Genomic DNA, 57,671 nt, shown 5'->3' with positions numbered 1-57,671 from the left:
GGGTACAAATGAACTGGGCAGGAAGTCGGCTTCGCAGCGGATGTGCGTGCGGGGGCCCGCGAGACGTCGGAAGAGCGAGATGTCCGATCTAGGCACAATGATGTGATGGTGGACCGAGTCAGGCGCGTACTCGAGAATCGACCGGTGCAGATCTTTGCACAACTCGAAATCGGGTGCGAAGCTGGGTGTAATTATGGACATACGCTTCATGACCATTCTCCTGGCGGCCCGCATCACCTGTGTCTAAATGATTCCAAATGTAAGTTGGTCGGCCTAAGAATTGGTCATTCGTTGGTCAAGGAAATCGCCTGCGCAAAAAAGATCGCTAATGTCGCTCACTTCCAAGGGCGGACGTCGGTGGTTCTATTTGTTGGATCCTCGAAGCGGACGAGCCGCCGCGATGATCTGAGGTGGCCGTTGGTACTCGGTACTCAGGTGGCAATGTCCAGGGCATCAGCGCTGTTCGCACGGCGGCCCTGTGTCCGCTAGGTCCATGAAGGGCACGGATGCCTTGCCCTAGAATGACGCTTAGCCAAAATGCAGCCGTCGATAACGCACCGTGGTGCCTACGGTGGTACCGAATTCGATTGGTTGACAACAGGGCCGAAAGCCGAGGATTTTCGCCGTACTCTCCTCCAATGTGGATCGCTTTCGCCTCTGGCACGTACACCACGGAAAATCCACTCTCCCGCACCCGTCGCATGTAGTCGACTTCTTCCATGTACAGAAAGAACGACTCGTCCCAATCGCCGACGATCCGACGTGCCCCCGCCGAAACCGCGAGAATCGCTCCAGTTGCCCAATCGATCGGGCCTTCCCGATCGTACATCGCAGGATCGCCGACCATCTCGCCTGTGCCGATCCGGGCAGCCAATGTTCCGCCTAGAATGGCGTCCGTCCATGCGGTCACAACGGAGGGCTCTCGGCGAATTGACCAGCAAGTCGTTCCATTCTCATCCAGATTTCGCGGCACCACTACACCAACGGCTGAGTCCATCAGCCGATCAACTAGCAACCTCGCCACGCCGGGGGTGAGACGGACGTCCGGATTGAGAATTAACAAATTTGCATCGGGGCCAACAGTGGCGGTTCCTTCATTGATGGCCGCGGCATAGCCGGCGTTTCGGCCCATTCTGATTACTCTCGGTCGGACCGGATGAGCGGCTGCGATGTCGACACTACCATCACGTGAGTCGTTATCGACGATGATTGTTTCGAACTGCTTCACCCCCTCCAGTCCGGCCGGCAAGGAATCCAGCAGGCCTGGTAGGACACGCGCACTGTTGTAGGTCACAATGATGATTGACAGTCGAGATTCAGTGTTGGGCCTGTCATCAGCTAACCGCTGTGAACGTGCACTGCGCCCTTCAAAATTCACGTTTCCTTCCTCGCTGGACGGCGGCTGCCGGCCACTGCTCCTTCGGGTATCGATGGTCTTACCTCCGCGTCCCAGCTTAGTAAAATAACTAGATTTAATGTAGCTCATTTAATCTAAAACACAATTAAATAGACCTGCAAGTGATTTTTGGAGGACGCTGAGGCCAGCCTTTAGAATGCGGGGCAGTGCTTGCCGGGGCTGTATCGCGGCGCCGATTTTCTGCCAACATGTCTGTGAGGCTCTCACCGTCCTCCAGGGCTCTGGAGTGCAATCCTCATTCGTCGCCCTTGCGGCCGGCGGTCCCTATCGCACTCCACAATCCTAGTTCCGCCAGCCTCTCGAAGCCGAAACGCTCGAAGATATCTTTCGCGGCGTAATGCGGGGCAGTCCTAATCGCAAGGCAGCCTCATCGAATGTGCCAGCTAGGGAACTGTGGGTTTACCCAGGTTTGTTTGCAAAACATTTAATATAGCCGCGTCGCCGATATAACCCCTCGACCGTACGGTGTGGGGATCGAAAACCATAACTCCCTCAGATTCAGCATGCGAATACGAAATATACCCTCCCCCCTGGTTGGCCGCCGGAGAAAGTTTAAAGAGCATATCCTTCGTGCCGATCAAAAACCGGTTGATGATATCGTCCATGCGTTTTTCGCCATCAGACGCGGTTATCGTGACGATAGTTTGTAGGCTCGATGAATTTAAACCTCCAAACATTTGCATAGCTGCGCGCGCGTTGAGAAGCGAATACCAGGAATCCCAAGAGTAGCCCGCGGAGCTGCGTTGACCTTCTGCATCGACGGAGTCGAATTCGAACAGCATTCCCTGCGCGCCTGAATTCGGTAGGAGATCACAATTGCGCACGATCCTGGCCGCGCCACCGATTCCCGCGCCGCCGTTCAAGCCGCATGCCACCGTTTTCGAAAACGTTCGGTCCGCAATGTATCCGAAGAGCTGAAGGAGATTGCGCTCAGTGATCCCATGGAACGAGTAGATATGGCCGTTCACAATCTGTCTTAGGCCGGCCTGAATAACCGCTCCCGACGGCCGATGGGGATTTGTGTATGTCCACAGCAGATTGGTCATACCGTATTGCCTCAGTTTCGCGATAAAAACCGCGTCGTCGTAGGCCGCGAGTTTCGCTTCGAACTGATCGGCGCCCCAGTACAGCGTGGTCATGATGATCATTCCGATCATTCCGTTTTGAATATTCGGGTTGTAATCGCGATCATTGGGATCGCCGGCCATGTCATCCACGATGTTGGCGTGGACCTCGTCCTTCGTCGTCAGCACGGAGCTGTACGTCAACGCTTCCATGTTGATGCTTATCAAAGCCTTTTCAGTCGCCGTCAGCTGATTCCAAATGCGCGGCGTGTTCTTCGCCAAGAGGAACATCATCGCGCCGCCCATTTGCTTTTGATCTTGGTAGCCGCCGGTCGCCGTCGGCCCCCGGTTCGGCGCCAGAACATACCGGATTTGCTGCAGGAGTGCGGCGTCAGTTCTAGTGTCGCCACAGTAGGAATTTATCGCCTTCATCACTTCGGCGTTGTTAAACACGTGTTGGTGCGCTCCTCCTGAGAGGCTGGGGTCGTACCACACCTTTTCTGCACCGAGGGCGTACTTTACAGCGGCTTCTGAGAGACAGAAGGACGTCGTGGCTATGCGTGTCGGCGTGCCCTGCGTGTTGTTGGCCTCGATCGAAATATTCGCCGCTGACGTTTTGGCCGCAGTACCGGATTGGGCCGAGAGCGTGTGTGTGGCGTCGGCCAAATTGGCCGTCTCGTGCGAGGCGTCATGAGGTCCGTTTAAATTGTCGGCATCAAGAGTCGTGCCGTCCACAAGAAACGGCACACCCGCCGCGCCGCTAAACTCCAAAGCATTGGTCGTCTCCGAAACCGTCGCGCCTTTGGCGGGTGAGACGCGAGCGACAGGGTAGACAACAGTTTCCGCTGCGGCAGGCGCGGTCGCTGGGTAGCCAAAATCAACTGGAGGCGGGGTGAAGCCCTTGGCACAACTCAAATGCACGAAACAAAGCATCGATAAGAACACGACGCCTTTAGCGGCCATGAATCGGTTTCCCACTCAAGCAGATTTAGCCGCGAGCTTCGGGACAATCCGCCTCTACGATCATGTCGAAATGAGTATCTTTGTAGAGAATCCTGAAGAAGGTTGAAACCGAAGCAACGCTGGCATTCTGTGTTGACTGACTGTCGCTCCAGAGGAGAGGCCTTCAAGTGGGTGACGCAATAGCAAGAGGTGCCAATTCGACCCGTGCCGGATTTGGGGTCGCGTCGATCACCTCGCTCTAGAAATTCGCTTGTCTATCGGTTCGCTTTTCGTCGATATGCAGGTCTGCAGCAAGCCAGCCCACGGGTCGGTCGAGAAGGCCGGTTCGAAGATGCAGTCCACGAAAACGCAGTGGACGAACCTCGGTCGTCCGCCCTTCAGAACAAAGCGACATTCGCGAAACAACTCTTCACGGAATTCGTGATCGACGGCGAACTCAAACGTCACGTTGTCTATCTCTTTGCTCAACACACACCTCAGGATCGACAATTAAATATAATATGCACGGAATGATTTTGATCGATGTTACGACATTTTAATCAAAATTTAAAGCTTTTAGATTTGACTATTTCATTTAATGTATGAAAATGACCGAGCGAGGTCATAGAGCCGCGTGGATCCAGCCAGCGTTCCGTTACAGATCGCCGAGCGGAGGGATTTCATGTTGGGCGCCGGAAACCAAATCCTTGAGCGTCTCAATAATTTCCGTTGGGAAGCTCAGCTCAATATATCAACGAGAGGAATTGCCGAGGTCGACAAGCCCGACGCCGGGCACTACGCCACGATCCACTATTCAGCGATCTACAGGGTTCTTCGTCATCTTTCGCTGCAGCCTTCAGATACGTTCGTCGATGTCGGTTGCGGCAAGGGAAGGATATTGTGTTGTGCGGCGCGGCGCCCATGCAGGAAGGTCGTGGGAATCGACTATTGCGAGGATTTTTGCAAGGAAGCGCGGGTGAATGCGGCGCGAATGCGCGGACGCAGGGTGCCCGTGCTTGTGCATAATGGCGCCGCCGAGGAGTTTGATTACACGGAAGCGACTGCTTTGTTCTTCTTCAGTCCGTTTGGCGCCTCGACGCTGGCCTCGGTACTTCAAAAGATGGACCACGACAGCCGGCACCGTCGCATCCGGTTGGCGTTTGTGAACTGCAATGAGGAGCAAGGCAAGGTATTTGCCAGGCAACCTTGGCTCGAACTGTACGGCTATTGGCAAGCCGCGGGCCGAGGCGAGCATTCAGTGCACTTTTACAGGCGGACGGAAGCAGAGATCGACTGAATATCTGGGCGAGCAACGAGACGACGAATGCATCTGCCGCCTCGATAGGATGTGCCGGGGCTGATTTTTAGGCAGCTTCCTCGGCCAGCAAATGAGCTTGTCTTGAGGGCTCTCAATTTCGGAGCGACCATGACACGTGCAGTGTTTCAAGCATTCTCGCTACTTTCGACCTGCCCGTCAGTCGGTATGTGTATTGCTATGGGGCTCGACCGGTTGTGTCACGTGGATGTTGAAAACGAGCATAAACGGCATTCTGTTATCAATCGCAAAATTAATAGCATTATTAAATTGCAAGATTAAACGAGATAATATAAAAAATGGGCGCGCTTGGGCTGCCCAATCTCTGGCCTTTGACGCAAAGCGGCCGATCTGTTTGGTGTCGACGCTTGCTGCCCGAGGTAACGCGTAAGAGCCCGCCCGATGCTATCACCCTTGAAAATATCGTTCGTGACGGCCTGTTTGCATTTCGGTTTTGCTGCTGCCAAACGGACCGATCTTGCGGCCGTGCGGGACCTTGTTGCCAAGCTGCACCCAATGAACACGGGGTACGGTTTGATCCGATTGGGCGACCACGGGGATGGCGGCTATCTGGTTCCTGATGATCTTGCTGGTGTGGTCGCCTGCTTCTCGCCCGGCGTCGATAATCGCGCTTCCTTTGAAGCTAGCCTTATTGAACGAGGCATTCCCTGCTTTCTGGCCGATGGTTCCGTAAAAGCAGCTCCCTTTGATTCCGAGATGGTTCAGTTCACGAAGAAGTTCCTCGGTGTAGTTAACAACGAGACGACAATTACACTGGATGATTGGGTTAGATCCAGCAAGCTGGAAAATAACGGCGACTTGCTTCTACAAATGGATATCGAGGGCGCGGAGTGGTCCATTTTGCTCAATGTTTCGCGCGAAACTCTTCGTCGCTTCCGTATCATTGTGATCGAGTTTCATGATCTCGAGCGATTGATGGATACGCACGCATTTCGACTTATTGCGGCAGTCTTTCACCGACTGCTGCAGGATTTTTATATCGTTCACAATCATCCCAACAACTATGGGCGAAGTATCTCTTGCGGTTCACTTGTGATACCGCGCGTGCAAGAGATGACCTTAATCAGGAGGGATCGCGCAAAGTCGTTATCCTTCGCTCAAACATTTCCCCATCCGTTAGACGCAACGAATGACGTAAACGGCCCGGATTTGGTGCTGCCCGCCGAATGGTTTCACCAAAAGAATTCAGCTGGCGCCGTCTAGTGGTGATGTTTCGTTCGGTTGCGTGACCGCTCGGCGGTCGTTCCCGAGTTGGCCTTGACGCTGCGCATGGGGGATGCGTCTTCCGTGCGGCAGTCGAACGCGATGGACGCGTCCTCCTGTTCTAGCGTCGCTCGATGACACGCTAGCGCGCCACGACAGGCCTGAGAATTTCAACACCAACCAGGGCGCGCAGTTTACGTCGGCAACCTTCATCGACGCGCTAACGGACGCCGGCGTTGCAATCTCGATGGAACGCTGTGGGCGTTGGATGGACGACATGTCATCGAGCGGTTGTGGCGATCCCTCAAATCATGAGGCGCCCCGACGGGTGTGAGGCGCGGCATCGCGGAAGAGCGGCGCTTTCATCAGGCACTAGGCGACCCGCGCACCAAGGCACCAAGGGCGAGTCTGGCGCGAGCAAAGTGCGCGGGCTCGCGCGGTGTGGGCACGATGGATAACGCGTGCGCGTGCTCCGCATGCCTACAGCGCCGCATTTCTCTGACGCCAATCCGGGCAAAGTTGAGATAGCAATGGTATGGGTGGTAACGCCGAGTAATGTGTCGCTGCATTCGAGTGGCTCGGAGCCAATTCGAACAATCTTGATTTCGATTTGTTTGTTTTTTCAATGTTCGATTTAAAATGATCCGAAAGATTATTGTTTTTGATTATGCTGCGACTTAAAGCCAACAGGCTGCCATAGCGGTGCTTTCATGGGCCGTGAACGCCAAACCAGAGTGGGGCCTTCATTAGCGCGAGACGCCTGTCGCCTGTAAGCGCGCTCGCTGTGCTTCTTATTCATTGAATACGGCTTTTTCGACATTTCTCCCTTTGGGGCGCGATCGTGAGCGCCCTCTGCTTCGCGAACATGGTCAAATACAGCAGCCGCAGGGTTTCTGATCGTCGCAGTCAACGCGCTTTCATATCTTTTTCGACTTGAGCGTGTTTGCACGATAAGTAGGTCAGGCGAGCTCTGGCCGGGTTGATTTTTCGCGCACCAAAACGAATTTTATGGCGTAAAATTCGATCGTGATTCGCGATTAAAGGTGCGTTTTTATTGCGTCTTTCGCCGGTCAATCCGGACTTCGAAAAAGTCAAGGAATGGTCCCAAAAAAGAAAAAGATGGTCTTAAAAAAGACCAGAGCGAAGGCGCCTATCGAAAGCGGATGGGTGCGGGGCAGAGCGTAAGCGCAGAGCGTAAGCAGAGTGTAATAAGCGTTGAGTGCGAGTGCGTAGTCCGAGTTAAAGGCAGGGCTTTGATCTCAACGCGCGACACACATGGAGACAGATTTGACTACGATCACCAAGTTCACGACTGACAGCGGCATCGTCGGCGACGGCATCACAAATGACAGCGCGCTCTTGCTGAGCGGCACGGCGACGGCCAATAGCACGGTGAAAGTGTATGACGGGTCGACGCTGCTCGGCAGCACGACGGCCAATTCCAGCGGGGCGTGGAGCTACACAACCGGTACGTTGTCGGATGGCGCGCATAGCTTCACGGCGGCGACAAGCAGCAGCGGCACCGGTACGTCCACCACCGGCTTTCCCGATGCATCAACAACGGGTGTGCGTGATGGCGTGACGCTCAAGCCATCCGGCGATATCACGATCAGCACGGCAGGCGCTGTTGTCAGCGGCCTTGATATCACCGGCAACGTTGTCATCACCGCTCCGAACGTGACGCTTGTAGACTGTAAAATTACTGGGAACCTGTCTCTGGCATCTACCGGCGCTGTTGTCGACCATTGTACGGTGATTGGAAAAAATACGACCGACAGCATCGACATCAATCCAAATGGTGTCGATGGTCAGGGCGCCAGTACGACTATTAAGAATTGCGATATCAGCGGTTCGGAAAATGGAATCTGGCTGGAAGCAAATGGAGCCGTGATCGAAAACAACTACATCCACAATCTCTTTAGCAATAACGGCAACCCGGATCCGCACATTGACGGGATCCAGGTGCCCGGTGCCAACATTGGGGCGACGCAAAGCAAGGGTGCCACCATCACTGGCAACAACATCGACTTGGATAACAGTACGGCTAATTCCTGCCTTGCGCTACGTGATGTGGCCGACTTTAATATCAGCAATAATCGCTTCAGCGGTGGCTCGTATGTCGTCTATTTTGATGCCACGCAGTCGGGCTCCTCTACAGGCAACCACCTAGTCAACAACGTTTTCGCCCAATATACGTATGGTTACGTCGCCGGTCAGGCGGAGACGGCGCAGACTTACAGCGGCAACGTCACCGATAAGGGCGTCCCGCTCGTGCAGTCCAACAGTGTGCAGGATTTGGTGCCCAGTTCCGGCGCGGCCTCGGCGACCACGGCCAGCAGTGCCACCACGGATACCTCGGCGGCGTTGTCGGTCACCATCGACACCAAAGCGCCCGATGCGCCGACGATTGCCAGCGATGTGGTCAATAGCGCCAATCAGGTGGTGCTGTCGGGGAAGGCTGAGGCGAACAGCGCGATCAAGGTCTATGACGGAACGACGCAGGTTGGCACCGCCACCACGAACTCGAGCGGGGTGTGGAGCGTAACGACCTCTGCTCTGTTGGCCGGGGCACATACTCTTACGGCGAAGGCGACCGATGCTGCTGGCAACGTGAGCGCCGCTTCGTCGGCCGTGGATCCCGTCATTGGCTCTGGATCCTCCGGTTCGGGTTCGTCCGGTTCTGGCACGTCTGGTTCTGGTACGTCTGGTTCTGGTACGTCTGGTTCTGGTACGTCTGGTTCGTCGTCGGGCACGACAGCGCCTGGCGCGCCGAAGATCGCCTCGTTCTCCACGGATACCGGCGTCGTTGGCGATAACATCACCAAGGACAACACGCTCGAGCTGAAGGGCACTGCTGCTGCCGGCAGCACGGTCAAGATCTACGACGGCAAGACCCAAATTGGCTCGACGATTGCGGACTCGAAGGGCAGCTGGGATTATATCACCAAGGTCCTGACCGACGCCACGCATACGCTCACCGCGACGGCGACCAACTCGTCGGGCAAGACCAGCGCGGCGTCGTCTGCGCTCGCGGTCACCGTCGACACCCAGACGCCGACACCGACTATAACCGGCAATACGGTCAACAGCGCCCATCAAGTGGTAGTGACGGGGACTGCAGAAGCGAACAGCACGGTCAAGGTCTACGACGGGACGACGTCGGTCGGAACGGCGACCACCAACTCGAGCGGCGTGTGGAGCTTAACCACCTCTGCGCTGTCGACCGGTTCGCATGTCCTGACTGCCAAGGCGACTGACGTCGCAGGAAACGTCAGTGCCGCGTCCGCGGCGGTAAATCCCGTCATCGGCGGATCCTCCGGTTCTGGCTCCGGCTCTGGCTCTGGCTCAAATCTGCCTGCCGCGCCGAAAATCAGCTCCTTCTCGAAGGACACGGGCGCGGTTGGTGATCACATCACCAGCGATAATACGGTGACATTGACCGGGACCGCGGTGGCGAAGAGCACGGTAAACGTCTACGACGGACAGACCCAGATCGGTCATGTCACGGCGGACGCCAAGGGGGCGTGGTCCTACACAACCGCGGTGCTGCCTGAGGGCAAGCACACCTTCACGGCCACGGACACAGTCTCCAGTGCAACCAGCGGAAAATCGGCTGCCCTCGCCCTGACGGTGGATACCTCTGCGCCTGATGCTCCGGTACTGCTCAGCGATGCGATCAGCCATCATCGCGCGACGGTGACCGGAACGGCCGAGGCGGGCAGCACCGTCAAGGTCTATGAGGGGACGACCCTGCTTGGCTCGGGGACGACTGGTGCCGATGGACACTTCAGTGTGACGACCTCTGGCCTTCAAACCGGATCGCACACGTTCGTTGCCTCGGCCACCGACGTTGCCGGCAACACCAGCGCCATGTCGCAGCCGATTGATCCGCCGATTGGCTCGCACGGCACATCGACGGTTGACGTCACCAACATACGTTCGCACTGGGATCACACCGCGACGATCAAGGGGACAGCCGACCCCAACAGCCAGATCAAGCTGTTTGACGGCACGGCGTCCGCCGGTTCTGTCACGGCCGGAGCCGACGGCAAGTGGAGCTTCCACACCGCCGACCTGTCGGGCAAGACTCATGCCTTTACAGCAGAGCAGGTCGACACGACCGGCCATACCGTCGGGACGAGCTCGGGCGAGGCGATCATTGGCACGGGCCGTAGCAATACGCTGACAGGCACCACTGGCAACGACGTCATGGTCGGGAAGGGAGGGGCGGATACCTTTGTGTTTGCCTCGAACTTCGGCAGCGATGTCATCAAGGACTTCGCCGCCAGTGGCCCAGCTCACGACACCGTCCAGTTCAGCAAGGGTGTGTTCGACAGCTTTGCGAGTGTTCTCTCCCATGCGGCGCAGTCCGGCAATGATGTCGTTGTCACGGCGGGAAGCGACACTCTCACGCTGAAAAACACGCAGCTCGACAAGCTGACCAGCCACGACTTCCATTTCGCGTAGCCGAGAGGTCAGCGACAGGGAGTAGCCACCAATCTGCGGTGGAGATTATGGAAGGCGGGGGCTGGTCCCCCGCCTTCTTGCATTCTGGCGCCTCTATACGCGCTAGCAGCCTCGCACTGTTCGCGGATGCAGCAAAGGGACAGAAATCGGTACGTGATTGGACGAGGCAGCCATTCGACGCTTCGCGCGACCGCCATTCTCGCTCGTGACAAGCCTGGCGTGTCGAGCCGTGCTCCAATAAGTCCATCTCGTACGACTCTCGTCGCGAAAAAAAAGCGAGCATACGCAAATTAAATAGAATTAAATTCGGCGTGACAGTCGGTGCCGTGGTCTCTATCCCGCTCAGATGGACTCGCAGAGTGTTTCAGCACCGATTTCTGTGGGCTGAGGCTGTGGCGTAATGCAGGTGTGTTGAATTTCGCAACCTGACGTGACATCAGGGAAATTGGCAGCGATTTAAAAGGAGAATCGCGCTATTATTGCAGTGCCGTGCGTAAGCGTGCTGGTCAAAAAAACCTCGGCCCGGCCCCCATCTGGTCCCAAAAAAGCCCCTGGCGACCGGCACGTGAGGCCGACCGATTAACCATGAGGTGGTTGGGGACTCGATACAGATCGCCACGACATCACGCTCTGCGAGCAGCCTTTCGTAGCTGAGTGCAATTCGAAGAAACTGGTAGGGCAGATTAAATGGCGGGATGGCCATGAGGTCGCGCTTTTACCGGGAGGCGACACGCTCAAGTTGATCAGGCTCGGCGCGAAAAACGGCCTGACTTCTACCTCGCGTAACAGTAGCTCGACGACAGGGAAATCAAACTCAAATCTGCCTTGGGGATCTACTTCTTGGGGATCGTCAAATAAGGCACGGTTCAAGGGCGAGTGCCATGACAAACTTTGAACGGTGGGGGGTGATCCCCCTGCGTGCAAACCTTTATCGAATTCAGCTTTCGCATCTGACGAGGCTTTGGGCCGCCGCACGGCAGTGGGCGGAAGATGCCGAACTGCGGACGAAAGGGCCGATCGGCGCGGCGAAACACCTCGTCGAAGCTTTGCGGCAACGATTATTCCCCGGTCTCCCGCGATCGGCTAACGACTATGACGAGCCGCGGTCGGAGATGTCAGCTTTCCTGCGGTCTTGCCGCCGAGTTTTCTGGGCTCTCGCGGCCTTCAGCGGCATGAGCAACCTGCTGATGCTTACCGGCTCGTTTTTCATGTTGCAGGTTTATGATCGGGTGCTTCCCGGCCGCAGCATACCGACGCTGATCGCATTAATGGCGTTGGCGACTGTGCTTTATCTTTTCCAGGGCGGGCTTGATCTGGTCAGGAGCAGGATCAGCGCACGCGTCGGCCGCTATCTCGATGAGAAGCTCAGCATTCGCATATTCGATGCGCTTGTCCGCCTGCCTCTAAAGACCAGGGCCGACGGTGACGGCCTGCAGCCATTGCGGGATCTTGATCAGGTTCGTGGCTTCCTGTCGGGCGGAGGACCCACGGCGCTGTTTGATCTCCCATGGATGCCGATCTATCTCGGCGTCTGTTTCGTCTTTCACTTCTGGATCGGCATCACTGCGCTGATCGGAGCATTGGTGCTGGTCGGCATTACAATGCTCACCGAAACGCGAACGCGCGGGCCGGCAAAGGCGTCTTCGCGTCTGGCGGTCTCGCGCAGCGCGTTGGCGCTCGAGGGGCGACGAAATGCGGAAGTGCTGCAGGCCATGGGCATGCGGCAGCAAGCGGCCTTGCGTTGGCGGGATGTGAACGCGAGGTACCTCGCCGCCCACGAACGGGCCAGCGATGTCGCAAGCGGCCTTGGTGGTGCTTCGAAGGTCTTTCGGGCGATCCTGCAGTCGCTGGTGCTTGCCGTCGGCGCCGTCCTCGTCATCAATCAGGAATCGACGGCCGGCATCATCATCGCGGGATCGATCTTAACGGCGCGAGCGCTCGCGCCCGTCGAGATGGCAATTGCGAACTGGAAGGGCTTCGTGGCCGCGCGTCAATCGGGACAACGGCTGGACCAGTTGCTCCAGCTTCTGCCCACGGAAGAGGAGCGCTTGGCCCTTCCGGCTCCCGTCGAAACGCTCACGGTCGAGCATCTCTATGTTGGCGCGCCAAATGCGGAGAGGCCCACCCTTGGTGATGTATCTTTCCAGCTTCGGAGCGGGCAGGCGGTCGGAATCATCGGTCCGAGCGGATCAGGCAAGTCGACCCTGGCACGGGCTCTGGTCGGCGTATGGCCAAGTGTTCGCGGCCGGATCAGGCTCGACAAAGCTTCGCTCGAGCACTGGTCTTCCGACGCCCTCGGCAAACACATCGGCTACCTGCCTCAGGACGTTGAACTCTTTGACGGCAGCATTGCAATGAATATTGCGCGATTCGACCCGCAGGCGACGGCCGCCGCTGTTCTGGAGGCTTCCCATGCTGCGGGCGCGCACGACCTCATTCTCTCTTTTCCGGATGGCTATAGCACCAAGATCGGCGAGGGGGGGACGGCGCTATCGGCAGGTCAGCGGCAGCGCATCGGTCTTGCGCGCGCCTTCTATGGCAAACCGTTCCTGGTGGTGCTCGACGAGCCGTCTTCGAATCTCGACTCGGAGGGTGAAGAGGCGCTGACCGAGGCGATCCTGAACGTGCGCCGGCGCGGTGGGATCGTCGTCGTCGTCGCGCATCGTCCGAAAGCGCTGGAAGGCGTGGACCACGTCTTGTGCCTCGGGGACGGTAGAGTCCAGTCTCTTGGCAAGAAAGAGGAGGTTCTCAGGCGAGTGTTGCGGAATCCTGTGCCGCTTAAGGTGGTTGCGGATGGTCATGGGGGCGCCCGATGACCAGCCAAGTCACGCTCGATGTCGCGCCCGCCATGCAATCAATCCAACGCTACATGATTGTCGGTACGATCATGTTCGGTTTCGTCACGTTTGGCATCGGCGGTTGGGCGACGACGACTCAACTGTCAGGCGCCGTCATCGCCCAAGGCGTCGTCGTGGTGGATTCCAGTGTGAAGAAGGTTCAGCACGCGACCGGCGGGATCGTCGGGGAGCTGCGCGTGCGGGAGGGTGACCGGGTCAATGCCGGCGACATCCTGATCCGGCTGGACGAGACGCAGACGCTCGCGAATGCGACGATCGTCACCAAGAGTCTTGACGAGTTGCTCGCGCGGCAGGCACGTCTCGAGACCGAGCGCGACGGCGTCGAGCAGATCGTCTTTCCCAAGGCGCTGCTCGACCGGACCAAGGAGACCAATTCCGAAGCGAGCCGCGCGATTGTTGCGGAGCGTACGTTGTTCGACCTACGCCGCCAGGCCAGAAGCGGACAAAAGGCACAGTTGCAGGAGAAAAGCGTGCAACTGGAAAACGAGATCAAGGGCTTTGTCGGGCAGACCGAGGCCAAGGAGAAAGAGGTTACTCTGATCCGCCAGGAGCTGGAGGGCGTCCGCAGCCTCTTTCAGAAAAATCTGGTGCCGATCACCCGGCTCAATTCCCTCGAGCGCGATACAGCCCGCCTCGAGGGCGAGCGCAGCCAGCTTGCAGGCGCAATCGCCCAGTCGAAGGGCAAGATCGCGGAAATCGGACTCCAGATTATTCAGATCGACCAGGACCTGCGGACTGAAGTTGGCAAGGATCTGATCGAAACGCGATCAAAACTCTCCGAGCTTGCCGAGCGCAAGACGGCGGCGGTCGATCAGTTGAATAGGATTGACATCCGCGCACCGCAATCCGGCCGAGTCCACGAGCTGAGCGTTCATACGGTCGGCGGTGTGATCGCTCCCGGCGAGCAAATCATGCTTATCGTGCCGGATGCCGACTCGCTTGCCGTCGAGGTCAAAATCGTACCGCGCGATATCGACCAGGTCTATGTGGGCCAGACCGCGACAATGCGCTTCGCGGCGTTCAATCAGAAGACGACCCCGGAAATCGACGGCGAGGTCAGCATGGTCTCGGCAGATATTACGCAGGACCAGCGTACCGGCACGAGCTACTACACAGGCCGCGTCCCGCTGAGGCGGGAAGAGATGGAAAAGCTCGGGTCGGCGAAACTGTTGCCCGGCATGCCGGTCGAAGTCTTCATCAAGACCCCTGGTCGGACCGCGCTGTCCTACCTGCTCAAGCCGCTGCAAGATCAGGCTGGGCGCGCATTCAAGGAGCGCTGATGCTTGATCGGCATCAGTCCGCTCGTGCGGGTGACCTCAGTTTTGGGTTCAGCCCATCGGTCGAGCCTTGGGGGCTGGGCCGGATGCGATTGCGGAAGACGCGCCTGCACTCGAAACCCGTGACAGGCGAATCCGAAGCTTCGTTACTCTTGGGCTTCAACGCCTGCGGATGGTGGGGATTGATCGGCGCGACGCCTAGCTCTGTATTTAAAAGTCGGGGTTCAATCAGGGCCCCCGGGGGGCGCCGTGGCACCGCTCACATGCGTGCCACGAGCTGGACTATTCGACTATCCGTGTCCGCCGCGCGGAGCCGATCACATTGGCGCCTAGTCCGGTTTGCGCCGACGGCGCTTGACCATCCAGTAGGCGCCATAGGCAACCGCGGCGAAGGATAGCCCTGCGCCTGCGAGGGGCCCCGGTGCGCCGCTGGCCGTCCCCTGGCCGACGTAGGTGTAGGTCTGGTCAGGGGGAAAGAACAGTGTAGCCGTGAAATAGACGCCGGCCGGCACTGCTGCGGCCATTGCAAGGAAAATCGCAAGGACCCATCCGGGTATGGTCATATTTTCTTCCTTTCGACTGTGGTCACTATCTGACCAGGTCAATAAATTTCGTATCGTTTATTTAATAGTCACCATAATTAAATACCTGTCAATATCAATCTTAGGTCTATCTCTTCCGAGATTTGCCCGCGACAAGATGACGCCGGGCGGACCCGGCGTCTGACCGCCACTGTCGTCGATATCCAGGATTCAGCGCAGTGTCAGGCTGGACGATCTTGAAGTTCGGCCCATGGGAGCCGTTCTGCATTGCAAGACAGGTCCTCCGCCACGTCGATGACGGGAGTAATCTGTCTAATCAATCCCAGCTCGCGAAGAAATCTGGACCATAGATAATGCAGCACTGTCCAGGCTATTGGTTGTTGTGCGTACACTTCGCCGCGGAACACGACAAACGAACGATCCGCGCCTGCCGCAAGATGTCGAACGAGATTCCGGTTCGATCCATCGGGAATTAGTTTTGCGACCTGCAGTTGGCATGACGCTCGCGTTGCCCGGATGATCGGCATGTCGGCCGCCGCCATTTCGTCGGCTACCACGACGTTGAAGTGGTTTCGTTCGAGAAACCTGACAAGATCCTCCCTTAAATGGCTAGGATCTTCGAACGGAATCGCAATCTTCCACCCAACGGCGAGCAAAAGCACGGTCGCGATGGACCACCTAAATGCGCTGGAAGAGCTCACGTCTCACCCCCAGCACGCAGAAGCCGAGTATCAGGCCCAGGATGCTCGTGTTCGCAACCGCATCGCCCCAGGAGCTGTGGAACATCGCGTAGTGCCATTGGCTCAATCCCATGAAACTTATGCGAGTGACATTAACCACCACGACGGAAATGCACGCCATGACAGGCCAGAATAGATCGTAGGCAGATTTCTTGTGGCTGACTAACTGGCTCACGACGACCCAGCATAGGAGTGCAAGCGACACGTTTGCGAGTGAAGAACACGCTGGAAGAATCACCAGAACGCCGGAGCCATCGACGAAGTCAACGATATCCCCGGTTCGATGCGTGCGCAGGATCCAGCCAACGAGCGATGCGTCGATCCGTAATACCTGCTCGGCAAAAAACTGAAAGAGCAGCCGGCTCCAAAGCATGGGCACGGTAGTAGCGAGCAATATAAGAGCGCCGCGCCGCAACGGTGACACATGGGCGGTGTTGATGACATAGAGGCTGAGCGCAGTTACCGCCAGCCAGCTAAGAGGACCGATTGGTAGGAGGACGAGCAGGACAAAGATTGCTCCCAGGACGAGCTCTGAAGAACGAATCCCGATCGTTCGATCTTGAAGTACGAGAGAGACTCCAACGGCACACGATATCCAGACGACTACACTGATCTCAAAGGTCCCAAGAGTGGCCTCTACCCATCCATGCCGGTGCACCGACTGAATGACACGAGATGCAAGGCCACTTGCACAACCAAGAGCAAACAGGCCTGCAAAGAATTCACCGCGCGTCAGCTCCCTCGCGAGGCTCGATACGGAATCGTGAATAATAGGATTATCCGAAGCAGTCACGATCTAGCGCCTCTTGTCGCCTTAACTCCGTGGAAGGGTTTGGGCGGCAACGGCAGTTGAAATCGATAGGCTTTTTTCAAGGTATTCCCGCCTGGGTATTAAATAAAATTGGCAGTTGCATTAATTGGTGGAATTAATACTATAACTCCTGAAATAATATTTATATAGATATATAGAGAAAAAAATGGGGCGTGTCCGCGAGGTCGAGTTCGTCGGCGAAGTCGAATGGGATGGCAAGGCGCTCTTGGTCCAGGCGGTTACCGAATTTGGACACGTGCCATGTAGAATTCCTCGCGAGACGATTCACGCGCTTTGGCTCTATTCGGACGCTATCGAACGCGAGATCCGTTTGGAGCGGCACCTGATCCTGGAACGGCTCGCCCCGGCACTGCGCGCAAAAATCTCTACTCTAATAGCAAATGAGCCGGTGGACCTATGGCCGTCGGAGCTCAGCGACACGCGCTCTCAGGCGCTAGCGATCGCGCCATCCATTGATCAAGCGCTGGAGGTGCGCATGCAGGACGAGACCGAAAAGCAGCAACCGTCATAAGTGTGAGCTGCTGCTCTGGTTGGTCGATTTGGGCTATGTGCGGTGAATTGGTCTGTGGATTTGAATGACCGGTGGTGAGCGCAATGGATACTGACGTAGCAATTATCGGTGCCGGCCCTTACGGCCTGGCGCTCGCGGCCCATCTGCGCGCCGCGGGCGTCGATCATGCGATTTTTGGGCGTCCCATGGAGCTGTGGCGGCGGCACATGCCTGAAGGTATGCTGCTGAAGTCTGACGGCTTCGCTTCCAATCTCTACGATCCCCAGGACGAAATGACGCTGTCGCGATTCTGTCGGGAGCGCTCAATCGAATACAGCGACGATCGAATCCCTGTCCAGTTGAAGACCTTCATCGACTACGGGATGGCGTTCGCCAAGCGCTTCGCTCCAAACCTGGAGGAAACGACGATCTGCTCGGTTCGACATCATGGTAATGGGTTCGCATTCAACCGCGAGGATGGCGCGATGGTGCGGGCCCGACGCATCGTGGTGGCAACAGGCGTCGGCCATTTTCGCTATGTGCCGCCCCCCCTTGACGCGTTCCCTTCAGAAATTGTTTCGCACAGCCATGATCATCGCGATCTCAGCCGTTTCGCGGGCAGCCGCGTTGCCGTGATTGGTGGAGGTGCATCGGCGATCGATCTTTCGGCACTCCTAAAGGCGCGCGGTTGCGACGTCACGTTGATCTGCCGGCGTCGAAACCTGATGTTCGCGACCCCGCCGTCCGACACAAATCGTTCGTTGTGGCATCGCATCAGGCATCCCCGCTCTGGTATAGGCCCGGGTCTGAGGTCGCGGATGTGTACCGATGCGCCGCTGCTTTTTCGTATCATGCCCGACAACTTCCGCCGGGAAGTAGTTCGTCGCCACCTGGGACCGGCGGCAGGATGGCCGATGAAGGACATGTTTGTCGGTCACGTTCCTGTGCTGAGCGGCCGCGAGCTGGTGCATGCATCCATTTCCCGAGGATGCGTCCGTCTGGAGTTGCGCGACGGGTCTGGCGAGACCGCCTGCGTGGAGGCGGATCACGTGATCGCCGCAACAGGTTATCGCGTCGACATCCGGCGCCTCGACTATCTCGATGGTTCACTGCTGCCGCGCTTATCGCACACAGGTCAGGCTCCGTTGCTGTCGTCGCGTTTTGAATCGTCGATCAAGGGGCTCTTCTTCACCGGGCCAGCCGCCGCAAACAGCTTCGGACCGATGTTGCGCTTTGCTTTCGGTGCTGGATTTGCCTCGCGTCGTCTGGCGCCGTTCCTGAGTCGGGGGTCTCGCCTGCGATCACGCAATTACCCGATACCGCAGTTTGATGCGTGGGCGGAGAAATGACCGCAAGAGTCCTTCTCGCGCACAGCATGTTGTGGCCCAATGTCGCGCGATTAGCGATTGCGTTTCGGAAAGCAGGCTCTGCGGTAGACGTCGTTGCACCATCGGGGCACCCGGTTCATCGGATGCATTCCCCAAATCGAACATTCGAGTATCGGAGGACTTCGGCGCATGATTCGATCAAGGCCGCGATCGTTGCATCGCAGCCAGACCTGATTGTGCCATGTGACGATCGCGTTGTCGCTCATCTTCACAGATTGCACGACGAGGCGTCAGCGCTCTCCAATGAGGTCGACATGCGGCGCATTGCGTCGCTCATTAGAGCATCGCTGGGATCGCCGCTTTCTTACCCCGTCATTGTCCGACGTTCCTTCCTCTCCAATCTTGCGCAGTTGCCCGATGTTCACATCCCGCAAACCGCGGCCATCGATTCTATTGGGGACCTGTTCAACTGGGTTCGGCAGCACGGGCTTCCGGCTGTCCTGAAGCTCGACGGTAGTTCTGGTGGCAAAGATGTCATCGCGATTCGCAGGGCGAGCGAAATCGTACCTTGTTTTCTCAGGATGCGTCTTCAGAGGAGCTGGGTGCGTCGGCTAAAGTCGTTTTTGGTGAACGGCGACAGCGAGGCCCTTCTGGCGACCAAGAAGTCTTCGACGGGTCAAATTTGTGTCCAATCGTTTGTTACAGGACGCCTTGCAAACTGCACCGTGGCTTGCTGGCATGGCGATGTTCGCGGTTCGGCGGCCGTCGAGGTCTTGCAGCGTACCAGTGACTTCGGAGTGGCAAGTGTGGTTCGCCGCGTGAAAGGAGAGGCGATGATTGCTACTGCGCGCTCGATCGCGCGCCATCTCGACCTCTCGGGCATCTATGGATTCGACTTTGTGCTGGAAGATGGCACCCAGCAGGCAAAGCTAATAGAGGTCAATCCCCGGGCTACGCAAATCGATCATTTTCCGGGTTTCGATGGTCTTGATTTGCCATCGGCGCTGCTTGGTGCCATCTCGAACGAACCTATCGTCACCCCGGTCGATCATCAAATCGCGAACGAAGTGGCGCTGTTCCCGCAGGAATGGGGGCGCGACCCGGCGAGCAGATGGTTGTCGAGGGCCTATCACGACGTTCCGTTCGAAGAGCCGGAGTTTCTACGGTACTTTGGATACTATGGCAGGAAGAGTATCCCACCTCTCCTTGCTCGGCTGACCAAGCCGCTGCGGAAGAGTGGATAGGTGTCGCATGATGTCCATGCGGCACAGCAACTTCACTGGTAGCGCGCCTTATACTCCGCGCTGCCGTGTTGACGCCGAAGGTTGGTTGGCTCACCCCTTCTGCCGGCGCCTTCCACCCCGTTGAGCGATCAATAGGTCATCGAGCTTCTTGCCTGCTCGGAGTTGGGCTCTCAACCAGCGTGGCTGCTTTCCGCGCCCTGACCAGGTTTCGTCAGGATTCTTGGGATTTTGATATTTTTGAAGGACCGGCGGGTAGGGGCGGCGCACGCGCTCGGTCCGGGCATCGATCTCTCCGCCTTCGATCCTGCGCAGTCGCTCCTCGAGCTTGGCTTTTTCCGCTGCCATTCTACGACTGAGTACACTGGTGACCTCGTCAAAGAACTCCCAGAGCTCCGACGTAGGCATAGCTCCCCAGTCGCGCATCTCCATAGATCGTCCCCAACCTGATACCCCCAAAGGAGCAGGGGATTATCAGATCGTGCCGGGCTCGGGCAAGTGTGATCGGTGTCCCGAGGGGGCGCTAATACTTACGGAAAGCGCTAGGGCCGGCCGGAGCGAGCCCGTCGATTGAGGTGAGCCTTACCGTCATGTCGCCTGTTTGCTCGGCGCCTACCGAGCATTCGCTGCTCAGCTTCAAACACACGATTTCGCAGGGTCTGCAATTCGGTGAATTGAACTACGAGAGATTGGTGAGTCTGACGTAATACACCTAAAGGATACATCTGGACACCTACTCATTACGAAAGGAAGGATTTGACCTCAGAACTGGCGCTGTCCTGCACGATGAAATCGCTGTGGCAGGGAAATCGGAGCGCAAGATCTTGATTGAGAGGTTCAAGCCTCAACTGAGAAAATTGTTGAATAACCGAATTGTTAAATAGCTCCCCGTGACATCAATGCCTCCCTATGTTGACGATCCGAGCGTGGATTTCTGAATGTCAACCCTGTACGGATTAGTATGACTATTTGGGTGTGTAACTTGATCCTCGAATGGCCCTCTGCCAGCTCCGCGCCTTGAGAAGATTGTAAGGGCTCACAAGATTGAATCGAACCTTAGATGGCCAGCTTGAATATCCCTATATATCGTTGGTTATAGGCGGCAGATGTGACCAAGTGATGCTGGTTATCGTGACAACACACCAGGCGTGGTTCAAGTTTTGACATTTTAAAGGCGAACACCTAGGATTTAACTACCAAAACGTGCTGAAGTGTCGCGGCTTTTTGCGATAATGTGGCCCTGATGCCGCGGCCGTACTCTACCGGAGCTGTTTTCGCTCGCCGCAAGAGTTAACATAATCCCACCATTATTAGTTGTTTGGCTCGTCAGGAGCGGGGCTAGCTTTCTGCAAAGTTAGTTAATTTTATGTCGGCGCTTTAGAAAAAGTTTTGCCCGATTGGACTAATCTGCCCCGCTGTCGGTTTCTATCGAGATAGGCTGAGGACCGCATGCGGCGCACCACGCTGATTATTGCTGACCGGCATCCGATTGTCCGGGAAGGGCTAGCTAGCGTTCTAGCGGCGCAGCTCGACTTCACGATCCTTGCAGCATGCGAGGATGGGGTCAGCTGTATCGAAGCAATGCGCCGTTACATGCCTGATATCGCAATTCTGGAGCCATTGATGCCCGACATCGGCGGGCGCGAAATACTTGCACTCGTAAAGTCCGAAGGACTGGCTACTCGCGTGATATTCTTCACCACGTCTGCGGAGCGCAGCACCATGACTGCGGAGGGGGTCCACAGCGTACTCACCAAAGACGCCGACCCTGAGATGCTGCTCCGGACCTTGCGACGGGTTGCGCAAGGTCTACCGTCGCCGGTCACCTCGCGCGAGGAGGTGGAACAGCAGGGTGAAATAGGCTCGGAGAAGCCTCACCGACAATTAACCGAGCGCGAACGCCAGATCATGCGACTCGTATCTGAAGGATTGTCGAACAAGGAGATTGGGCGGCGTCTCAATGTCGCTAATGGGACCATTAAGGTCCACCTTCATCATATTTTCCAAAAGCTCGACATCTCAAACCGCACCGTTCTCGCGGCTTTGGCGATCTCGCGGCACGAGACTCGCCTCGCGCCTCTCGAGACTGACCCCTACGACTCGCCGCAGGACAACTGTGCCAGCACGAAGTGAGGACCAGGAACCCGCGCAGTTCGCGATCGCATAGGTCTACCCGAGGTCCCATCGTCGCTCTGGTCGCCTCATTCCTCTCCGCGTCGCATTGCGGCTTTTCTTGTGTCTTGGCTGTCCAAGAAGTGTGCTGAGCCGAGTCCGAAAAGGCGTGAGACGCTCGGATGTACGGACCCGGAGGGAGCACGGTTTAGGATGTGTATAAGAGACAGGTCGAGCGCGATGCCGAAACGGATCGAGCAAGGATCGCGTCGATCATGGCGGCGATCGATGCCGCCCTGCAGGATGCTGAGAGAGAGCAGGGCGGACTAAACCGGCGCGTTGACGACGCGCTCGCTCGCGCGTCTGTTACGTTCGGCAACGGCACCGACGAATATCTGGAACGTGAGCCCCTGGACAATTACCATCAGGACCTGTTCGCGTCCGAAATCTCCAACGGTCAGCGGCGGCTCAAGGATTTGGCTGCGGCAATCTCGCATCTGAAGTTCGTTAAAGCTGCGATGCTGACCCGTTTCCCGGACTTCAAGTCACCTGCGCTCACTTGAGTGCCGGTCCGAGAGTCCAGGCCTCTGGGGCCTCCCGTGCCGACGTAGCAGCGCTAAAGGCGCCGATCGGGGTTCATGCGATGGTTACCGCAAGCGGCACTCCAAAGTGATTTGGTCGTGTGGCTAACTTCCTTCCAGTTCACCCAAGGCCAACGAAAACTGATCTGGCTGGAGCAACCGCATTCCTCAGAGCGTGCGCTGGCGCGAGGGCCGCTGCGGCAGGATCGCTTCGGTTTTCGGTGAGGCGGCATTTGGTCATTTGGACCGCCGACACTTTTTGCTATGTTCCACGAGAAAACTCTCCGAGAACTGATGGAGCTGCCTGGTGATTCTCAACATCTCGCGCAAGGCGATTGGACTTGCATTTGTCCTGACGTTGGTCGCGCCCGCGGCTGCTTCGGCGATTACCGCGGAGGTGGCACGCACGTGCGATGCGGCCGTAGCCAAAGCCTTTCCGCCGAGGCAGATCGGCAATCCCGCCGCAGGCAGCACCAAGGGAACGGCCAAGCAGCAGCGCGACTACTTCAACAAATGCGTTGAGAACAACGGCAAGGTCGACGACGCGCCGGCGGACACACCGAAAGACAGCAAGGCCGCCAAGTAGTTGGCATGGCTAGCTATCGTCGCGGCGGACAGGGCGAATAGAACGCGCCGTTGATCGCGTTGATGCGCTCAACACACTGGTTCGGGTCGGTCACGTCACCGGCCACGGTGAAATCATAGCCCATGCCTTTGACCACCACGATGTAGCGGCCTGGCGAGAGCGTGAAGCCGTCCTGCTCTGGCTGCAGCAACAGCATCCTGGGTTGATCCTCGACGGGACCGACCTTGTAGGGGAAGGACATGCTACGGATGACCCAGGAGTCGCCGGCATTCACCATCGCCGCCTTCCCCGTGGCATCGACACCCATGGAGCGTGAAACTTTTGCGACGACCCGGACTTCCGTGCCGGCGGCGTCGATGCCTCCATCTGGCCTGAACACGATGAACTTGACGTCTCCGCTGGTTACCGTGGTTGCGCTGGGCGTGGTGATCGCGGCCGAAATCGCAACGCGGCGATCGGGGATCTTGCCGGGCACCATCTTCAGCTCTTGAAGCTGGCCATCGCTTAAAACGTAAACGCCAAAGGTGACCGGTAAAGGCATCGCGGGGGGCGCGGGCTGGGGCACCTCTTTTTGTACGCCCGAAAGCCGCTCGGCGCTTTCGCTCGCAGGCGGGGCGGGTGCTGGTTGGGGTTGCGCGGCCGTGGAAGAGCGCTGCGATAGCGCGGCGAATTGCGTTCTGACCCGCGGCCAAGACGCGATGATAGTGCCAACAATCGCAACGAGCAGGAGGATCGCGGCGAGGCGGACAAGGAAGTTGATGTTTCCGGCTCGTTTGGGCCGGTCGGCTAGCCGTGGGGGAGGAGCCGCAACGGAAGGACGTGGTGTCTCTCCTTCGACCTTAGGGAAGGAGGCAGGAAAGCCTTTCGTGGCCAAAGGCAATGGGGATGCGCCATCCGGCGGAACCGGCGCATCGTTGCGCGCGAAGGACTGCTCAACGTCTTGAAAAGCGCGTTCCAGGACCTGCAATATCTCACGAGACTCGCGAGCGTCTGCGTGCGTGAACTGTTCCAGGAGCTTGAGACGGGCGAGCTCATAGACCATGTTCCGCATCTGCTGTGGGTCGGTCGAGATGGAGCGGACCCGTTCGGAGAGGACACGAACGAACTCGGCCCTGATCGCCTGCGTCTTCGCGGTCGTGTCGGTGGTATCGCCGGGATCGGTCATCAAGCCGATCAAGTAGCGCGGATGACGCTCGTTCGCTAGGTTTTTGCGCGCAACGGGCCCACATCACCGAAGCACTACCGGGACAATTAGGTCCGCCAAGACGCTTGCTTTTGCACAGAAACCTGTGACACTTCCGGAAAATGTCTATTACCGGTGCTCGACCATGCGCGTCATCCTGCCAGCTCTCACGCTTTCGGCCCTTCTGATGCAGCCTGCCTTGGCGCAGGGCGTGAAGGATCCGGCCAACGTGACCAGCACCAGCATCGTGACCACGAGCACGAACAAGACGCAGACGACGCAGAGCCCATCGCGGCCGACGGCGATCCGAAACCTTACGACCGGTAGCTTGCCCGTCGGAATGGCGGCTCAAGGGGTTTGGAAAGATGGCAAGCTGGTTGCCGTGCCTCGGTAATCGGCCCCAATGAGCGTGAAGGAGCCCTGAAGGAACAGTGGCTGCCTCCCCGACGTTCTTGCTCGGGAGATATTGTGATGAACCGTGTCATTCTGGTCGTGGTCGCGCTTGTCAGCCCGGTGGGCGCCGTCTCGGCTCAGGGGGTCAACGACCCCTCGACGCCTAATCGCAACGTGATCATTGTCAACCCGTCCCAGCCCGCGTCCCCGAACGCAACCCCGAATATTCCGAGCCGGATCCAAGCTCCGCTTACCAGGGGCGGTCGCGCTGTGCCGTACTACGGAAACAGGACGCGGGGTAGCGCCTCAAGCCGGCGGTAAGGCGCCAAAGCCCGGCCCCGTTCCGCAAAAGGGAGCGCGGCTGCGAAAAACAGCCCGAGCCATATGAATTGAAAGACAAGGTTGCCTGCGAATAGCCCTTCTTGCAATCAAGTACGAGGTGAGCTCGAATTGAGGCGCTCGTCCATCTTGTCCGTGGCCCCCATTCTCCAGGAGCTGTGACGTTGCAGACCGCTCACCACATCGGCGCGGTTTTCGCGCAGGGAAGACATGGCTCCCGCAGCGTTGCCGTTGTTGTCATCCTTGCTGTCGGGCTTCTTCAATCGCTGCCCGTCTGCTTGGCGCAGGACGAGCCCGGGCCAACGCTCAACGATTTTATCTCGCCGGGTCCGCCCGAGCCCTCGCGCGACGAATGGCGGCAACGGGTTGAAGAGGCAAAGCGGCGGGCAAAGGACGTCGCGCGCGAGCGTCGCGAACGTCCCGAGCTCAATGTGCCGATCCCAGAGGATCCCGATATCGTCGCAAGCGAGCGCGTCCTCAACGACGAAAGCTTGCAGCGCGGTGACATCGTCAAGACCAAGAAGGGCATGTTTGTTTATCAGGGCGGATCGGACCAGCCCCGGCGCGAGGAGGATTTCGTTCCGATGGCGCCAGGATCCAGGCGCTGAGAGCCGGGGTAGATGAACAAAGCGCGATGAGATTGGGATGAATCGTCATCACGCTTAAGGTTATGATTTGGCATCTCCGCGCAGCGTTCCGCGTTTGTCGTGAGGGAAAACCGCTTCACACTTTTCCGGATCGCGCTCTAGTATTTTTTCAGCAATGCGTTGAACTTGGGATCGATGGTTTGGGTCGCTCTGAGCAGAAGCGATTTCCCTTCTGGGGATGCTTGCACATACACGGCGATCAAGGGCGCATCGAAGCGTGCGCGGCTCGCGAGCGCCGAGCGGATGTCTGATTGGGCCAAGAGCCGAACTTCCTCGTCAGATGCTGCCGAGGTCGATGTCACGGTCTGAAGCCTGGAAAATGCTACGTCCACCGGGACCGTGCCGGTCAAATAGGACATCTTCAGCGATGCTGTCGCCGGTTCGCGCATTTCGGCTTTCAGCGTTCCTAGCGCCAGCCAAAGTGCGGGTCGGATCGGAGAGATCTTGAGCGCCGCGGTTAAGGCGCCTTGCGCCGACTTGTTGTCCGTGGCCCGAGCGTTAGCGTCGCTGGCCGGATGGTGGATGACCTGAGCTGCCATCCGCGCGGCCTCACTCGCCAGCAAGTCGCCATCAAACGACACCAGCCGCGCAAAGCTGCCGCCAGATGATTCGTTGGCGTTCGTCGGCGCGATGGGGCCCGCGAATACGTCGCTGGCGCGGAATCTCTGCGGCACAACATCACCATAGAAACTCAACCCGGCGTAAAGGATCAGCACCGTTGCAATGCAGATACCAAGGCCGCGAAGCCATTTCGTCGAGTGCATGAGATGAACTCTAAGTAACTAATTTTTGCGGCGAGCCCGAATGTGTAGAGCCAACCGCTAGAGCGCAAGCAGACTATCGCCTTGGATCGTCAGCAAGGTCAAGTTGCCCGTGGCGTAGGCGCCGGTATCGATGTTGATGCGGTTCGCTCGGATATCCGGCGCGCTGACCGGCGTGTGGCCGTGGACGACATACTTTCCGAAGCGCTCCTCGGAGGCGAGGAATTCTTCTCGGATCCAGAGCATGTCTTCGTCGCGTTGTCGCTCGAGCGGGACACCCGGCTTCACACCGGCGTGGACGAAGAAGAAGTCGCCACAGGTGAAGGAGGATGGGAGCTGCCGGAGAAACGCCAGATGCTCGGGCGGAATAGCGCGCTTCAGCCGCTCGATCAGCTCGACCTGCTCCTCTGCGCTGGGATTCATGGTGGGCGTGATGCCGTAGGAAACCAGCGTGAGCAGGCCGCCATAGTGGCGCCATTCCTGCAATCGGGCCGGGTCCTTCAACACCTCGAGCAGGAAGATCTCGTGGTTACCTTTCAAGCACACCGTCTCATGGGTCCTTGAGCGATCGATCAAAAGGTCGAGCACCCCGCGCGAGTCAGGACCGCGGTCGACATAGTCGCCAAGGAAGACCTGGATGGCGCGCCCGGGCGCGGAGCGTGCAAGATCTGCATCAATCACGGTTAACAGGGATTGAAGCAGATCGGAGCGACCGTGCACGTCGCCGATCGCATAGACGCGGACGCCATCGGGAAGCCGGGGCTTGGTCTTCTTACGTAAGCGTCGGGAAAGGCCCATTTGGTCGGTCGAATCGCCTGTTTCTTGAGCTGCGCAAATCATCGTGCTCTTAGCAGAGCAAGTGTCCACTCGGTATTGTTAATTGTTTCAGAAAGCGTCGCCTTGAGTTTGATTCAATGGCGACTGCCCCGGTGAGCCGTATTTCAAGACGCCTTTTGTAGGGTCTCCCGAAGAAAAACGGGGGGCGCACAGTGCGCAAAGTAGCAAAATTCCTAACCGTTGCAGCCGCCGTGTTCGGGGCTGCGATCGGGGTTCAGCAGAGTGCCAAGGCGGCCTTCGTCTCCGCACCGATCAACCTGCGCGGGGCCATTCAATACATCAAGTTCGATCAGCCGACGCTGGCGCCCATGGCATTCACGATGTTCTGCTTGAAGTACGGGAACGAATGCAAGCCGCCTCGCATGGTGTTCAGGGGCGGTCGGCTGAAACTGACGCCCCAGCGCGTGGCACAGCTTCAGGACGTGAACCAAGAGGTCAACGCTGCGATCCGGCCCGAGCCCAATCTGGAGGGTCTGCGCGGCGAGAAGTGGCTGCTGCACCCGACCAGCGGCGACTGCAACGACTACGCTGTGACAAAACGCCACGATCTGATCGCAAAGGGCTGGCCGGCCCGCTCGGTTTTGCTCAGCGAGGTCGTGACCACCTGGGGCGAGCATCACCTTGTCGTCGTGGTGCGCACCTTCTCTGGCGACCTCGTGCTGGACAATCTCACCTCGCACATCCTGCCGTGGTCGAAGAAGCCCTATCGTTGGGTGCGTATTCAATCGCCGAAGAACCCGAATTATTGGGCATCCTTGGGGGATCGCAACGTCTGAGGCTCTGGCTGCTAGCGCGAGCTGATGCTTTGCGACAGCCCAAGGCCTACCATCACCGAGAGGCAAAGGATTGCTGCGGGGTGCAGCAGGCCGGGACTTGCGAAGCTCTCGACAAGCGCGAAGCAGAGGCAGGCCGCGGAAGCCGCGGGGAAGAACGAGTCGCGACCTCGCTCCAAGGCACCTAAGAAAAGCCGCGCCAACAGCACGCTCGCTACGACAATAGCGGCAGCAAGGCCAATCCACCCCATGTCGATGAAAATGGCGGCCGCTACCGAGGGCGGCCGCAATGCCTCACCGGGGTCGCTCTGATAGATCCTCGCTACGGCCGCAAAGCTGCCTGCACCTGCGCCGAACCAGCGAGTATCCGCCAGCATCCGCTCGAGTGTGGCTCTGGTTTCGCCCGGGAGCTCGGAGACCAACCGCAGCAAGGCGGATCCCGAGCTCTTCTCGAACACGAAGCCCAGCACGATGCCTGTGCCGATGAGAGCCGCAATTGACAGCGCTGTGGCCGCGATGGTCGACAGGTCCAGGCGTCGAATGATCAGGATGAGCACGAACAGCACAAAGCCGAGGCTGGCCGCAACGGCGCTGTTCGTGTTCGAAAATCCAAAGATGGCGAGCGCGTTGATCAGCGCGGCGATCAGGCCGCAAGCTCCCACAGCGAGGGAGCGCGAGAGGGGGTGACGCGTCTCGGCGCGCTCTGCCGCCAATTGCATGACGGCAAGGTTGAGCAGCAAGCCAAAGCCGGCAAGACTGGTTGCGAGTCCCGCGGGCGATGCGTCGCCCAAGGCTGGCGATATGCGGTGCAGATCCAGCGTCAGCGCGGATAGCGTGGTGATCCCGCTCAAGACGAACAGGATCAATTCGGCGCGGCCGCGATCGCGCGCTACTACGATGGTCACGCCGAGCAGCGAAACAGCCGCAAGCGAAACGAGCAGGGCATTCAACGTCAGGCCGAAGTCGGCGGTGATAGGTCCGAGAGCAAGGCCGCCCACCGCGTCATGGACGCCGGCCCAGATCGGGTGCGCTACGCCAAGCGGCACTGGGATCATCTGCAGCGCGATAGCGGCGGGTATTGCGACCAAAACCCAACCGACCCACGAGCTCGCCCGCAGGTAGTGTTCGTAGTCGGCCTTTCCTGCATTGAGCGAGGCAGCCAGCAGGCTGACGCTGGCTGCCGCGATCCCGAGCTGTGCACCGAACCTGGCGCCGCCGATTTCGAGGATGGTTGCCGAAGCAATGGATAAGATGAGGGCAAAATAAGCGAGGGACAACCGGCGCGCTCGAACAAAGGCCTGAAACAGTGAGGCCACCATACAAGCCGTCAGCCCCATTTCAAGCGGGCGGCCCCATCACAATGCGCCATCAGGCGCGGATGGTGTGGATGGAATTTGCAAATCGCGTGGGAAGACCTTCAGATCGTGCGGAGGGGAAGACTTCAGCGCGCGGTTTTCAGTGGCCGCACGAAGACGCGGGAGGCACGCGCCGCGGCCAGCCAGAAACGCGCCAGCGATCCAAACAGATACCCGCCCTGAAGCGCGGTTGCGCACAGTGCGAAATCCTTCAACCCCTCAAGAAATGCGATTTGAGCGATCATGCCGATCGGGATGGCGATCAGCCCGATCGCGAGCGTCAACGGCAGGAGTACCAATACGCGGAAACGCTGGCCCAACACCGCTCCCACGAGAAAACTAAAGATCAAGAACTCAGCCATCCGAAACGCTCCCCGTGCTCCGGACCCTAAGGTTCCAGACCCTAAGACACCCTTAAGTCGTATGGCTAAACTTGGCCTATTGGCCGCAATTCGTGAGCAGCGAATTAAAGGCCTCCCGCAACCCATTCAGGGCAACCAGACCTTTGATTTCGCTGTCGCTTTCTTTTTCTTTGACCGTGACGGTCAGCGAGGCCGTCACCTGCCACTTGCCCCCGGCGAAGGCGGCGACTTCGTCGGGCAGCAGCACGGCAACGCCGGCGCCGGCCATGCTGGCCTCAAAAGTCTGGGAGCCGCCTGAGGCCGAGGTGATTGTCACTTGGGGGCGGCTTCGGGGTGGGAGGGGGCGGATCAACGCGACCAGCACGTCGATCTTGCCCTTCGGCGCACAGCGGACGATCAGGCCGGCAAAGTCGAGATCGGATTGAGTCGTGTCGGCCGTCTTCATGATGGCGGCGAAGCTTTCCCCCTCCTTAGCCCCCTGCGTCCGGGTGAATTTCCAGGTGGAGGAGGGGGCGGCCGGCGCGGCAATTGAAAAGACGCAGGCGGAACCCAAGGCCGGAGGGCCGCTCTGGCAGCGGTTCCCGACGGGAGCCCCTTGCGGGATCGATAGCAGCGGTCCGAGCAAGGCAATGGCAAAAACGGGCACGGGGGCTCCCATCAGTTGAACGGTTCGGACTTCTATCAGGACGGCCACGGATTTTGCAGCGGCCCCACATCGGGCACGCTGCCCACCGATCGAGCAAGAAAGTTACACCAAATGGTCACAAAGGCTTAGCTGGAGTTCCTAAGAGTTGCCTGCAAGCAACAGTCGTCGCCATAACGCTTGCGAAACGGCGTGGAACTCTTGTCGCACCGCCCAACCCGCCGTACCACTTCAGGGGTAAATGGGGACTATGTGGGCGCGATTCATGCATTCCTTTGCCAAGACTTTTGTATTCAAGCCGGCGTTTTTGGCGGTGGCTTTGGCGCTAGGCGCCTGTTCGACCAATCCCGGTTCGGGACCTCTCACGGATGACGTTAACAATCACATTCAGACGGCCAGCGCGCCAGAGTATGAACTCGTCCCGCTGAATCCGGCCACGGTCAAGATCCTGCACACCCACGAGCCCAAGGGGCTTGCAGGTGCGTTCACAGACAAGCGGCCGCCGGCCAGCATCGTGTTCGGCATCGGCGACGTCGTCAGCGTCACCATCTTCGAAGCCGCCGCAGGCGGTCTGTTCATCCCGGCGGAAGCCGGCGTTCGTCCCGGCAACTTCGTGACGATCCCAGACCAGACTGTCGACAATGACGGCTTCATCACAGTGCCCTATGCCGGTCAGGTGAAGGCGGCGGGCCTCACCGCAGTCCAAATCCAGCGTTCGATCGTTGAGAAGATCGCCAACCGCGCCATCGAGCCGCAGGTTGTCGTGGCGATGTCCTCGCAGCGGACGCAGCTCATCAGCGTGCTCGGTGAAGTCAATACGCCGACCCGTTTCCCGGCGAGCGCGGCGGGCGCGAAGGACAGGGTGCTTGACGCCATCACTCGTTCGGGCGGCATCAAGGGTCAGGGCTTCGAGACCTGGGTCATGCTGGAGCGCCAGGGCAAGCGCGCCACTGTGCCGTTCGAGAACCTGGTCATGGCGCCTGAGAACAATATCTACGTGCGTCCTGACGACAGCATCTACGTCTATCGCGAGCAGCAGAAGTTCCTGGCGTTCGGTGCTAGCGGGCAGAGCGGCGAGTTCAATTTCGACGCCTGGCGCATCAATCTCGGCGAAGCGGTCGGTAAGGCCGGTGGTCTCCTCGACGCTCAGGCCGATCCGGCTGCCGTGTTCCTCTATCGTCGCGAGCCGCGTGAGGTTGCTGCCCAGCTCGGCGTCGACGTCAACAAATACACCTCTGATACGATCCCGGTCATCTTCAACGTGAACTTCCGTGATCCGGGCGGCTTCTTCCTCGCCACCAAGGTCATGATGAAGAACGGCGACATCATCTACGTCTCGAACTCGCGCAACGTCGAAGTTGCTAAGTTCCTGACCTATCTGCGGGTGATCATGGCGACTGGCTCTGATGCGGTGAACCTCGCCAACGACACGCTGATCTTCCGCAACAACATCAAGTTGGCGCCGTAAGATCGGCCCGATACGAACGAGAAGAAATGGCACCGGGCTTTCCCGGTGCCATTTTTGTTGAGGAGGCGGTTCGCTGAACTTAAGGGAAAACACATGCAAGGCTGGTTGCCGGGCCGCGCGCTTGTCGTGATTGCCGCTGCGCTTTGGCTCGGCGGCGGATCGGCGTGGGCTCAAACGAGCCTTGGTACGAGCTTTGGCGTGCGCCATCGGATCGATGTGATCGTTTCAGCTGAGCCGAACGCGTCGATTCTTAGAGACTTACCGGGTGCGAAGGGATCGCTGTCGTTTACGGTGCGCCTGTCCGCCAATTCGAAAGAGAGCCGGTTTTTCGGTATGCTGCGGCCATCCTTTTCCGATATCGTGCTCCCTGACACCGCCGGCCAACCGCTGGTCAAGCAGACGAAGATCTGGGAGGAGGACGCGTGCCATCAGCGTCGGGGCTTGCCAAAGGTCACGGTCACCCAGCTTGCGGGAGACTTTGGCGAGGGGCACAAAAGAATAGAGATTTCCGCGATCAACCGCCACATCGGGCTTCTGGTGCCGCCGGACGAGCTCACCCCCGGAATCAAGCTCGAGCCGTCAAGCGATGATGGCGGCTCGTTCTTTGCCTTTCGGGCGCAAACCAGAAACAGCCGTTTGAACGTTGATCTGAAGATCTATCCGATTGATTGCGTCCTCTAAAGGAGAGGCCTTGCCGTAACGAGGATGCGTCTTGGCTCGCTGAACATCCGCTGGTCTTGGAGTCTTCCGGCCACCTTTATCCTGTCCTTCGTCGTGGCCGGCGCGCCGTTCCCATTCGGCTCGACCAACGATCTCTCGATCGCGTTCTGGTGCCTCTGTCTTGGCGTTGCTCTTAGTGTGGCGCCCACGCGCGATTTGCGAAGGCCGCACCTGTGGATGATCGCCGGCATCGCCGTCGTGATCGCTGCCTACGCATTCGTGTTGCACGAGCAGCTCTCGGATCACCCCTGGATCGCGCCGTTTCATCCCATCTGGAAGCAGGCGTCCGACCTCCTGGGCCAGGAGATCGCCCCGTCAGTGTCCATCGTGAAGAACGAGGCCTTCTTCGCGCTCGGCGCGCCGCTTGCCAACATCCTGGCGATCCTGCTTGGGATCACCGTCGGGGCAGACCGCGAGCGGGCGCGCCGCATGCTCTGGGTGATCGCCATCTCAGGCGGCGTCTACGCGCTCTATGGTGTGGCCTCGTTCCTGATCGAGCCCACCATGATCCTGTGGCGGGACAAGACCGCCTATCTCGGCAGCGTTACCGGCACCTTCATCAACCGCAACACCGCGGCGGCCTATTTCGGCTCGGCCGCTGTGGTCTGGATGCTGCTGATTCTGGAGGATGTCCGCCGCCGCGTTCCTGAGCGACGCCTCGACTGGAAACGTCTCTCGCGCGATCTCGCCGAGATTCCGCCACGGGAAATCCTGCCGCAGCTTCTCGCTTTGCTGGTCTGTTTGATGGCGATGTTCATGACCGGCTCGCGCGCCGGCGTCGGCCTGTCGCTGCTCGCCATGATCGTGTCGTTCACGATCTTCTTGAGAAGAGACTTGCCGCCGAGGACGGGGATCTGGATCTCGCTCGGCTCCGGCGTGGTGGTCGCGCTCGGCCTGATGCAACTGCTTGGCGGGCGGGTCTCGAGCCGCTTTGATAGCCAGGGCCTGGTCGATGAAGGTCGCGTGGAGGCCTGGAAGTCGACCTTGCGAATCATCGCCGACAACCCGTGGTTCGGCACCGGCATGGGCACCTTCCAGTGGGCCTTCCCGCCCTATCGCAGCCCGAACATTTCGATTCGCGGCATCTGGGATGCGGCGCATTCGACTCCGCTGGAGCTCGCCTCCGAAGTCGGCATCCCCATGGCACTTTTGGTGGCGACGGCCTGGATCATCATGTCTGTGATTCTGGCAAAGGGCGTGTTCGGACGACGGCGCGATGTCATCATCCCGCTTGCGGCCGCGGCGACCGCGACGCTGTCGCTGCTGCATTCGTGCCTCGACTTCACGCTCCAGGTCCCCGGCTACAGCATTCCGTTTTTTGCGCTTTTTGGCGCGGGGCTGGCGCAATCCTTCCGCTCGGGCGAGGCTCGGCCGGAGGTTGAGGCGCAGGTTGCAGAAGGCTCCCAGCGTGCGCGGGATGAGAAGACGAAAAGGGGTGTCCCGGCGCGTGCCTGATGTTCACAAAACTGTCTATTTTTGAAGCAGTTGCCGCCTTAACGAAGTTTTCAGTATGAGTAGACAGCCGAGGGTTGTTCGGCTAGGTTCCGCGCTGCACGCGTCATTTGCCCGCGGCAGGGGGCAAGCTGATATTTTTGGAGGGTCTAATTATGCGCGCGATTCGTTTTGCGCTTCGCTTGGCTGCGGCCGCGGCTCTGGCCGCAACGATTTCAACGGCCGCGAGCGCTGCCGTCTATCCGCCGCAGCGTCAGCTGCCGGCTCAGGTCATCTCGGATTTCAAGAGCGCGCCGAGCAGCCTGTTGCAGCAATTCCCGACCGGCGGTGCGCAGATGATCTCGCGTGTGCGCGATCTCGGCGCCTCGGATCCCTCGACGCTCAACGCCCTGATCGGGCTGCTTAAGGATTCCGCGACGACGAAGGACCAGATGCGCGCGATCGTCGCCGGTCTCGCCCAGGTCGCCCGCATGGCCGCGCAGAGCGACCAGGCCTTTGCAACCGAAATCCAGAACGCAATCGCCGGCACCAACAGCGCCGACGTGATCGCCGCCTACCAGGCCGCAACCGGCGATGTCGCGATCGCGGCAACCGGCGGTGGCGCCGGCGGTGGTGGCTCCGGTGCAGGCGGTTCGACTGGATCGAGCGGCTTTGCGTTCGGCGGATCGAACGGCGGCGCCTCCTCGTTCGGCGGCCTGCACTACGCGACCTCAGGCTCGAGCATGGGCAGCGGCTCGGTGGGCGGCACGACGAGCAGCACCAGCCCACGTCGCTGAGCTGCAGCCAAGTCTGACGCGGTCCAGCCGATCGCGCATCATCATCTGATCATGAAGCGGCGCTTTCCGAGGCGCCGTTTCGCATTTCCCGTTAAGCTTCGTGCAAGATGTAATGTGCAGATCTCGTTGCACTGCATCAATTGAGTTCAGCCGCGGCCGCTAGCATGCTATGTGCATGTCGGTTCTTTGCCCTTTGAGTACCTTCGCTCACGTAACCGTCTTTGGTCGATGCGTTCTCCGGAATTGATGGGGGATGCTTTCAGGAATTGCCCAATGCTGCAGGTGAATAAGCCGACGTCGGAGATCAACCGGGATCTCGCCGATGTCGACAGCTCCCCGTCCCAGACGCTCACCTCCTACGTCGAAATCGTCCGTCGGCAATTCCCGACGATGGTCGCCATCGTATCGGCCTGCATGATCCTGGCGTTGCTCTATCTCTTCACCGCCGCGCCCCAGTTCACCTCGACCGCCCAAATGGTGATCGACACCCGCAAGGTGCAGCTGTTCCAGCAGCAGTCGGTGCTTGGTGATATCGCGGTGGATTCGGCGACGGTCGAAACCCAGGTCGAGATCCTGAAGTCCGAGAACATTAGCCTGGCTGTGATCCGCGATTTGCGCCTGATAGATGACCCCGAGTTCGCCGGTCCCGGCGGCGGCGTCTTGGGCGCTGTCATCGGCTTTGTTGCAGACTTGTTTTCCGACGGCCATGCGCCGTCCGAGTTCGAGCTGACGCGAAAGGCACTGGAGCGATTTGAAAAGAACCGCACCATCAAGCGGCTCGGCCTGACATACGTCATGGAGATCGGTTATACTTCCAAAGATCCTGTCAAAGCTGCGAAAATCGCCAACGCGATCGCAGATGCCTACATCGTCGACCAGCTCGAGGCGAAGTACCAAGCGACCCGTCGCGCCAGCGTCTGGCTGCAGGACCGCATCAAGGAGTTGCGCACGCAGGCGTCCGCCGCGCAGAAGGCGGTCGTCGATTTCAAGACCGCCAATAACATCGTCGATACCGGCGGGCGGCTGATGAACGAGCAGCAGCTTGCGGAAGTGAACAGCCAGTTGGTGCTGGCACATGCGGCCACCGCCGAGGCCAAGGCACGGCTCGATCGCATGAACGACATCCTCAAGCAGGACATTCCCGACGCCAACGTCACGGATGCGCTGAAGAACGACACCATCGTCAAGCTGCGCGCGCAGTACGTCGATATGGCGTCGAAGGAATCGATCTGGTCGGCGAAGTACGGATCGGATCACCTTGCCGCCGTCAATCTTCGCAGGCAGATGGCGGAGATCAAGAGGAACATCACGGACGAGCTGAAGCGCATTCAGGAATCCTACAAGAGTGAGTACGATATCGCGGTGACGCGCGAGGAGAGCATCAGGTCGAGTCTCAACAACGTCGTCTCGGAATCTCAGCTCACCAACCAGGCACAGGTGCAGCTGCGTGAGCTCGAGAGCAATGCGCAGTCTTACCAGGCGATGTATGATAATTTTCTGCAACGCTACATGGAATCCGTACAGCAGCAGTCCTTCCCGATCACCGAAGCGCGTGTGATCAGCGCGGCGACTACGCCGCTGGTGAAGAGTTATCCCAAGACATTGATCATCTTGGTGGCGGCGTTGTTTGGCGGCTTCGTTCTCAGCTTTGGGGCGGCCATGGCACGCGAGCTCACCGATAGGGTCTTCAGGACCACCGGCCAGGTTGAGGAGGTGCTCGGCGCGAACTGCATTGCGATCTTGCCTTCGCTATCAAGCGGCTCTGCCGTGCCCTCGTTTCTCGCTGATAAAAGGTCGAAGAAGGACAACCCGCAGCCCGATCTCCTGCGCTACGTTATCGAGAACCCACTCTCGCGCTTTGCGGAAGCGGTGCGCTCGCTCAAGGTAGCGGTGGACCTCAATTCCATCGTGCGCGAGAATCGTGTGCTAGCGGTCACCTCGACGCTGCCAAATGAGGGCAAGAGCACGCTGTCGACCAACCTAGCGCAGCTGATCGCACATAGCGGGGCGCGAGTGATTCTGGTCGATTCCGATTTGCGTAATCCCTCTCTGTCGCGGGCTCTGGTGCCCAATGCAAAAATCGGACTTGTCGATGTGGTTGCGCAGAAGGCGCAGCTGGACGATACGTTGATCGTTGATCCCGAGACCAAGCTGTCGATCCTGCCAGCAGGAACCACCTCGAAACTCCTGCATACCAACGAGATTCTCGCCTCCAAGGCGATGCATGCACTCGTTACGCTGCTTCGGTCGAAATTCGACTACGTGGTGCTCGACATGCCGCCGATGGCACCAGTCGTTGACGTCCGTGTCACCTCGTCCTTTACCGACTCCTACGTGTTCGTGGTCGAGTGGGGCAAGACCAAGATCGACGTAGTCAGGCACAATCTGCGCGGCTCGCCCGAGATCCAGGACAAGCTGCTTGGCGTGGTCCTGAACAAGGCCGACACCAAGGCGCTGGCGCGATACGAGTCCTATCACGGTCGCTATTATTATCAGAAGTATTATGCTCGCTACGGGTATGTGGAATAGCAGATCTTGGTGCGACGGCGAATGTGCTCGCGCGCGTTGCTGTTCCTGTTCGGCTTTATTGGTTTAGCCTGGTCGTTGACCGCGCTGCCGTCGTTCACCCTGACGACATCGGGACGCGACATCGTCGCCCGCATTATCGCGGACGAGCGCTTCAAACCGGGCGTCCTTGCTGGCGTGCTGGAGCGCATGAAGGCCGATCCGCGGCCGCTTATGTTGCAGCCCGAGTTCTCCCAAGGGGAAGCTTTGGTGATGTTGCGCTCGGCCGAAGAGGCGATGCAGCGGAAGAGCTCGGGCGAGGCGGATCGCGAAGTGGAGGCCGCCGAGCGCAAAGTCAGGGCAACGCTTGCCCGGACTCCCAGCGATTCGTTTCTCTGGTTGATGCTGTATTCGATAGCGACGACACGCAACGGCTTCGATGCCAACAACATCATCTATTTAGAACAGTCTTATGCGTCTGGGCCCAACGAGGGGTGGATCGCTTTACGTCGCAACCGGGTGGCCTTGGCCATATTCTCGGGACTTAATGAGACCTCCCGGGCAATCGTTGTTTCCGAATTTGCCGAGTTGGTCGATTCAGAATTGATCGAAGACGCTGCTGCGAATCTGATGGGGGTAGGCTGGGCACATCGTCAGCGCTTGCTCGCCAGCTTGGAGAGGGTGGATATCGCCAATCGACGGAGCCTTGCCAAGCGGCTCTCGATCGAGGGACTCAAACCAACGATTCTTGGTATTGAAACAGATGAAAGGCCTTGGAGATGAGCGGAGTACGATTCCGAGCTTTTGCATATGGTTTGGCCGTCGTCGCTTTCCCACTCCTTGTAGGATTTCAAGCACACGGGCAGACGAGCGCAACAAGCCCGAATGCGCCACCACTTACAATGCAAGGCCCTGCAGAACAGTCTGGAGCACGCATTGTACGCGATGCTCTGAATCGACCATGTCTCGATATCGAGGCCGCAGCGCGAGCGCATACCGTAAATCGTGACATGGTGGATCACGTTGTCAGCATTAAGAATAACTGCTCAAAGCTCATCAAGGTAAAGGTTTGCTACTTTGGTTCGGACAAGTGCAACCCACTTAACGTTCAGGGCTATCAGCGGATCGATACCATTCTTGGAACGATGATGAGAATTTACACGTTTCGGTATTCAGTTTTTCAAAACTGACATTTCATTTGATCCGCTTCGGGCGGCTATCTTCACTGCCCTCTTCGAATGCTGGACCTGCAGAGCTCGGCGCTGGTGCAGTGCGGCTACGGTAACGAACAAGAAGAAGATGGCCCATGGCGGGACAGTTACGTAGCCGCCGACGGTAAACCACATAACGGAAGTCGAGAGATATATGTAGCTGATCTGCTTGACACGAAGGGCGCGCAGCAAGTTCTGATAGCCTAGGATCATCAGCACGCCGAACCCGATGCCCAAGAAGATCCAGTGTTGAAAAAAGCTGTTGGTCAAAAGTGACCGCGCTGATGTTGCCTCATCCCAGGTGCCATTAACCCTTTCTCGTCGCGACTGAACATAAGACAGAACGTAAGGGGTGAGGGCATCCTGCGCGCCGAGTCCAAATCCTGCCATGGGTAGCTCAGTGACGGTGTACTCAGCGATCTCGAGCGGCGCAATTAGTCTGATAAATACGCTCTCTCCACTGAGAAGAGGGTAGTCCCGACTCTCGGCGGCTAAGCTGACAAAGACGCTCAGCAAACACAGAGCAGATATGGAGCAAGCGAGCGCAACGCGGCGCAAGTGCCGGTCCGCAAATCGATTGAGTTCTGTAAGAGGAGAGAACAGAAACATTCCAGCGGAAGCCCATACCAAGCAAAAGAATAGGATGGTCGGGCTCCGAATGACTAGTAGTGCGGGAATGCATATGAAAGCAGAGACTAGGCTATCCCGAACGAACGTGTTTCGTTGGGCCAATGAAAACCAAGCGCTCAGAAAAACTGTAAACCAGAGCCCTACAAACGACGGTTCAAGCGAGAACACCTTCGGCCGGGTTTGACCGTAGAGAATCTCATCTCGCTGGTCATTTACGTAAAGTCCCTTAGGAAATACTAGAGCCCGGAACGCGTCGCTAATCGAACCTAAGCCAGCGTAAATTTCCAATACCGCGCCTATCACTAGCGCTAGGGCGCACATAAGAAAGAGTCTTCTGACGAGTGCCGCTGGGAGCGTGGACAAGAACACAAACATCGAATACGAGATAGCGATGGAGTAGACGATCTGAAGACAAGATTTCGCGATCTCGAGGCTATCTTCGAAGGATGAAATTGCATGGCAAGCGAAGTTAGCCAAGCCAATTACAAATATGATGGCGATCGCGACGATAACCCTAGCGCTATAGAACTGTGCCGTCCTCGCAGCCATTCCAATTGCTGCCACCAAGCACAATACGTTTGGGAAAAGTATTTTCCCATCCCCACCGAAGACAGAAATGGTGGAATAGGCGCCGTAGAGAAAGAGCCCAATCAGAAACCAGTCGACAGGCGTCGCCTTTCTTACCCTAAGGCTTTCGTCCACTAGAAGCTCCTTGGGCCACGAAACATTTCGAAAGAGAAGCTGACTCGCTCTGCTTCGATCGTGATACACGTTAGTTGAACAAATTCAAGTAATTAGTGGTAAGATGCCTTGCGTTTTGCGTGCATTGAGGACAAGCTTCCGTAATCACGAAACTCAAAGGTTGTATGTAATCTATGGAAACTAGCCGCCGAACTCTCCTGCTCTCGGGTGCTATGTTGGCGTCGGTTAGCGCAAGCAGTGGTGCTCAGCCAGAGTCGGTCCCGACGCAGGATAAAGATCTGCTCACGGAGCTAATAACAGTATCTTCGATTTCCGCTCTTCTGGGTATTCAGAAGCCAAGTGGGATCGTTCAGGTTCTTGGCTACTATAATCCAGGCGATGGTGGCGGCGGAATTTTCGCGTGGAAATCTGAATCGAAAGAAACAACCGACCTGGGCCTCGTTTTCCGGACGGCTCATTCTGAGATCGGAAGATGGCATCGGCAGTGGTCGGGAGCGCTCGACGTAAGGTGGTTTGGCGCCATTGGCGATGGCCGGCGCGACTGCACTGAAAGTCTCGCAGATTGTCTCAGCAAGACCTCTCAGAAAGTCCTATCGGGCGAGTGGACGAGCATAAAATTTCCCTCGGGAGTATACTGCATCCGCGACGGCATCCATTTCAGGATGAATCGCACCAGACTGATCGGCGAATACGCGGTCATACGGCAGCAGAGTGAAGCACGACCAATCTTCATTTTGGAGGGTGCGGAATGGTCGATCACTGGCCTGCGGTTCGAGTGGGAGCAGCAGCAACCGCCTACGGCGATCAATGCATATGCCCTCGGGTTCGTCGGCGATACGTGGGACTTCTTAATCCAAGACTGTCACTTCAGCCGCGGCTACCGTGCGATAAGCACGTATCTAGAAGGCGACAACAATCCGCTCGTTTGGGGCGGCGCAATTCTAAATTGTCGAGTGCGAAATTTCCAGGGATCGGCTGTTCACGCGGTGCCCAGGCGGCGGAATGCCGGTCAGCTAAGTTTGTCCATCATAGACTTGGGCGTTTTTAACTACTTCTTTCCCAGCATCGAGCCTCACATCCAGATTTGGGACTGCGAAGTATTTCTAGCTCACCTCGATCTTGAGGGTGAGGCGCCGTGCAACATCGCTCTAGAGCAGTGTTATGGAAGCATAAGCGCCGTGCACATTGAGCACAAAAAACAACAAACGAGCTCAAGTCCCGAAACGACAGTTCTTAAGGCGGAACGTTGTACGTTGTCGTGTGAGGGCTGGACAAATTGGGGAAGGTATCAATCCTATAGCCCCGACCATCGCTATCATTGGATTCTTGCCTATCGCAGCGAGATCAGTATACGGAATTTTGTAAATAAGGGTTTCTCGGTGGAGGGGCCGGGAAAGGTAGTTGCTTTTTCAGGAAGCAACAGCAAATTCGAATTCCTAGGCGCGCCATTGTCGGACATCAAGATGCGAGTCATCGCAGATGAGTTGTATGATTTTGGAACGAACAATGAATACCTTGAGATACAATGGCGAAATTTGCGCGGATAACTGATCTATTCATCCGAAAACTAGCTTCGAAATCTCTGCTGTAGACCTAACGCGAAGGGACTGGGTCCCGAACGAGATCAAGGCGAGGATCAGCGCGCTCCCGCTGCCGAAAGTTGATCCAAACAGAATCCGCATGAACAATGCTCTGTCGTGCATGAATTGATCAACTGCTGTCCCGAGGAAAACGAACATGAGTGCCACTGCAAGGCACGGGAGGCAGTATCGCAAAGAAGTCTGAAATGATACTCGACCGTAACGAGTTGCAACGAAGAGAAGGGGCAGGAAGAAAAGCCCATTCAATACTGAATACGTTGTGGCGATCCCTATTGGTCCCCAACTTATAGTCAGCACAAAGGCCATAACGGTAATAATGGACGTGACTGTTGAAATAAGAAACAGCGCTCTCGTGTGGTTCGTTAGTTGATACAGGCATCCAGTCAACGAAACTATCGACTGGAATGTCGCCGAAATTGCAAGAATGTGGAATAAACTCGTTAGAGCAGACCATTCAGGGCCAAGGGCCAGGTCGACGAAGACTGACACATTGACGTTCGTTATAAGAATGGTTGAACAGCCCAGAAATGTAGAGAGGCGAGCGAGCCGTCCGTACGCTTCGCTGCGATCTTGATCTGACAATGTTGGGAGAGAAATCAATACTACGTTGGACAACGGAACATTGAAGACTTGCAGCGGTAGCATAAGAAGCCGATACCCAAGTGCGTATGGACCCAACAGTTTGGGCCCCCAATACCAACCGATCAGCACGTTATCGAGGTTCCGGGCCATTTGGTTTACGAGCCCGAAGCTCACTAGCCAGCCGGCATAGCTGATTACTCCCGGCAACGACTGAGATAACTTCGTAACCAAGAAGATATTGAAGGTTCGGGGCAGCTTTTCGGTGTAGCGCGTGAACATCAGCGTTGCCGCCAGTGGTGTCGCCACGGATTGGCTAACGAGAGCCCAAGCCGTTGGTGAGATGCCCACCTGCACGAGGCCGATGAGTAAGCCAATCATCGCTGACGCTATATCAACCTTCGCCACCAAGCCGTAGCGTTGACCGCGCAGGGCCAGGGACCGCAAAAAGGCGCAATACGACTCGAGCACGATTACAAGGCTCATTGTTGCTAACATAGGAGCGACAATGGACAAGCCAAGTAGCTGTGCGAGAGGGATCGCGACCAGACTGAAAAGGACGGCTACAAGCAAACTTAAGCAGAAGGCGGCGGCCGCTAGCGTGTCCAGTCGCTCTTCAAGTATGTGCGGGTTATGGAGTAGATATTGCGCCAGTCCCGCTGAAGCGAAGAGCTGTGCGAAGACGACAAACGGGAGGACTAAGGCGAAAAGCCCCATCTCTTGAGGCCCAAGTAAGCGAGCGAAGAGCAGTGTCCCGCCCGCTTGCAGCGCTGCTTTTGCAACCTGAGAAGCTATCCCCGACGAAGAAGCCTGAGCAAGCACGGAACAGAGCCTTAACGAAATCGTCTTAGGCGCGCCTTTGCGCGCGACGCAAATGTGGTCGTTGCCTTTGCGAAGTTATAGGTGACGCTCCTGAAGCCCGATGTGGGTTCTAGCAATCGCATTGTGTCGGTACAGAGGACGGGGCGTCCACTGATTTCCGCTATTTCGGAAGCTTCCCATTCTGCGCTTTCAATGAATAATGTCGCGTCTGAACGCCCATAGATGTCGGCCTTATATTTGGCATTTATCCTAAGCGCTCTTCGTTGTTCCGCGGTATAACCCTCCAGAAGAACCAGCCTGTCGTATTGTACGCCGTGTGTCTTTAGCCACGAGATGGTCTGTTCCTTGTATCTCGCTAGCCTTGCGCTGACGATGGTGCCTACTTTTGCTCTCGGCAGGTATCTTGGTTGTGCATTGAGCATGAAGTGTAGATATTTTTCGCCGTCATCGTTTTGGTCGTGGGCTGGATCGCAACAGATTACTCCATCCATATCTAGGAAAGCATTGGTAAGCAGGGGGTGGTGCATGAAATTCCACTCGAACAGTCGAGGATACTCAACTATTTCACCATAGAAATCGACCCTGTCGGCGCGGCCGGCGGTGACGTACGCTGCGTATGTCGAAACCTTGCCTTTGAAGTGCGCTCTCAACAGTTCGGCCTTGGCTTCGGCTAGAGAACCACCGGACGCGACGCTATCGTCGACGACGATGATATGCGAGCATTCGCTGGGTCTTTCACGGAAATCATTCCGTTGACCTCTCGTGCTGCCAAACTTGAATGGTGCGTCCTTTGCAAAAGACTCGAGATCACACACGGGAAGATGACGAATGAGACCTAGCTGAATCGCCACCATTAATCCGCTTCTGGGTATGCCGACTATCGCGTCTATATCACTTGGTATTGCCCAAGCATCCTGAGCTAACCGCTGCGATAACTGCTGGTATGATCGGAACTCGCGTATCTGGCTCATTGCTGGTTCTTCCGTGCGAAGTTAGAGAGGTCAGCGCGTGCTCAAAGATGCAACTAGCACGTCGCCAGAGCGTGGGCGGAGTTTTGCCAAGAGAACACTTGCTTCGCCTTCTTGTAGGCGCTCTCACGCACTTCTCTGAGGTGCTCAACGTCGTCGATGTATGTGGTGATCAAATCTATGATTTCGCCAAGGGTCTTTCCCTCAAAGTAATCCTTATTGGCGACAAGCGGCATGCCGACCATGCTTCCTGCCAATGCAACGATGGGCAAGCCCAGGAAGACATAGTCCAGGGCTTTCAACTTGAACCCCCCGCCTAGTTCTTCAACGATCAACCCCATCGCACAATCTTGGGCATGATCACTAATCGACTTAACCTTTCCGGTCACTTCCCATTCAGGAAAAGCTGCGTTCAACTTGGCGCGAAATGTAGTAGGCATCGAGCCGATCACCCTAACCTTTACGTCTTTTTGGCGCAGTATTGTGTGCGACGCTTCCAAGAATCTCAGAAGGTTCGTTTGCTTTGCGTGCCACTCAAAAGAGCCGACTATGCAGATTGTTCGTGATAGCGAATGAGGAGGTAGGGATTCTGGCACCGGCTCATATCCGGGCGGCACAACGATAACGCGGCGCTCATCTCCGAAGTCCTTCTTGAAAAGCCGAGCATCATGGTCCGTGATGCTGCTTATGACGGAGACACTGCGGCCGAGGCGCTTTTCTAGGAGTTGGGCCTTGACTGCGTCGTAAATCAGACCGACTCGCTTCAAGGAATTGCCTTCGAAGCCTCGTGCGGCCGAAAGTCTCACGGTGCCCTCGTGGTTGTGTGCGAGATAGACTGTCTTGACTAGCGATCCTATGCTCGCGCGAAGGGGACGACAAATCCATCCCATCGCAAGCGAATCTATAATGACTGCGCTCGGCTGTACTTCAGACAATGTCTGCAGCGCCTTATCCAGATACGGTCGAGTATCGTACCGGTAGGCGTGATACGGCAACTGCGAAAGCAAGCTTCCGAGTAGGCTCGGCGCGGAGTACTTGATTGGATGCCAAAATACATTTGAGCCGTAGCGAGCAGCGGTATCGTTCCATGCTTCTTCTTCGCTAGCGTAAAACAGCACATGAACTTGGCCGCTGATTGGGGCAAGAGCGCGGATCAGGCCTTCGCTGTAGATTAGCTCACCGCCAAATTTGGAACGTGGGTCGGTTTTGGTAAGCCAAACTATGTTGGTTCGGTTGTTAGAAGCCATCAATGATCTCTGGAACTTTCGACTAGCTGGATGAGATCGCGTGCCACGCGTGCAATACTGAAATTCTCTCTCGCATGCAGCTGAGCAGCTTCTCCTATTTCGGGCCACTGCGCTCGGCTCGTCAGGGCAGTCCTTAAGCCGTTGGCAAACGCCATTGGGCTTGGGTCATGAACGAGCCAGCCAGTCTGCCCATGTATGATGGTTTCTGCTGGCCCGCCAAGCGAATGCGCCAATATCGGTCGTCCCATCATCATCGCCTCGATAATCGAAAGTCCAAACGGCTCTGCGTCGATCCGGGAATTCACAATCAGATCGCAAGTGAGGTAATAAGGACGGGTATCGGCGATCGGCCCCAAGAATCGAACCCGATTCTCCACGTTCAAGCGTTCGCTCAGCTGTTTAAGTTGCTGGTGATAGGGGGTCCCAAGCGGCCCGCCACAAACCAACAGCTTAACGTTTGAGAATGCTGGATCAGAAGCGATCGCCTCAATCATCTCTGCCTGCCCTTTTTCTGGAACGAGGCGTGCGAATATTCCTAGAATCGTATCGGTCTCGCTGTATCCCAATGCGCTCCGTTCAATTGGGCCAATCCTTTCCCGACTGAACTCTTCGGGATCAATTCCTAAGTGAAGGACCTTGGGTCGTTTCGCGACGCCCAATAGGGTGCTAGCCGTGTACTTGCTGTTCGCAATAGGCTGCATTCCAAATTTGAGAAATAGCAGCTCGTATATCCACTTATTTGCTTGTAGTGGATATCTACTGCTGACCAAATTGGGCATGATCCAAAAGCTTCGCGTTTTGGCCTTGCGAGCGGCAATAGCGGCGATAGGGACTAGATTCGGGATGCGAACGATCAAAGCGTCGGGTTCAAATGCGTCCAAGGTTTTGGCTACCGAAGAAGTACCGGAAACGAGGTTCTTCGCCAGCGCGAGGGCCCTGGAGATAGCTTGTCCAAATTGCTTACCGTACTCGGGAGGGGCTGGAATGTCACAAGAGCAAACTGCGATCTCCGATCTCAGAGCTTCCTTAACGAGGGGGCCTTCGACAAAATAGAAGACGCAACAATGGTGCCCTTGTCGGTTCAATTCACGGGCCAACGAAGTTGTTAGCCGGCTTACTCCATAGGTCTCATCACCGAGAGCCAAAAACGCTATTTTCATTGCTACCCCCAGCGCGCCCGTCGCTGTTGCCATGCACTTGTTGCAGATAAAGGAAGTAAGGAGCCGGCGATCAGTACGCGGCGCGCTGTAAGAAGCCGTGAGTGGCTGTTCTTAATAGAATTATCAAGTCGAGCACCACGCTCCAGTTATTGATGTACCACAGATCACACTCCACGCGCTTTTGCATCAGCTCGAGCGCGCGGGTTTCGCCGCGGTAACCGTTAACTTGGGCCCAGCCGGTGATACCGGGTTTGACGTGGTGGCGGAAGGCGTAGTTGCCGATGATCTGCTCATATTCGCTGTTGTGCGCGGCGGCGTGCGGGCGGGGGCCGACCAGCGACATGTCGCCCTTGAGCACGTTGAAGAGCTGCGGCAGCTCGTCGATCGAGGTCTTGCGCAGCCATTTGCCGATGCTCGTCACGCGGGGGTCGTTCTTCTGCGCCTGCACGATGGTCGGACCGTCCTCGAGCACGCGCATGGTGCGGAATTTGAAGATCTTGAAGCCGCGCCCGTTGAAACCGTTGCGGGTCTGGCGGAAGAACACCGGCCCCGGCGAGGTCGCCTTGATCAGAATTGCCGTCACCAGCATCACGGGGGCAAAGACGATCAGGGCCAGGCTTGCGCCCACGAGGTCGAGCGCGCGCTTGAGCGCCCGTTCCTTCCAGGAGAGCGGTGCGCGGCGCAATTCCGCGGTCCAGGTATTGCCGGTGTTCACCAGCGGATGGCGCAAGAAACGTGCAGCATGGGCATCGGGCAACAGATGCACGGGCACGGGCAGGATTTTCAGCGCGTCCAAAATGCTGTCGATCGCGTGCTGCCGGCTCCAGCTCATCAGGAGGAAGATGTGCTCGATCCGATTCTCCCTCGCATAGGCGATCAGCTCGTCAAGGCGCGGGCCGATGGAGGAGAGCAGGAGGGGCGAGGCGAGCTCCTTGGAGCGGATCTCCATGATCCGCAGCAGCCGATAGCCATGCTGCGCAAGATCCATCATCGCGTTGGACGAGGCCGGTAGCCCGAATTCGGCGATCAGAAGCGCGCGGCTGTTGGCGAATGCGCCGGTGCGCAAGGCATGCGCCGTCCAGCGCGCGGCGAGCGCCTTCCAGATCAGCAGTACGGCAAGGCCGACCAGATAGAACGAGATCGTGGTGCCGCGGGAAAAGTTTTCGCTCACCTTCATGGTGAAGGCGATCGCCAGCAGGGCGCCGAACAGCCCCGTCCAGGTCGTCAGCGTCACACGGAAGGTGCGCGGCAGGTTGGTGATGGTCTTCAGGCGATAGCCGTGCTGGACCGTGATCAGGAGCGCGAAATTGATCGCCACCAGCAGGCTGGCCGCGGCATAGACATCCGCCTTGCCGAGCAGCGTTTGGGTAAAGAGGTGATAGGCCGCCGCGCAGCCAATGCCGCTGATCACAACCAGTGCGGCATCGACGCACATCACAAGGCGCTCGACAACCATAGGTCGCAGCCAGCTTGGCGCCAAGCTTTGGGATGTTGTCCGATCATACTCCAGAACGTGAATTTCCGCAGCAGAATCAGGAGCTGACGTCGGCCGAGCCGATAGAATTGTCATCGCTCTAAAGCTCACTTACGATAAATGTCCTATCCCGACGCGCCGTGCTATCGGGCAAAACCGCAATCCAAACAAGGCGAAGGAAAAAGTAACCTTACCCCAGCAGTTCTATTGTACCGCATCCTCTGTCCCGACTGATATGTCAAATTTCGCAAATCCCTAGGAAGCTCTCAGTGTCTCAGACCCGGCCCCGGCGCCGATCCAAGCGGAGGACCAGTCCGTACGCTGCCATCGGCCTTGCCGCCGCCGCGCTTTTGGGAACGGCGCTCCTGGTCCTGCGCCCCGATTCCGTGCCGAGACAGGCCTCGAGGGTCCCCGCGGCCAAGGTCGCGCTGCTTCTGGATGGAGCATATGGAGCCCGGTTTGCCGGCGAAATGGCCGCACTCAAGCAGGGATTTTTTGCTTCCGACATTTCTCTGGCGGTCCGCCCCGATGGTCCCGACTTCATCGCGACCATCGCACGCCAACATGCCATCGGCGTGACGAGCGGTCAGACGTTCCTGCTGGCGGCCTGGCGCGGCGTGCCTGTGACCGCCTTTGCTGCGAGTTTCCTCGATACCTCGGTTGCGATATTCGCGCTCGAAAGTTCGGGGGTGCGGCGCCCTGCCGACCTGATCGGCAAGCGCCTCGGTTACCGCAGGGGCAGCGAGGGCGACGTGATCTTCGACGCCATGATGGCGCAGCTCGGACTGCCGCGCAGTCAGATTACTAAAGTGGCCGATCGCGACAGCCTCGAGGCGCTCCGCGCCGGCGAGGTCGACGCTATCATCGCCTCGATCGATGACCAGCCAGATCCGACCAGCCCCGGCTACGTCCGGTTGAATGTCATCAAGCCGCAGGAGTACGGCATCCATGTCCCTGGCCTGGTCTACTTCGCCAGCAATGATCTCATGCATGATCAGCCGTCCGTCATCGCCGACGTGCTCCAGGGCCTCATCCGAGGCTGGCAGTTCGTCTATACAGATTATGCACGGAGCGTGCCGGTTCTGGCCGGCTTTGATGCGGAGAAGCTGAAGCCTGATCGGTGGAAATTCGAGCTGCAGCAGCAGCGAAACCTAGTCCTGCCGACCGGGGGACGTATCGCCGACTATGATGAGAGCCGATGGAAGACCCTCCGGGACATCCTTCTCTTTGCAAAACTCGGGGAAGAAGAGGTGCCGCTTGCCCAATCGGTGAACTACCAATTCCTTCGGGATGTGTACCGCCGTTCACCCGATCTTGCCGCCTCCGGCGCCTGGACGGGGGAGAACTAGGGCCAAGAAGCCACAGTTGTGCGCCATATCGCCCCAATCACCGATCTGAGAGGCGGGACCCCGTTGCGTTCATCCTGCTAGGGTTGGTAATCTTTGGTCGCCGTTTGAGGCTGATTTCTGGATTTTCGGATATCCAGGCCGCTGCAGCGGGTCCTTCTTAGGGGGGCTGTGGCGGATTGGGTCCGTTGGGGCAAAGGAGCTTTTGGGGATGTTCAAGACGTTTGCGCGCGCAAGTCTTTTTGCCGTGGCCACCTCTTTCTTTGCAGTGAGTGGTGCACATGCAGCGATGCAGATGCCCGCCACGGCGGCTGTGCTGACGGGTGAGAACCAGGTCACGCCGGTTACGTTCTGGGCCCAGCCCTATCCCTACCGCTATGTGCCTGCGCGTCGCTGCCCGCTGGTGCGTGTTGAGACGCCGTACGGCTGGTACATGGATCGCGTCTGTGCGCCGGTAGGCCCCGTCCTGCGTCGGGCTTACTGATCGGCCCAGTCTGACCAGACAGATTCACCTAAGAAGCAGTCGTGCGGTCCGTACGGCTGCTTTGTCTATTTCCGAGCCGATAGTCTGCCGTCGGATTGTGCAACGGGCCTGTTCACCAAAAAATGCCGTTTGGCGGTAACATGGGCTACCGCCCCGTAAAGATTGTGTTAACAAGCTGAGTGCGCTGCACTGCAGCGCGTCTTGGAATGGAAATGGGGGCTGTGCTGTGGGTTCTTTCATAGAGGGCCCAGGCGAGGTGTTTTATGACAGGGGCATCAACCTACAATCTTTCCGGAAAGCGCGTCTTTGTGGCTGGCCATCGCGGTATGGTTGGTTCAGCCGCCGTGCGCCGCCTTGCGTCTGAGAATTGCATAGTTCTTACGGCCGATCGCCGCGAACTTGATTTGACGAAGGAGGAGCCCACGCTTCGATGGTTTGAGGCCAACCGACCCGACGCGGTGATTCACGCGGCTGCAAAGGTCGGAGGTATCGCCGCCAACAACAATTTCCCGGTCGATTTTCTCTGCGACAACCTTGCGCTTGAGCTGAACGTCATTCGCGCAAGTCACGCCGTCGGCGTCCGGCGTCTGCTGTTTTTGGGTTCGTCCTGCATCTATCCAAAGCACGCCAAGCAACCGATCAGTGAAGATGAATTGCTCACCGGGCCCCTTGAACCCACAAATGAGTGGTATGCGATCGCGAAGATCGCTGGGCTAAAGATGTGTCAAGCCTATCGTCGCCAATACGGGGATGACTTCATCTCGGCGATGCCCACTAATCTCTATGGTCCTGGCGATAACTACCATCCGGATCATAGCCACGTGCCGGCGGCGCTAATTCGGCGCTTCCACGAAGCAAAGTTGGCGAACGCGGCAACGGTGACGGTATGGGGCACGGGAACGCCGCTTCGCGAATTTCTCAACGTCAATGATTTCGCTGACGCCTGCGTCTTCCTGTTGAAACAGTATTCCAGCGACACGCCCATCAACATCGGCAGTGGCGATGAGTTGTCGATCGCCGATTTTGCTGCAACGGTTGCAGACGTCGTCGGCTACCAAGGCAAGCTCGTTTTCGACACGTCCAAACCCGATGGCACGCCACGCAAGTTGCTCGATAGTTCAAGGATTCGCGCGCTTGGTTGGCGACCGAACATCGCTCTGCGATCCGGTCTCGCTGCCGCTTACGCAGATTTCCTAAAAGGACATGGCCGTCATTTGGCGGTTAGCGCAGTCAGCTAAGCGAAATCGGTTGGACTTCAAAGTTTTTCAAACCCTGAACTTTAAATTGGATTGCGCTTTATGCGTGTTCTTTTGGTCGGCATCAACTATGCTCCCGATCTGATCGGAGTGGCAAAATACAATGCTGAGCTCTGCGAAAGCCTTGCCGCCGAAGGCCATGAAGTCAGAGTGATTACGGCGCCTCCTTATTACCCTGCCTGGAAGATTCCGGCGGGTTTCAAGAGTTCTTACTTCAGATCGAGGTCGATCGGAGGCGTCCGCGTGAGGCGTACGCCGATTTATGTGCCCGAGCATCCATCGGGCGCGAAGCGGCTGATCCATCATGCCTCGTTCGCGCTCTCCAGTGCAGCGCCAGTGCTTATCGATGCGCTCTCCTGGCGACCGGATGTCATGATCGCAGTCGCGCCGTCTCTCATGTCGGCTGCCCTTGTCTCACTGGTTGCGCGTCGCGTCGGTGCCAGGTCATGGCTTCATGTCCAGGATTTCGAGGTGGATGCGGCATTTGATCTTGGTCTGCTGCGCAACCATTCTCTGCGCAAGTGGATGCTGAGAGCGGAAGCGGCGATCCTCAAGTCGTTCGATCACGTTTCAACGATCTCTGAGGCGATGCTGCTGCGCCTAGCAATCAAGGGGCTGGCTCCCAACAAAGCGCTTGAGGTCAGAAATTGGATTGATACCAGCGCGATCTGCCCGGGGTCGCGAATGACGAAATATCGCCGGCAGCTGAAGCTTGGCGAGGGCGATATTGTTGCGCTCTACTCCGGAACCATGTCGAACAAGCAGGGGCTTGACCTCGTGATCGACGCTGCGATCAGATTGGAGCATAGCCATCCACATGTTCACTTTATTCTTGCGGGCGAGGGGCCACACAAAATGAGGCTCGAGCAGATGGGCGCTGGACATTCCAACATCCATTTTTTCGGACTTCAGCCCAACGAGAGCTTCAATGAATTGATGGCGACGGCCGATTTTCATCTCATTCCGCAGAAGGCCGAAGCGGCCGATCTGGTGTTGCCCTCGAAACTTGGCGCTATCTTCGCATCCGCGCGGCCGGTCATAGCGATGGCCGAAGAAGGTACGGGGTTGGCGGCGGAAGTGACCGGTGCCGGTCTCGTGATTCCGCCGGGAGATTCGTCCGCTCTGGAAGTTGCGATCTGCCAGCTCAGTGAGGCTCCGGCCCTTCGCCGCCGTTACGGCGATGAAGGTCGAAAACGCGCGCTTGATCGCTGGGATCGGCGGACCATCGTTCGCCGGTGGGCGGAAGTCATGGCAGGTCAGCGCAGTTCGAGCGAGAAGGAGGGCTTGGATCCGACGGGCGTCAATGACAACATTCGGCTCCTTGGGGAGGATGCGGTTCGCTTGCCTTGACGTGCTTTGTCTCAGCCTGGCTGGGTTGCACGCGTGTCATTCGGCGAAACTGGACGGAAACCAACGCCACAATGGGCGTTTGGCTGAGCTGGTTGCGGTCGACTCATTCGGCGTAGGTGACGCGATCCCCTGAGGGAGAGAACTGGAACGCCTGTTGATTGCCGCGCCGATTACGCGGAAGATCGAAGCGGGCTAGAGGCAAAGCCGAAGGAACGGCTGATGCCAAGAACTCTCCAGGAACAGCTGGACCAGGTTGAGCGCGATATCGAACTGTACTCAGAATTTGATAGGGCTGAGAAAGCTCGGTTCAATCGCGAGTCTTACTTGTGGACTGCAGAAGATCGCATCGAATGGCAGGAGATACAATCTGACAATGCTCAAAGACTTCGCGAATTGCTCGAAGAGCGTGACACTCTGCGCAGGCAGCTGAGCCCGTAAAGACGTTTCATCGCATGTTCCTTTGACCTGAAGGGGAACCGGCAACCCTGAGGGGTGGAGTTCTGGCCGCCGAAATGGAAACGTCATTTGGTCGACCTATCCGCATTCCACATCGTCTCGAAGCCATGCGGGCAATGCCGCAGGGACCCACCAAGTATTTGCGGGAGTGCCTCGGCAAGAAACAAGTCCCGCGGCAGTGAAGGACGAAAGCACGCGCTGGGTCGATGGGATCGGCGGACCATTGTTCGCCGGCGGGCGGAAGTCATGGCAGGCCGGAGCATTTCGAACGAGAAAGAGGGCTTGGATCCAACGGGCGCCAGCGACAGCATCGGGCTTCCCGGGGAAGATGCGGTTCGTTTGCCCTGACGTGCTTGGTCTCAGGAGCCGGGTTGCATGCACGCCGTTCGGCGCAACTGGACGGAAACAAGCGCAACAATAGGAGCTTACTCTCTCGTCCGGCCAGTGTGACGGCTGATCTACGCCAATGAGTTATTCGTGGCGGGCGAAACAGCGGAAGCCGTGCCGCTTGATCAGTTCATCCCGCTTCGCGGATCCTCCGATCCTTCTCCTCGAAGGGCAGCTGTTAATTCTGCGGCGAGACGATCCATAAGGACTAGTGTGAAATCGACTGTGAGATGATTGGCGTCTCTATAGACAACGACGCCGTCGCGAATAGCTGGACATACCAAGCCTGTGCAAATCGACGATGTTAGGTCGATCATGCGCGCGTTGTTGATGGACGAGACGGCGCGTTGCTCTGCTTCGAACACTTCGTTGCTTGTGGTGAGCGAAAGACTGCGACTGCACGTGCTAAATGGTAAACCACGCCATTCCGCCCGAGCGAGACAATTTCCGACCGGGTGATAAGGAGTGGGATTGTCGCGGATCACAATGAGCTTGGCGTTGAGCGGTTCGAGTTCCTTGAGAGCCCCGGATAATCCGCGTTCCCACGTCTCAACGCTCACCGCATGAGGTCCCAGATTGGTGAATGGTCCTTTGACGTTTCCGCTCGAAAACTGTGCCAACAGTATTGCGTCGGGGCTATCTTGCTCTTTTATCATGGCGATCGCCTGCTCGCGCCAGCTTGCGCACTGTGGCGAAAGCCGCCGAAGTCGCAAACTGTAGACCTTGGAAACCGGGATATTGGCGACAGGACAGGAGGCCTTTAGGTACGTGATGAGCCGCCATCCTCTCTGTTCAGCAATAGCCGCAAGCGCGGTCGTCCATTGATCGGCGTGAGAATCTCCCAACAGAACAATTGTCTTTGTATAGCTAGATGGGCCGAACACGCAGCGGATGGGAATCTGTGTCGTGAAATCGGCCAGACAACCACTCTCGCTCGAAAGGGAATACTTCGAAATCGAGGCAACTATCTTCGCTTGCGCGGCATTCGTGGCGTACTGCGCGATCGCAAACGAGAGGATGCCAGCAACTGTGGCGGTTAGCGTAAGGGCGCCACCCATGACAATTGATCGTGCAGATCGTCGTGCCAGCCAGTGACTGGCTCGGATCGGGTTTTCGAGCCAGACGAGGCTGAGCGAGGCGAGGACGACTGTCATGACAAAGAAAAGGCAATTGGCGAGTGCCGTGCTGCCGACGAGCACCGTACCAAGCACTGCAATCGGCCAATGCCAGAGGTAAATGGCGTAGGACCGGGCACCGAAGAACTGAAACGGATGCGTCCTGAGCAAAGCTGACGGTCCATGAGGATTGTCCCCCGTGAGCAGCAGCAGCGCCGTAGCTGTCACTGGAGCAACGGCAACTACGCCTGGGAACGCCATGAAGCCGTCGATCGCAAAGAATGACAGGATGAGAATCGCGAATGACAACCATCCAACGATTGAGCTCGAGCCGGCCTGCTTTGCCCAACGCTCGAAGGGGCATGCTGCGATCAGAGCTCCTGCGCCAAACTCCCATGCTCGAGGGGGCGCAAGATAGAACGCCCAAGCTTGCTTGCTGTAGGTCAGGTAGATGCAGCCAGCGAACGATCCGAACACTACGATCAGTAAAGCTAGCAGGAGGACCTTTTGGCTGAAACGTCCCACAATGAGGAGAAAAACGGGCCAGACCAGGTAAAATTGTTCCTCGACTGAAAGTGACCACGTATGAAGAAAGGGATTGAGCGAACTTTCGGGGGCGAAATAGTTCATGGACTGGCGGAGGAGCCAAACATTGGCGGCATACAGCGCAGAAGCTGCCGCCGACTTGGCCATCTCCTTCTGTTCAAAGGGCGCCAGCACGAAGTATCCGATGATTAAGGTCGCTAGCGTGACCGCGAGAGCGGCAGGCAAGAGTCTCTTAGCCCTGCGACCGTAGAAGCCAATAAAATCGAGCTTCCCGGTCGCGGCTATCTCCCGAAGCAGAAGTTGGGTGATGAGAAAGCCGGATATGACGAAAAACACGTCTACACCGACAAATCCGCCGGTGAAGCCCGGAACTCCGTAGTGAAAGGCGACCACCGACAGAACGGCGATCGCCCTTAGCCCCTCGACATCTGCTCTGAAATGGGGCGCGGCTCGCGATACGGGCTGCGTGTCTATTGTTGCGCACATTGCATCAAGAAACGCGAAAACGTTCAGTACTGCGCATTTCGATCGGGGAGTTTGGCGATTTTCGGTTATTCGTAGGGCGGCGGCGAGGCAAGGCTGACGGTCGCCGGATACGCGAGGGAGAAGTCGGGCGCGATCCGTCCTCTCTAACAGCCCTGACTACCTTGAGTAAGTTCCAGGACGTCACCGAAGAGGGATGCGGCGATAGCGGCGAGGCATCGGCTCGGAAACGTTGGGGGCTTGGTTGAAGCAGGAAGACGTCGGTCCAGCCCCAAACGCCTCGTCCCGCACTGCCGGCGGAGGATGCGGTTCGCTTGCCCTGAAGAGGGGTGACACCGCGGTAACGTCGCTTGGCATGCGTGTTCCAGCCGATCGTGATCACCGATTCCAGGCCATCGTGATCACCCATTCCAGAGCATCGTGATCACCATTTCCAGCCGATCGTGATCGCTATTTCCAGCGATCGTGATCGGGGACAACCGGGAGGCGCGCACCGCTGACAGTCTGCAACCGGGGTAGCTCGATCTTTTGCCAACCCGCAGAGGATCGAGATGCCGACAGAGAGACTGTCCATGCGCCACATTCGCGAAGTTCTACGCCTGCACTGCAGCGTCGGCATGTCGCAACGCGCCGTTGCCCGGAGCCTCGGCTTGGCCCAGGGCACGGTCAGCAAATACCTCAACCGAGCCCGCCGCGCCGGTCTGACCTGGCCGTTGCCGCCGGAGCTGGATGACGACGTCCAGCTCGAGAACCGCTTGTTTCCGCCGCCTTCCGATCGGCCCAGCGACGAGCGTCCGCATCCGGACTGGGCGCTCGTGCATCGCGAGCTGCGGCGGAGGAACGTCACGCTGATGCTGTTGTGGGAGGAGTATTGCGACGCAAACTCCGACAGCTTCAGCTATGCGTGGTTTTGCGAACGCTACAGGGAATGGGCCGGCCGTCTCAAGCCGACCCTGCGCCAGGTTCATGCCGCCGGCGAGAAGCTGTTCGTCGACTATTCTGGCCACACCATGGACCTGGTTGACGGGCTCACCGGCGAGGTGCGCAACGCGCAGATCTTCGTCGCCGTGCTCGGCGCCTCGAACTACACCTACGCCGAGGCCAGCCTCACCCAGAGCCTGCCCGACTGGATCGCCTCCCACGTCCGGGCCTTTGCCTTTTTCGGCGGTGTGGCCCGGCAGACGGTGAGCGACAATCTCAAGGCTGGCATCACCCGGGCCTGCTTTCACGAGCCGATGGTCAACCGGACCTATGCCGATCTCGCCCGCCATTATCGCACCGCCATCGTTCCTGCACGGCCGTATCGGCCGCGCGACAAAGCCAAGGTCGAAGTCGGGGTCCAAATCGTCGGGCGATGGATTCTGGCGCGCCTGCGCAACCACCGCTTCTTCTCGCTTGCCGCTCTCAATGAGGCGATTCACGCGCTGCTTGTCGATCTCAACAATCGACCATTGCGGAGCTGGGGGCGAAGCCGGCGCGACCTATTCGAAGAGCTCGATCGCCCGGCGTTAATCCCCTTGCCGGATGAGCCCTACGAGTACGCCGAGTGGAAGCGCTGCCGGGTCAACCTCGATTATCATATCGAGATCGCCAAGCATTACTACAGCGTGCCTCACCACCTCGTGCATCAGGAGGTCGAGGCTCGGATCACCGCGCGAACGGTTGAGATTTTCCTGCGCGGCAAGCGCATCGCCTCGCATCTGCGCAGCACGCTGCCGCATCGCCCGACGACGATTTCCGAGCATATGCCAAGCTCGCATCGCCGCTATCGTGACTGGACCCATGAGCGTATTCGTTCCGAAGCCGCCAAGGTCGGCCCCGACGCCGGGACCCTGATCGACGTCATCCTGCGGTCGCGACCACATCCGGAACAGGGCTTCCGCTCGGCCATCGGCATTCTCGGGCTGGTCAAGCGCTATGGCCAAGAGCGCGTCGACGCCGCCTGCGCCCGTGCCCTTCTCCTCAACGCCCGTTCGTACAAATCAGTCGCCGCCATCCTCAAGAACGGCACTGACAGAACCGCTCCGCCCGCCGAGGAGGCGCCCATCCTCTTCCACGCCAACATCCGTGGCCGCAGTTACTACAATTGATCAGGAGAGATCAGCATGCTCATTCACCCCACCATCGATCGCTTGCGCGCTCTCGGCCTCGCCGCTATGGCCGATACTCTCGCCGAACTACAGAACAATCCCGAGGCGGCCGAAATGCCGCACGCCGATTGGCTCGGCCTCCTCGTCGATCGCGAGGTCACCGCTCGCGATAACCGTCGCCTCATGCGCCGCTTGACCAGTGCCAAGCTCCGTCAAGCCGCCGCCATCGAGAACGTCGACTATCGCACCGCTCGCGGCCTTGACCGTTCGCTCTTCCAAACCCTCGCCACTTGCCAATGGATCCGTGATGCCAACCACCTGGTCATTGTTGGCCCAACCGGCACCGGCAAGTCCTGGCTTGCCTGTGCGCTCGGCAACAAAGCTTGCCGCGACGGCTTCTCCGTCCTCTACAAGCGAGCATCCCGCCTGTTCGCCGATCTCGCCCAGGCGCGCGGCGAAGGCCGTCTGGCGCGCCTGATCGCCGCGCTCGAGCGCGTCAATCTCCTCATCCTCGACGACTGGGGACCTGAACCG

Annotated in this window: 47 protein-coding genes and 1 pseudogene (1 of these 48 running past the window's edge); 28 read left to right on the top strand and 20 right to left on the bottom strand. The window is 57.9% G+C overall.

Annotation, left to right across the window (positions count from 1 at the left end; translation table 11 throughout):
• The 3 genes from SO180_RS27895 to SO180_RS27885 all read right to left on the bottom strand — a co-directional run.
• On the bottom strand, window positions 1–210 hold the 5' portion of the coding sequence (locus SO180_RS27895) for a DUF6492 family protein (RefSeq protein ID WP_449382041.1). 699 nt of this gene lie to the left of the window's left edge; 210 of the gene's 909 nt are visible here — the first part of the coding sequence; the start codon lies at window positions 208–210; its stop codon lies off the left edge, out of view.
• 115 nt (window positions 211–325) lie between these two features.
• Window positions 326–1,378, bottom strand: coding sequence for a glycosyltransferase family 2 protein (locus SO180_RS27890; RefSeq protein WP_449382040.1), 1,053 nt, complete (start codon window positions 1,376–1,378; stop codon window positions 326–328).
• A gap of 422 nt (window positions 1,379–1,800) precedes the next feature.
• Window positions 1,801–3,444, bottom strand: a complete 1,644-nt coding sequence (locus SO180_RS27885) for a hypothetical protein (protein ID WP_449382039.1) — start codon at window positions 3,442–3,444, stop codon at window positions 1,801–1,803.
• Between the two features lie 661 nt (window positions 3,445–4,105).
• Between SO180_RS27885 and SO180_RS27880 the strand changes: the two genes are divergently transcribed.
• The 6 genes and pseudogenes from SO180_RS27880 (at window position 4,106) to SO180_RS27855 (ending at window position 14,567) form a co-directional block, all read left to right on the top strand.
• Window positions 4,106–4,720, top strand: a complete 615-nt coding sequence (locus SO180_RS27880; RefSeq protein ID WP_449382038.1) for a class I SAM-dependent methyltransferase — start codon at window positions 4,106–4,108, stop codon at window positions 4,718–4,720.
• A gap of 432 nt (window positions 4,721–5,152) precedes the next feature.
• Complete coding sequence (locus tag SO180_RS27875) at window positions 5,153–5,962, top strand: FkbM family methyltransferase (RefSeq protein WP_449382037.1); 810 nt, start codon at window positions 5,153–5,155, stop codon at window positions 5,960–5,962.
• An 87-nt stretch (window positions 5,963–6,049) separates the two neighbouring features.
• A pseudogene (locus SO180_RS27870) lies at window positions 6,050–6,271 on the top strand (IS3 family transposase); the annotation flags it as partial.
• Between the two features lie 978 nt (window positions 6,272–7,249).
• Window positions 7,250–10,429 (top strand): Ig-like domain-containing protein, encoded by a 3,180-nt coding sequence (locus SO180_RS27865; protein WP_449382036.1) that lies wholly within the window; start codon window positions 7,250–7,252, stop codon window positions 10,427–10,429.
• Between the two features lie 881 nt (window positions 10,430–11,310).
• Window positions 11,311–13,245, top strand: a complete 1,935-nt coding sequence (locus SO180_RS27860; protein WP_449382035.1) for a type I secretion system permease/ATPase — start codon at window positions 11,311–11,313, stop codon at window positions 13,243–13,245.
• Window positions 13,242–14,567, top strand: a complete 1,326-nt coding sequence (locus SO180_RS27855) for an HlyD family type I secretion periplasmic adaptor subunit (RefSeq protein WP_449382034.1) — start codon at window positions 13,242–13,244, stop codon at window positions 14,565–14,567. The genes SO180_RS27860 and SO180_RS27855 overlap by 4 nt, the downstream gene beginning before the upstream one ends.
• Before the next feature lie 326 nt (window positions 14,568–14,893).
• Here the strand turns inward: SO180_RS27855 and SO180_RS27850 are convergent, their stop codons facing one another.
• The 3 genes from SO180_RS27850 to SO180_RS27840 form a co-directional block, all read right to left on the bottom strand.
• Window positions 14,894–15,127: a hypothetical protein gene (locus tag SO180_RS27850; protein ID WP_449382033.1), complete on the bottom strand. Its 234-nt coding sequence runs from the start codon at window positions 15,125–15,127 to the stop codon at window positions 14,894–14,896.
• A gap of 200 nt (window positions 15,128–15,327) precedes the next feature.
• On the bottom strand, window positions 15,328–15,807 hold the full coding sequence (locus SO180_RS27845; RefSeq protein WP_449382032.1) for a hypothetical protein: 480 nt from the start codon (window positions 15,805–15,807) through the stop codon (window positions 15,328–15,330).
• The gene (locus tag SO180_RS27840; protein WP_449382031.1) at window positions 15,785–16,639 is read right to left on the bottom strand and encodes a hypothetical protein; all 855 of its coding nucleotides are present in this window, start codon (window positions 16,637–16,639) and stop codon (window positions 15,785–15,787) included. Before SO180_RS27840 ends, SO180_RS27845 begins: the two co-directional genes overlap by 23 nt.
• 184 nt (window positions 16,640–16,823) lie before the next feature.
• On the opposite strand from SO180_RS27840, the gene SO180_RS27835 reads away from it, so the two are divergent.
• The 3 genes from SO180_RS27835 (at window position 16,824) to SO180_RS27825 (ending at window position 19,740) form a co-directional block, all read left to right on the top strand.
• Window positions 16,824–17,189, top strand: a complete 366-nt coding sequence (locus tag SO180_RS27835) for a hypothetical protein (RefSeq protein WP_449382030.1) — start codon at window positions 16,824–16,826, stop codon at window positions 17,187–17,189.
• Window positions 17,190–17,272: 83 nt separating this feature from the next.
• Window positions 17,273–18,517 carry an NAD(P)-binding domain-containing protein gene (locus SO180_RS27830; protein WP_449382029.1) on the top strand — a complete coding sequence of 415 codons (1,245 nt, stop codon included), beginning with the start codon at window positions 17,273–17,275 and terminating at the stop codon, window positions 18,515–18,517.
• 293 nt (window positions 18,518–18,810) lie between these two features.
• Window positions 18,811–19,740, top strand: coding sequence for an ATP-grasp domain-containing protein (locus SO180_RS27825; RefSeq protein WP_449382028.1), 930 nt, complete (start codon window positions 18,811–18,813; stop codon window positions 19,738–19,740).
• Window positions 19,741–19,830: 90 nt separating this feature from the next.
• Here the strand turns inward: SO180_RS27825 and SO180_RS27820 are convergent, their stop codons facing one another.
• Window positions 19,831–20,169: an H-NS histone family protein gene (locus SO180_RS27820; RefSeq protein WP_449382027.1), complete on the bottom strand. Its 339-nt coding sequence runs from the start codon at window positions 20,167–20,169 to the stop codon at window positions 19,831–19,833.
• Between the two features lie 1,017 nt (window positions 20,170–21,186).
• Here SO180_RS27820 and SO180_RS27815 point away from each other — a divergent pair.
• The 3 genes from SO180_RS27815 (at window position 21,187) to SO180_RS27805 (ending at window position 23,016) form a co-directional block, all read left to right on the top strand.
• Window positions 21,187–21,870, top strand: coding sequence for a LuxR C-terminal-related transcriptional regulator (locus SO180_RS27815; RefSeq protein ID WP_449382026.1), 684 nt, complete (start codon window positions 21,187–21,189; stop codon window positions 21,868–21,870).
• 194 nt (window positions 21,871–22,064) lie between these two features.
• Window positions 22,065–22,412, top strand: coding sequence for a hypothetical protein (locus SO180_RS27810; protein WP_449382025.1), 348 nt, complete (start codon window positions 22,065–22,067; stop codon window positions 22,410–22,412).
• Between the two features lie 325 nt (window positions 22,413–22,737).
• Window positions 22,738–23,016: a hypothetical protein gene (locus tag SO180_RS27805; protein WP_449382024.1), complete on the top strand. Its 279-nt coding sequence runs from the start codon at window positions 22,738–22,740 to the stop codon at window positions 23,014–23,016.
• Between the two features lie 13 nt (window positions 23,017–23,029).
• Here SO180_RS27805 and SO180_RS27800 read toward each other — a convergent pair whose 3' ends face one another.
• Window positions 23,030–24,181, bottom strand: a complete 1,152-nt coding sequence (locus SO180_RS27800) for a hypothetical protein (RefSeq protein WP_449382023.1) — start codon at window positions 24,179–24,181, stop codon at window positions 23,030–23,032.
• Window positions 24,182–24,344: 163 nt separating this feature from the next.
• Between SO180_RS27800 and SO180_RS27795 the strand changes: the two genes are divergently transcribed.
• Window positions 24,345–24,593, top strand: coding sequence for a hypothetical protein (locus SO180_RS27795; RefSeq protein ID WP_449382022.1), 249 nt, complete (start codon window positions 24,345–24,347; stop codon window positions 24,591–24,593).
• A 502-nt stretch (window positions 24,594–25,095) separates the two neighbouring features.
• A complete protein-coding gene (locus tag SO180_RS27790; RefSeq protein WP_449382021.1) occupies window positions 25,096–25,539 on the top strand; it encodes a hypothetical protein in 444 nt (147 codons plus the stop codon).
• 137 nt (window positions 25,540–25,676) lie between these two features.
• Here the strand turns inward: SO180_RS27790 and SO180_RS27785 are convergent, their stop codons facing one another.
• Together SO180_RS27785 and SO180_RS27780 are read right to left on the bottom strand one after the other, a co-directional pair.
• Window positions 25,677–26,342: a hypothetical protein gene (locus tag SO180_RS27785; protein ID WP_449382020.1), complete on the bottom strand. Its 666-nt coding sequence runs from the start codon at window positions 26,340–26,342 to the stop codon at window positions 25,677–25,679.
• A gap of 57 nt (window positions 26,343–26,399) precedes the next feature.
• Window positions 26,400–27,137 (bottom strand): metallophosphoesterase family protein, encoded by a 738-nt coding sequence (locus tag SO180_RS27780; protein ID WP_449382019.1) that lies wholly within the window; start codon window positions 27,135–27,137, stop codon window positions 26,400–26,402.
• Between the two features lie 191 nt (window positions 27,138–27,328).
• On the opposite strand from SO180_RS27780, the gene SO180_RS27775 reads away from it, so the two are divergent.
• Entirely contained in the window at window positions 27,329–27,952 is a 624-nt protein-coding gene (locus SO180_RS27775) for a transglutaminase-like cysteine peptidase (protein WP_449382018.1), read from the top strand.
• 11 nt (window positions 27,953–27,963) lie between these two features.
• Here the strand turns inward: SO180_RS27775 and SO180_RS27770 are convergent, their stop codons facing one another.
• From SO180_RS27770 to SO180_RS27760, 3 genes are all read right to left on the bottom strand, one after another.
• Window positions 27,964–29,226 (bottom strand): hypothetical protein, encoded by a 1,263-nt coding sequence (locus tag SO180_RS27770; RefSeq protein ID WP_449382017.1) that lies wholly within the window; start codon window positions 29,224–29,226, stop codon window positions 27,964–27,966.
• A gap of 164 nt (window positions 29,227–29,390) precedes the next feature.
• Window positions 29,391–29,666 carry a hypothetical protein gene (locus SO180_RS27765; protein ID WP_449382016.1) on the bottom strand — a complete coding sequence of 92 codons (276 nt, stop codon included), beginning with the start codon at window positions 29,664–29,666 and terminating at the stop codon, window positions 29,391–29,393.
• Between the two features lie 76 nt (window positions 29,667–29,742).
• A complete protein-coding gene (locus SO180_RS27760) occupies window positions 29,743–30,312 on the bottom strand; it encodes a hypothetical protein (protein WP_449382015.1) in 570 nt (189 codons plus the stop codon).
• Between the two features lie 262 nt (window positions 30,313–30,574).
• Between SO180_RS27760 and SO180_RS27755 the strand changes: the two genes are divergently transcribed.
• From SO180_RS27755 to SO180_RS27730, 6 genes are all read left to right on the top strand, one after another.
• Window positions 30,575–31,777 carry a polysaccharide biosynthesis/export family protein gene (locus tag SO180_RS27755; protein WP_449382014.1) on the top strand — a complete coding sequence of 401 codons (1,203 nt, stop codon included), beginning with the start codon at window positions 30,575–30,577 and terminating at the stop codon, window positions 31,775–31,777.
• Between the two features lie 93 nt (window positions 31,778–31,870).
• Window positions 31,871–32,458, top strand: coding sequence for a hypothetical protein (locus SO180_RS27750; protein ID WP_449382013.1), 588 nt, complete (start codon window positions 31,871–31,873; stop codon window positions 32,456–32,458).
• Between the two features lie 24 nt (window positions 32,459–32,482).
• The gene (locus SO180_RS27745) at window positions 32,483–33,952 is read left to right on the top strand and encodes an O-antigen ligase family protein (RefSeq protein WP_449382012.1); all 1,470 of its coding nucleotides are present in this window, start codon (window positions 32,483–32,485) and stop codon (window positions 33,950–33,952) included.
• Window positions 33,953–34,104: 152 nt separating this feature from the next.
• Window positions 34,105–34,725, top strand: a complete 621-nt coding sequence (locus SO180_RS27740) for a hypothetical protein (RefSeq protein WP_449382011.1) — start codon at window positions 34,105–34,107, stop codon at window positions 34,723–34,725.
• Window positions 34,726–34,998: 273 nt separating this feature from the next.
• A complete protein-coding gene (locus tag SO180_RS27735; RefSeq protein ID WP_449382010.1) occupies window positions 34,999–37,254 on the top strand; it encodes a polysaccharide biosynthesis tyrosine autokinase in 2,256 nt (751 codons plus the stop codon).
• 21 nt (window positions 37,255–37,275) lie between these two features.
• Window positions 37,276–38,013, top strand: coding sequence for a hypothetical protein (locus tag SO180_RS27730; protein ID WP_449382009.1), 738 nt, complete (start codon window positions 37,276–37,278; stop codon window positions 38,011–38,013).
• A 389-nt stretch (window positions 38,014–38,402) separates the two neighbouring features.
• Here SO180_RS27730 and SO180_RS27725 read toward each other — a convergent pair whose 3' ends face one another.
• Entirely contained in the window at window positions 38,403–39,773 is a 1,371-nt protein-coding gene (locus SO180_RS27725; protein WP_449382008.1) for a hypothetical protein, read from the bottom strand.
• 212 nt (window positions 39,774–39,985) lie between these two features.
• On the opposite strand from SO180_RS27725, the gene SO180_RS27720 reads away from it, so the two are divergent.
• Entirely contained in the window at window positions 39,986–41,320 is a 1,335-nt protein-coding gene (locus tag SO180_RS27720; protein WP_449382007.1) for a hypothetical protein, read from the top strand.
• Between the two features lie 9 nt (window positions 41,321–41,329).
• On the opposite strand, the gene SO180_RS27715 is transcribed toward SO180_RS27720, so the two are convergent.
• The 5 genes from SO180_RS27715 to SO180_RS27695 form a co-directional block, all read right to left on the bottom strand.
• Window positions 41,330–42,775 (bottom strand): oligosaccharide flippase family protein, encoded by a 1,446-nt coding sequence (locus SO180_RS27715; protein ID WP_449382006.1) that lies wholly within the window; start codon window positions 42,773–42,775, stop codon window positions 41,330–41,332.
• Between the two features lie 11 nt (window positions 42,776–42,786).
• On the bottom strand, window positions 42,787–43,746 hold the full coding sequence (locus SO180_RS27710; protein WP_449382005.1) for a phosphoribosyltransferase family protein: 960 nt from the start codon (window positions 43,744–43,746) through the stop codon (window positions 42,787–42,789).
• 53 nt (window positions 43,747–43,799) lie between these two features.
• Window positions 43,800–44,990 carry a glycosyltransferase gene (locus SO180_RS27705; RefSeq protein ID WP_449382004.1) on the bottom strand — a complete coding sequence of 397 codons (1,191 nt, stop codon included), beginning with the start codon at window positions 44,988–44,990 and terminating at the stop codon, window positions 43,800–43,802.
• On the bottom strand, window positions 44,990–46,150 hold the full coding sequence (locus SO180_RS27700; RefSeq protein WP_449382003.1) for a glycosyltransferase family 4 protein: 1,161 nt from the start codon (window positions 46,148–46,150) through the stop codon (window positions 44,990–44,992). Before SO180_RS27700 ends, SO180_RS27705 begins: the two co-directional genes overlap by 1 nt.
• 70 nt (window positions 46,151–46,220) lie before the next feature.
• Window positions 46,221–47,606, bottom strand: a complete 1,386-nt coding sequence (locus SO180_RS27695; RefSeq protein WP_449382002.1) for an undecaprenyl-phosphate glucose phosphotransferase — start codon at window positions 47,604–47,606, stop codon at window positions 46,221–46,223.
• Between the two features lie 488 nt (window positions 47,607–48,094).
• Between SO180_RS27695 and SO180_RS27690 the strand changes: the two genes are divergently transcribed.
• The 4 genes from SO180_RS27690 to SO180_RS27675 all read left to right on the top strand — a co-directional run bounded on the left by SO180_RS27690 (window position 48,095) and on the right by SO180_RS27675 (window position 52,060).
• Window positions 48,095–48,973 carry an ABC transporter substrate-binding protein gene (locus SO180_RS27690; protein WP_449382001.1) on the top strand — a complete coding sequence of 293 codons (879 nt, stop codon included), beginning with the start codon at window positions 48,095–48,097 and terminating at the stop codon, window positions 48,971–48,973.
• A gap of 208 nt (window positions 48,974–49,181) precedes the next feature.
• A complete protein-coding gene (locus SO180_RS27685) occupies window positions 49,182–49,454 on the top strand; it encodes a hypothetical protein (protein WP_449382000.1) in 273 nt (90 codons plus the stop codon).
• 263 nt (window positions 49,455–49,717) lie between these two features.
• Window positions 49,718–50,692, top strand: coding sequence for a GDP-L-fucose synthase family protein (locus SO180_RS27680; RefSeq protein ID WP_449381999.1), 975 nt, complete (start codon window positions 49,718–49,720; stop codon window positions 50,690–50,692).
• A gap of 60 nt (window positions 50,693–50,752) precedes the next feature.
• The gene (locus SO180_RS27675; RefSeq protein ID WP_449381998.1) at window positions 50,753–52,060 is read left to right on the top strand and encodes a WcaI family glycosyltransferase; all 1,308 of its coding nucleotides are present in this window, start codon (window positions 50,753–50,755) and stop codon (window positions 52,058–52,060) included.
• Window positions 52,061–53,028: 968 nt separating this feature from the next.
• Here the strand turns inward: SO180_RS27675 and SO180_RS27670 are convergent.
• Window positions 53,029–55,050, bottom strand: a complete 2,022-nt coding sequence (locus tag SO180_RS27670) for an acyltransferase family protein (RefSeq protein WP_449381997.1) — start codon at window positions 55,048–55,050, stop codon at window positions 53,029–53,031.
• Between the two features lie 548 nt (window positions 55,051–55,598).
• Between SO180_RS27670 and istA the strand changes: the two genes are divergently transcribed.
• Both istA and SO180_RS27660 read left to right on the top strand, forming a co-directional pair.
• Complete coding sequence (istA, locus tag SO180_RS27665) at window positions 55,599–57,137, top strand: IS21 family transposase (RefSeq protein WP_449381996.1); 1,539 nt, start codon at window positions 55,599–55,601, stop codon at window positions 57,135–57,137.
• Between the two features lie 15 nt (window positions 57,138–57,152).
• The coding region (locus SO180_RS27660) for an ATP-binding protein (RefSeq protein WP_449381995.1) at window positions 57,153–57,671 on the top strand (519 nt) is incomplete at its 3' end.

Source organism: Bradyrhizobium sp. UFLA05-112, assembly GCF_053572325.1.
Note: the sequence above shows the minus strand (reverse complement) of the source record. Positions and strands in the feature narration are given on the sequence as shown.

Excerpts from the sequence above, each read along its gene's own strand:
- SO180_RS27695 (WP_449382002.1), bottom strand. The coding sequence starts at position 47,606 with ATGGTTGTCGAGCGCCTTGTGATGTGCGTCGATGCCGCACTGGTTGTG.
- istA (WP_449381996.1), top strand. The coding sequence starts at position 55,599 with ATGCCGACAGAGAGACTGTCCATGCGCCACATTCGCGAAGTTCTACGC.
- SO180_RS27720 (WP_449382007.1), top strand. The coding sequence starts at position 39,986 with ATGTTGGCGTCGGTTAGCGCAAGCAGTGGTGCTCAGCCAGAGTCGGTC.
- SO180_RS27830 (WP_449382029.1), top strand. The coding sequence starts at position 17,273 with ATGGATACTGACGTAGCAATTATCGGTGCCGGCCCTTACGGCCTGGCG.
- SO180_RS27670 (WP_449381997.1), bottom strand. The coding sequence starts at position 55,050 with ATGTGCGCAACAATAGACACGCAGCCCGTATCGCGAGCCGCGCCCCAT.
- SO180_RS27825 (WP_449382028.1), top strand. The coding sequence starts at position 18,811 with ATGCGGCGCATTGCGTCGCTCATTAGAGCATCGCTGGGATCGCCGCTT.
- SO180_RS27800 (WP_449382023.1), bottom strand. The coding sequence starts at position 24,181 with ATGACCGATCCCGGCGATACCACCGACACGACCGCGAAGACGCAGGCG.
- SO180_RS27710 (WP_449382005.1), bottom strand. The coding sequence starts at position 43,746 with ATGAGCCAGATACGCGAGTTCCGATCATACCAGCAGTTATCGCAGCGG.
- SO180_RS27855 (WP_449382034.1), top strand. The coding sequence starts at position 13,242 with ATGACCAGCCAAGTCACGCTCGATGTCGCGCCCGCCATGCAATCAATC.
- SO180_RS27780 (WP_449382019.1), bottom strand. The coding sequence starts at position 27,137 with ATGGGCCTTTCCCGACGCTTACGTAAGAAGACCAAGCCCCGGCTTCCC.
- SO180_RS27680 (WP_449381999.1), top strand. The coding sequence starts at position 49,718 with ATGACAGGGGCATCAACCTACAATCTTTCCGGAAAGCGCGTCTTTGTG.
- SO180_RS27850 (WP_449382033.1), bottom strand. The coding sequence starts at position 15,127 with ATGACCATACCCGGATGGGTCCTTGCGATTTTCCTTGCAATGGCCGCA.
- SO180_RS27795 (WP_449382022.1), top strand. The coding sequence starts at position 24,345 with ATGCGCGTCATCCTGCCAGCTCTCACGCTTTCGGCCCTTCTGATGCAG.
- SO180_RS27685 (WP_449382000.1), top strand. The coding sequence starts at position 49,182 with ATGTTCAAGACGTTTGCGCGCGCAAGTCTTTTTGCCGTGGCCACCTCT.
- SO180_RS27705 (WP_449382004.1), bottom strand. The coding sequence starts at position 44,990 with ATGGCTTCTAACAACCGAACCAACATAGTTTGGCTTACCAAAACCGAC.
- SO180_RS27730 (WP_449382009.1), top strand. The coding sequence starts at position 37,276 with ATGTGCTCGCGCGCGTTGCTGTTCCTGTTCGGCTTTATTGGTTTAGCC.
- SO180_RS27675 (WP_449381998.1), top strand. The coding sequence starts at position 50,753 with ATGCGTGTTCTTTTGGTCGGCATCAACTATGCTCCCGATCTGATCGGA.
- SO180_RS27690 (WP_449382001.1), top strand. The coding sequence starts at position 48,095 with ATGGCCGCACTCAAGCAGGGATTTTTTGCTTCCGACATTTCTCTGGCG.
- SO180_RS27765 (WP_449382016.1), bottom strand. The coding sequence starts at position 29,666 with ATGGCTGAGTTCTTGATCTTTAGTTTTCTCGTGGGAGCGGTGTTGGGC.
- SO180_RS27885 (WP_449382039.1), bottom strand. The coding sequence starts at position 3,444 with ATGGCCGCTAAAGGCGTCGTGTTCTTATCGATGCTTTGTTTCGTGCAT.
- SO180_RS27750 (WP_449382013.1), top strand. The coding sequence starts at position 31,871 with ATGCAAGGCTGGTTGCCGGGCCGCGCGCTTGTCGTGATTGCCGCTGCG.
- SO180_RS27755 (WP_449382014.1), top strand. The coding sequence starts at position 30,575 with ATGCATTCCTTTGCCAAGACTTTTGTATTCAAGCCGGCGTTTTTGGCG.
- SO180_RS27880 (WP_449382038.1), top strand. The coding sequence starts at position 4,106 with ATGTTGGGCGCCGGAAACCAAATCCTTGAGCGTCTCAATAATTTCCGT.
- SO180_RS27860 (WP_449382035.1), top strand. The coding sequence starts at position 11,311 with ATGACAAACTTTGAACGGTGGGGGGTGATCCCCCTGCGTGCAAACCTT.
- SO180_RS27815 (WP_449382026.1), top strand. The coding sequence starts at position 21,187 with ATGCGGCGCACCACGCTGATTATTGCTGACCGGCATCCGATTGTCCGG.
- SO180_RS27735 (WP_449382010.1), top strand. The coding sequence starts at position 34,999 with ATGCTGCAGGTGAATAAGCCGACGTCGGAGATCAACCGGGATCTCGCC.
- SO180_RS27785 (WP_449382020.1), bottom strand. The coding sequence starts at position 26,342 with ATGCACTCGACGAAATGGCTTCGCGGCCTTGGTATCTGCATTGCAACG.
- SO180_RS27740 (WP_449382011.1), top strand. The coding sequence starts at position 34,105 with ATGCGCGCGATTCGTTTTGCGCTTCGCTTGGCTGCGGCCGCGGCTCTG.
- SO180_RS27745 (WP_449382012.1), top strand. The coding sequence starts at position 32,483 with ATGCGTCTTGGCTCGCTGAACATCCGCTGGTCTTGGAGTCTTCCGGCC.
- SO180_RS27700 (WP_449382003.1), bottom strand. The coding sequence starts at position 46,150 with ATGAAAATAGCGTTTTTGGCTCTCGGTGATGAGACCTATGGAGTAAGC.
- SO180_RS27820 (WP_449382027.1), bottom strand. The coding sequence starts at position 20,169 with ATGGAGATGCGCGACTGGGGAGCTATGCCTACGTCGGAGCTCTGGGAG.
- SO180_RS27835 (WP_449382030.1), top strand. The coding sequence starts at position 16,824 with ATGGGGCGTGTCCGCGAGGTCGAGTTCGTCGGCGAAGTCGAATGGGAT.